Genomic DNA, 47,219 nt, shown 5'->3' with positions numbered 1-47,219 from the left:
AGCGGTGGGTTGGGTCCGGGCCGATCGACTTCGCAGATGAGCAGCGCAGCATCAAGCCTGGAGGGGTTGGTCGCGTGAAGATCCGGCCGATGGATCCAGCCAGTTGGCACGGTGTGGATGCCGGGTCAGTCCTTCATCTGCGGGAGCGTGTTGGTCAGACTTTGGGAGTGGCAACGGTGGCCAGTTCGATCGGCGTCCCCGCCGACGCTCCGCTGCGGCTCAGTCAGGTGCCCTTGCGGTCAGGGGCGGTAGGACTGGATTCAGTGCGGCCAACGTTTTGGGAACGGCTACGACACGCTGCCCGGCACCGGTAAGTGCTATCGCGCGCTCCTGCCGCTGGTCGTGCGTTGAGCTGGTGACGGCTGCACGTCTGTCACGCCAACGCGAATCAAGGACGCCGCTCGTTGGAGTCAACGGTTCGGGCAGCGGATTCAATGCGGGATCGGTAGTCCTCCCACCACTGCTCATCGTGCAACTCCCGGTTCAGGCTGTTCGCTCGCATTCCGGTACGTGCGTCGAGTTGTTCGCGCAGGATGTCAGCGTGGCCGGCGTGGCGAGCGGTCTCTGTGACGACGTGGACCAGCACCGCGTGCAACGTGACGTTCGGTCGCGGCCACCACGGCACGTGCCCGGGAGCATCGAGGTGAAGGGAGCGGATCGTCTCGTCGGCATGCGCGGTTGCAGCCTCGTAGGTGCCGAGAATCTCTTGGCGGCCTTCCGAAGCGGTCACCCACATATCGGCACCTTCTGGCGCATCGTCGTCCCACCACGGCAGGTGCGGTGCGAACGGGCGGTTGAAGGTCTGCCCGAAGTACCGAGCCTCGACGATCGACAGATGTTTGACCAGTCCAAGCAGGTTGGTCCCGGTACGTGTGAGCGGCCTGCGCACGTCGTACTCAGGTAGCCCTTCGGCCTTCCAGATCACCGCCTCACGGGTCTCCGTGAGGTAGTCATGCAACTGCTGCTTCTGGTCCTCGCTCACACCGACACCCTGCCCGAAGCACACCACCGCTGGCGACGCCGAATCGTCCGGATCCAGCCGCGAGTCGCTCGGTCCAGTCGAGGTCTGGCGCGCCGGCATGCGGTGAAGGACGCGCATCCCATCACCCAGCGACGTGCCGATCTCCGCACCGTCAGCGACCTACAGCGCCTCAGTGTCCAAATCGCCGTCGTGGGCACCCCTCGACAGTTTCCAGATGACACGAAAACTGGAACCGTGACACGCCGGTGACACGAATGTGGAACCGTGTCAGGTCCGCACCGCCGCGAGTAGTAGCCCCCACGAGTGGTGGAGGGGGTCGGTAGGGTTGCCGCATGCTTGCTGCCTACGCCGCCCGAATCGATGCCACCGACCCCCTGAGCGGACTCGAAGTCGCCGAGCGACCGGAGCCACAGGCCCGTCCGGGCTGGACCACCGTGTCCCTGCGGGCCGCGGGCCTCAACCACCACGACGTGTGGTCGTTGCGCGGCGTGGGCCTGCCGGCCGACCGCCTGCCGATGATCCTTGGCTGCGACGGGGCCGGTGTCGACCCGGACGGCAACGAGGTGATCGTCCACGCGGTCGTGGCCAGTCCCGGGTGGGGCGGTGACGAGACCCTCGACCCGAAGCGCTCGCTGCTGTCGGAGGTGCACGACGGCACCCTCGCCGAGCGGGTGGCCGTGCCGACGTCGAACCTCGTGCCCAAGCCGTCGGACCTGTCCTGGGAGACCGCGGCCTGCCTCTCGACGGCGTGGCTCACGGCATACCGGATGCTCTTCACCAACGCCGGCGTCACCCCGGGTGACACGGTGCTCGTCCAGGGCGCCGGCGGGGGCGTCGCGACTGCCCTGGTGCAGCTGGGTTCCGCTGCCGGCCTGCGGATGTGGGTCACGAGTCGCGACGAGGCCAAGGGCGCCAAGGCCGTCGAGATCGGCGCCGACCGGGCGTTCGCGTCGGGGGAGCGTCTGCCGGAGCGCGTCGACGCCGTGATGGAGACGGTGGGCGCCGCGACGTGGTCCCACTCGGTCAACTCCCTCAACCCCGGCGGCGCCGTCGTCATCGCCGGCGCGACGTCCGGTGATGCCCCGGCCAAGGCTGAGCTGACCAAGATCTTCTTCAAGCAGCTGCGGGTCATCGGCTCGACGATGGGGAGCCGCTCCGAGCTCGAGCGGCTCGCGAAGTTCGTTGCGCAGCAGCAGATCCAGCCGGTCATCGACTCCGTCCACCCGTTGGCGCAGGCCCGGGACGGTTTCGCCAGGATGGTCGACGGGGACGTCTTCGGCAAGATCGTCTTCACCGTCTGAGGCCCCCGCTCCCGGGCTGTGGGACCCGGGAGCGAGGGAGTGTGGTGGGCTCAGCCGGCGCCGGTCACCGTGAGGCTGAGCATCGAGGTGAAGGCCCTCAGGGTCGAGGTGCCGGTCCTCGGCAGGCTGTAGGAGTACAGGGTGGTTTCGGTGCTTCCCGCGGCGATCGTCAGCTGGCCGTCGACGGTGGTGCCTCCGCTGAAGGTGACCGTCGTGGCCGTAGTGGCCGTAGTGACGTTGCCCCACAGATCGGTCAGCCCGACGGTCGCGCTCCAGGTCCTCTTATTGCCCGTGGACCCGGCCGTCGACTGCGTGCAGGTCCGGGTGGCTGAGGGGGCGGTACAGGTGAGGACGACGGGGGCCCCATTAGTCGCTCCGTTGAAGGACAGGGAGTTCGGGGCGCCCGCGACGACGGTCAGGGGGTCGGTGCCGGTGACGACGCCCGAGGTGGCGGTGAGGGTGGGAGCCTCGGCGTCGAAGGCCGTGACGCTCACCGTGGCCACGCCGGACGTAAAGGTCGCCGTCGTGGGATAGGTGGGGGCCTGGCCGCTGGGGCTGGTCGCAAGCCCCGAGAGGGCCAGGGTCTTGGCCCCGGTGAACATGGTGTCGGTGCTGCTGTTGCAGGTCTTGGCCGTGAGGGTCACGGTGAAGGCGGCGCCGGCCGTGACCTGGGTGGGCGCGCCGACGACGAAGGTGTCGGGTCCGCCGCAGAGGGTCGTCCCGGTCCCGGCCGGCGAGGTGGACCGCCAGGCGCCGAGCTTGGCGACGACGGCGTAGCTGTAGGTGGTCGAGGCGGTGAGGCCGGTGTCGGAGCAGGCGTAGGGCGAGGCGGTCGGGGAGCACACGACGGCCGAGCCGTTGCGGACGATGTCGTAGGTCGTGCCGGGGAGCTGGGTGGCGGGCAGGGGTCCGTTGACGGCGACCGACGTCGCGGACTGTGCGCTGGCCGAGGGGGCCGCGGGCTGCGTCAGGGCGGTGGCCGTGCCCGTGGCGGTGCCGGAGCCGACGGTGGACCACAGGCTCCAGGCCGGACCGGCACTGAGCAGGATCCCGGTGGCTGCGGTCAGGCCGACGAGGGCGTGACGCGTCATCCGACCCTCCCGGTGACCTGGAGGCTGATGGTGAAGGTGGCTCCCTGGCAGCCGGTCGCCGACGACGTCGACATCGTGACGGCCGCCGGGAGGCTGACCGTGGCCTGACCGCCCGCCGGGATGGACACGTTCACTGTCTGGCTCGCGACGCTGAGGCCGGAGGGGGCGCCCGCCACGGCGCAGGCGCCCTGGCCCCCGGCTGCGGACACGACGGCCCCGCTCAACCCGGTGCCAGTGACGGCGATGGTGCCGGGGTTGGTCAGGGTGACGTCGAGGTTGCGGGCCGGTCCGCCGGGGTAGAGCACGCCGTTGACCGTGCCGGACGCGGTGAGGGGGGTCGTCGTGGTGGTCTGTGCGGTCGTGCTGCCGCTGCCCACGATGCTCCAGTAGGCGAAGGCGCTCCCGCCCACGAGGACGAGGGCGGTGGTCAGGACCGTGACGCCGGTGGCGCGACGGGCCGCGGTGCCTCGTCGACCGGACCTGGAAAAGGGACTGGCAGCGCTGCGCAGGACGGGGCGCCTCATGGGGTGCCTCCCTGTCCTGGGGTCGCGGTGCCGCTGAACCGCAACGGGAACGTCACGTCGCGGCAGCTGCCCTGGTCGGCGCCCGAGCTGACGAACGGCACGGTGAGGGGCACGGAGATGGTGCTGCCCCGGGGGACGACGTGGACCGCGGAACCCGGGATGGATGAATCGTAGCCAGTGACGGCGGTGTTACCGGCTGCTTTGCACTGGTTTGGACCGTCAACGGGGGTCGTCCGGTGGGGTGCCAGGCCGGTGACCGAGCCAGCCGCCCCGATGGGGACGAGTCGGGCGGGTTGGCGGGCGGAGAACCACGCCATCAGGAGCCCGAGCGTCAGCATCACGACGAGGAAGGTTGCGGTCCTCGTCCAGCGCATGGCCGGTGTCGACACTGGGGCTCCTGACAGGCGGAGGTGGTGGATCAGCCCGATCGATCAGCTGTCGGAGATCTATCGGGGATGGATGCGCTGCTGGTGGACGATCAGTTGCTGGTGAAGGTGAGGTTGACCGTCGCGCCCTTGCAGTTGTCCTGGTTGGTGGCGGTGTCCGCCATGGCGACGGTGGCCGGGCCCCAGGCGCCCACGGCGGTGCCGGCGGCGATCTCGGCGTTGGTCAGGGCCGGCTGCGTGAGCGTGTAGTCCGCGCCGGTGCAGACCGGCTTGGTGGTGTCCGTGCCGCTGCCGCTGATCCCGCTGATCGCGACGGTGACCCGGCTGATGTAGACCTTGCCGGCGTTGGGGTTGTCGAAGCTGCCGGAGATGTTCTGGGTCGGGCCGCCCGGGTAGAGGCCCGTGACGGCCGGGCTCGTCGCCTTGATCGTGACGGCCACGACGTTGCCCGTGGCTGCCGTGCCCGTGCCGGAGCCGGGGGTGGTCCAGTAGGAGTAGGCGGCGCCGGCGCCGGCGATGCTCAGGCCCAGACCGGCCAGGACGAGTGCCGCGCGCTTCGTGTTCTTCATCAGGTAATCCCTTGTTTGTGTGCGGTCTGACGAGCGTTTTCGCTTGTCGCAACCCCCGCGGGCCGCTGGATCAATCGTGACGCTTGCGTCAGGACAACGGATCCCTCTTCCGGCCAGGTTGGTCTAGTCCCTTTGGTCAAGAAACGGTAAACAACATCCCTGTGAAAGGTTATTTTCGTGCTCAAACACACGGATTTACCGTTCAACTAGGCAACGTTGTCAGAGAGGTTTCCGCGGAGGTGTGCCACCTGCGCCGACCTGGCTCTCCGCCCAGGCTGGACGAGCAGCCCCCGGCCGGCCTGGAGCGGTGACTGACGGGTGATCCGGATCCCCAGCAGGTCCCCCTCGACGAGGCCGGGGCAGAGCAGCAGGCCGGTCCTGCTCCGGGCGAGGTCGGCCAGCAGGGTCCCCGGAGGCGTCGGCATCGCGCTCGCGGAGGTGGCGGCCACCACGACTCCGTCGTCCTCGTCGACCAGCCGGCAGATCTCGCGCAGGACCGGCTCCGTGGGGCTTCCCACCAGTGCCTCGGCATCGTCGAGGACCACCGCCAGGTCGCGGTGTTGGCGGCGAAGCGCGACAAGCTCGTCGACGGCGTCGCCCCCCACCGACGCCCACGCCCGACCGTCACCGTCGGCCGCGGGGAGACCCGCACTGACGAGACCCGCCGTGGGGCCGACCACGACCACCGGGCGACCGACGGCCGTGAGCGAGCGGACGAGGACGGCCAGCGCAGTGGACCGGCCGCTGTTCCGGGGGCCGACGACCAGGATCCGTCGCTCGCCCGCAGTCAGGTCGAAGCCGACGGGTGCGAGGTCACCGGCTCCGACCCCGAGGATCAGGTGGTTACGGCCCTCCGGACGCCGCGGATCGTTGCGGACGTCAGCCCACGAGAGCCGTCGCGGCAGCGGGTGGACCGCCTCGGGGAGCCGTCTCGCATCGAGGTCGCACGACCGGGCAGCTGCCTCCCGACCGAGCTGCTGGAGCGCGGTCGCCTGGGCCGCGTCCGTGCCGCCCTCACTCAGCACGGCGAACTGGATCTCGTGGTGGTCCCTGACGTCGACGGCGCGACCGGGTGGCTGGTGGCTCGGCACCGCCCGGGCAGGGACACCGGCCAGGGCCAGCTCCATCGGGTCACTGACCCGCAGCAGAAGACGGGTGGACAGCAACCCCGAGAGCTGGCCCGCGAGCAGCGCCCGCCCGCCGGTCACTCCAACGCGGACACCGGCGGCCGCGCCGTCCCGCAGGAGGCGCAGCAGGTCCTGCACCGGCCGGCCGTGGTCCACCGCCCCCAGGGCCTCGACGACCGACTCCCACCCGTCGACAAGCAGCACCAGCCAGGCCAGGGGCGCCTCGCCGGTCCGGGCCGCGGCATCGCGTTGCTCCGCGACGCTCGTCCACCCGGCCCGGGCCAGGTCGTCGTGCCGTTGCCGGACGTGGGCAAGCACGCTCCGCAGGACCTCGTCGACGTGCTCGACGTCGGCGTGGCTCGCCACGGCGGCCGTGTGCGGCAGCGACGCGAGCGCGGACAGGCCACCGGCGTGCACGGCATACAGGTGCACCTCGTCGGGGCCGAAACCCCTCGCCACGGCGGCGGCGATGGTGCGCAGCGCGGTGGTGCGGCCGCTGCGGGGGCCACCGGCGAGGCCGAGGTGACCACCGTGGCGCAGGTCCCAGCCCCAGGCCTCCTGGCGCTGGCCGAGCGGGTCGTCGCGCAGGCCGAGGGGGAGCCCGACGCCGGGCCGGAGCGATTCCAGGCGCACTAGATCGGGCAGTGGTGGCAGCCACGGAGGCGGCGCAGGGGGTATGCCGTGCAGCTTTGCTGCCGCCGTGGTCGTGAGGACGACCTGCTGCAGGTCGCTCGCCTGCCCCACTGCCGCGGTGGGGGCAGGCGGCGCCGCCCGGCACAGCTGCGAGCACGGGAGGGGGCTGACGACGACCCGCGGCTGCACGACCTCGGTGCCGGCGACCCGGGCCGTCTGGAAGAGGGTGAGCGCGGTGGCGCCGCTGCGCAGGTAGGCCCGGCCCGGGGTGCTCTCCGGGATCGTGGCCGCATCAGGCGCCTCCACGACGTCGGTCGAGTCGAGACGATCGCGCACCCGCAGGGCGATGCGCAGCCCCACGTTGGCCCGGATGTCGGCCGAGACGATGCCCCCGGGCCGCTGCGTCGCCAGCACGAGGTGCACGCCCAGGGACCGCCCGACCGCAGCGATCCGGACCAGGCCGTGGACGAAGTCGGGCAACTCCTCGGCGAGGAGGCGGAACTCGTCGATGACCAGGACGAGGCGGGGGATCGGTGGGGCTGACCCTCGCGCCTGGTAGTCCTCGAGGTCGGCCGCCCCCGCCGCGGCGAGGAGCCGTTCGCGACGTCGCAGCTCGGCGCCCAGGGAGGTCAGGGCACGCTCGGTGAGGTGGGCGTCGAGGTCCGTGACGACCCCCACGGTGTGGGGCAGCTGCGCGCAGTCGCGGAAGGCTGACCCACCCTTGTAGTCGATCAGCACGAGCACCAGCTCGTCCGGACGGTTCCCGAGGGCGAGCGAGGCGATAAGGCTCTGGAGCAGCTCGGACTTCCCGGCGCCCGTCGTGCCGGCGACGAGGGCGTGCGGTCCGTCGTGCCGCAGGTCGAGACGGACCGGCCCGTCGGCGCCGACACCGATCACCACCTCGGTGCTGCGGGGGTGGACCGCCCATGCGCCCGCGAGCGTCCGTGCGTCGAGACCCGCTGCGGCGACCAGATCGAGCAGGCGCACCGACGCGGGGACGGAGCGCCCCGCGCTGTCGGGGGTCGCGTCCCGCAGCGGGGCCATCGCCCGAGCGAGGTGGGTCGCCCATGTGGATCGAGGCTCGTCGGTGACGACCTCCAGCGGTGCGTGTCGGCCGGGGAGTTGCAGCATGGCGGTCGACCGGCCCTCCACGGTGACGAGGCAGCCCGCTTCCACGGGCAGGCGCTGCTGGACGTCGTCGAGCGCGAGGACCTGCACGCCGACGGCGGGTCCCCGCTCGAGGATGGTGCTCAACCCGGGGACGGTGCGCAGTCGTGCGGAGCCGTCGAGGACGACGACGACATCGGGTCGCGGACCGTCTCGGGCAGCGGTGGCCCGGGCCTCCTCGCGCCGGCCCACCAGGGCCGCCACCGAGGCCACGACTGCGGCGACACGGTCCCCCTCGGGCGGCTGGGCGACGTCCTGGCTGGCGACGTCCTGGCTGGCGATGTCTTGGCCGGCAACCCCACGCCGAGTGCTCCCGTCGCCGACCTCGGTGTGGGGCAGGTAGGTGACCCACGACCAGTCCGGGTCGAGGTCACGTCCTGCCACCAGCAGGACGATGCGCACGTCGTGGGGGGAGTGCCACGTGGCGAGCTGGGCGAGCAGCGCGCGGGCGATGGCCATGACCCGCTTCCGTGGGCCGGCAACGCCGACGACGCCCAGGGTCCGCAGGTCCAGGGTGACCGGGAGGCCCTCCACCTCGGGCCGGCCCTCTGGGGCGCTCTCACCGACGACACGGATCGAGACGGGCAGGCGGCCGGTCCCGAGCCTGAGCACCAGGCTGTCCTCGTCGTCCGGCCGTCGCTCCCACAGCCGGGACTGGATGCCGTCAACGACCCCGAGGACGGTGGCGAGGTCCGGCTGGCGGCGCTCGCGCTCTTGTCGTTCCGCCCGGATCGCCAGGGCTAGCGCCTCGTCGGCCGTCTTCAGGGCCTGGAGGTGTGCCGCCTCGATCCTGCGACGGCGCCCGGTCCCACCCCGCCGGTCCCCGACCCAGGTCGTGAGCATGAGCACCGGGCTCATGAGCCCGAGCAACAGCATGGTGGGTGACCTCAGGACGGCGGCGAGGGTGGCGGACAGAACCAGGGGCACGACCAGGGCCAGCAGCGGCAGCCGCGACCTGGACGGCGTGTCCGGCGCGTCCGGAAAGGTCACGGTGACGGGTGGACCCGAGACCAGGACCCGCGGTCGACGGTTGACGAGCAGGTGGCCGACGCCGTCGGGTCGGGTCGAGGCGGGAGAGCCTCCGGGCACGCGCAGCTGGAGGCGCGATCGTCCTGCCTCGAGCGTGGCCGTGAGGCCCATTGCGACGGGACCGACCACGCGCGCCCCGTCGAGCAGGGTCCCGTTGCTCGAGTGCAGGTCCGCCACGGTGACGTGCGTCGACTCCACGCGCACCATCGCGTGGACTCTTGAGACGTCCGGGTCCTCGAGACGCAGCCCGGCCTCGGCCGCCCTGCCGAGATGGTGCTCGCCCGGGGGCAACCGGAACACGTGGCCTGCGTCCGGACCGGAGACGACGTGCAGCTCGAGCACTCCGGGCGCCAGTCGTATGGGGTGCGAGCCGGGAGCCCCGAGGATGACCAAGGCTCCATCGAGCAGCGGGGGAGCACCGATCAGCCGGTCGGATGGCACCCGTCGACCGTCGACGAAGAGCGTCGGCGCCGCAGGGACGGGGGCCGGTGTCGTCGGGACGACGGCCGGTGTCGTCGGGACGGGGGTGGGAGAGCGGACCGTGCCCAGGACCGGATGGAGGGCGGTCGCAAGCTCGGAGGCGGTGCTGCCCGCTGCGGCGTCGACGAGCACGTCGTGCGCCCGATGTCCACGGACTGCGCCGATGACGGTGATCCGCAGGTGCATGCTCTCCTCCCCACTGGGTCATTCCAGCGCGTTCGTCGGTCAGGGAGCTGGACTTTTCCACAGGCGCCCCGGCCACAGGGAGCGGGAGCCGCACGATGTCGGCTGCGACCACCTCGGCTGCGCACCGCCTCGGGGGCCCCGCAAGGTGCCTCGGGAATCCCTGCACGCTGCCCGAGGACCAGAACTTGTCCACAGGGTTCTCGTGCTTCTCGGGATGGCGGCTGGTGTGCGCACTAGCATGGGCCCGGGTCGTCGATGACGCCGTCCAACGTGGGGTTGGAAGAGGGAGGGGGGCCGCGTGTCCGAGGCAGTGCGTCATGTCGAGGGCGAGGTCAGAGAGCTGATCCGCAGGTCCGGGCTGGACCCGGCCCGCCACCCGATCGAGGTCGACCGGCTCGTGCGAGATGCGGTGTCCGACTACGACGAGCGCTCGGTGCATGGCGGCATGCCGACCCTCGCCAGCATCAACGACACCGTGAAGTCGATCCTCGATGTCGTTGCGGGCTACGGACCCCTGCAGCGCTACTTCGACGATCCCGCGATCGAGGAGATCTGGATCAACGCACCGAGCAAGGTGTTCGTGGCCAGGGGCGGCATTGCCGAGCTGACGACGACGATCCTCACGGCTGACGAGGTCCGCGACCTGGTCGAGCGGATGCTGCGCACCTCGGGCCGTCGGGTGGACCTGTCCTCGCCCTTCGTCGACGCCACGCTCTCCGACGGGTCCCGGCTCCACGTCGTCATCCCCGACATCACCAAGGACCACTGGCACGTCAACATCCGCAAGTTCGTCGTCAAGGCCGACCACCTCGACGACCTTGTGCGGCTCGGCACCCTGACCCGCCAGTCCGCGAAGTTTCTCGAGGCCTGCGTCGTCTCGGGCCTGAACATCCTTGTCGCCGGCGGCACCCAGTCGGGAAAGACGACCATGCTCAACTGCCTGTCCTCGGCCATCCCCGCTCGTGAGCGGGTCGTCACGTGCGAGGAGGTCTTCGAGCTCAAGATCCCGCTCCGAGACGTGGCCAGCCTCCAGTGCCGTCAACCCAGCCTCGAGGGCACGGGTGAGGTGCCGCTGCGTCGCCTCGTGAAGGAGGCCCTGCGGATGAGGCCGTCCAGGATCATCGTGGGGGAGGTGCGCCAGGCGGAGTCCCTCGACCTGCTGATCGCGCTGAACTCTGGACTGCCAGGCATGTGCACGCTCCACGCGAACTCCGCCCGGGAGGCGATCATCAAGATGTGCACCTTGCCACTGCTCGCCGGCGAGAACATCGGGTCGCGGTTCGTCGTGCCGACCGTGGCGTCGTCCATCGACATCGTCGTCCATCAGGCCCTCGAGCGCGACGGGGTGCGCCGCGTGCGCGAGATCCTGGCCGTGCCCGGCCGCATAGAGGGCGACGTCATCGAGGCGGCCGACATCTTCGTGACGCGGGGCGGAGTGCTGCGCCGCGCTGACGGCTACCCTCCGCACGTCGACCGGTTCGAGCGAGCCGGCTACGACGTGCCTGCACTGCTCGCGCAGGAGGGGTGATGCGCGCCCTCCTCATCGGACTGATGCTCGGCGTCGGCCTCTTCTGCGTGTGGTGGTCCCTCTGGCCGACCGAGCAGGTCGAGGCCCGACCCCGGCGCACCGGGCTCCGGATGCGACTTGCCGACGACCTGGCGCAGGCCGGCTACGTCAGCGTCACTCCCGGCAACGTCATCACGGCCGGCGCCCTTGGGCTCGTCCTGGTCTTCGTCCTCGTCCTCGCGAGCACCCGCGTCGCCCCGGTCGCGGTGTGCTTCGCGGTGATGGCCGGATACGCCCCGTTCGCCCTCGTGCGGATGCGGGCCCGGAAGCGTCGGGCCCAGATGCGCGACCTGTGGCCCGACGCCGTGGACAACATCGGCTCGGCCGTGCGGGCCGGACTCGCGCTACCGGAGGCCCTGAGCCAGCTGGCCATCCGTGGTCCGGAGGAGCTGCGGCCTGCCTTCGCCGCCTTCGCGGAGGACTACCGCACCTCCGGGAGGTTCCAGGACTGTCTCGACCGGCTCAAGGACCGCCTTGGCGACCCCGTCGGGGACCGCCTGATCGAGTCCCTCCGGATCGCCCGCGAGGTCGGCGGCTCCGACCTCGGGCGGTTGTTGCGCACCCTCTCCACCTTTCTGCGGGAGGACGCCCGCACCCGGGCAGAGCTCGAGACCCGCCAGGGATGGACCGTCAACGCCGCCCGCCTCGCCACCGCGGCGCCCTGGGTGGTACTGGCGATGCTGTCGCTGCAACGGGATTCGCTCCGGGCCTACAGCACACCGGCGGGGATGCTGGTCCTGGCCATCGGTGCCGGTGTCACGGTCGTGGCCTACCGCCTGATGATCCGGATCGGGCGCCTGCCCGACGACGAGAGGGTACTGAGGTGAACGCCATCGAACAGGCCGTCGCGTCCGGGTGGAGCTGGTCCGGGGCGCTCCTCGGGTTGATGCTCGCCTCGGGGCTCGCCCTCGTCGTGGCGGGTCTGCCGGTCTCGAGGCGCACCGGGCTCGAGGCCCGACTCGAGCCCTACCTCCGGGATGCCCCCCGGCCCTCACGGCTGCTGGCGGTCGGTCGCACCGCAGGCGTCTCCGGGCTCGGCATCTCGCGGATCTTCCGGCCCCTGGTCACGGACCTGGCTGCCGGGGTCGAGCGCCTCCTCGGCGGTGCGTCCTCCGTGCGTCGTCGGCTCCAGCGTGCCGGGCAGCCACCCGACCTCGAACGCTTCCGCGCCGAGCAGGTGATCTGGGGCGCCATCGGGGGCGCCGTCGGGGGTGTCCTCGGAGCCCTCGCGATGGTTGCCCGCAACGCGCAGGCCGTGCCCGTGGCCCTCCTGACCCTGTGCTTCGCGGGCGCCGGGATCGTCGCGCGAGACCAGTGGCTGAGCCATGTCGCCGACCGGCGCGAGCAGCGGATGCTCGCCGAGTTCCCCACGGTGGCAGAGCTGCTCGCCCTTGCCGTCAGCGCCGGAGAGGGCGCCACAGGTGCCCTCGAACGCGTCTGCCGGCTCTCTCACGGCGAGCTCGCCACCGAGCTCGCCGCCTGCCTGGCCGACGCTCGAGCCGGCGCGAACCTCCCGAACGCCCTGCAGGGTCTGGCCGACCGCACCGGCCTGGTCAGCCTCGCCCGGTTCGTTGACGGGATCGTCGTCGCGGTCGAGCGCGGCACCCCGCTGGCAGAGGTCCTGCGTGCCCAGGCCCAGGACGTGCGCGAGGCCGGACGCCGGGCCGTCATGGAGTCCGGCGGCAAGAAGGAGATCGCGATGATGGTGCCCGTCGTCTTCATGGTGCTGCCCGTGACGGTCCTGTTCGCCATCTACCCCGGCTTCGCGTTCCTTCGCTTCACCGTCTGATCACGCCAACCGCACACGCACACGCACACGTCCACCGCCGACCACAACCGAGGGGAAGAAACATGACACGCATCATCAGCAGAGGACTGTGCGTGCTCGGCCGCAGAGACCGCGGGGACGTCCCGGGCTGGGTGCTGATCACCGTGATGACGGCTGGTCTCGTCTCTGCCCTGTGGCTCGTCGCCGGCCCAGCCCTGGTCGACCTCTTCAGGACGGCCATGAGCGGCGTCAGCAGACCGTGAACGCCGATGTGGCGCAGGCGTGACCTGCCCCTGAGATCGCTCACTCGGCGCCGACGCGACCGCGGCTCGGCGATCGCCGAGTTCGTCATGGTCTCAGGGCTCGTCCTCGTCCTCGGCATGGGCGTTTTCCAGCTCGGGGTCGCGCTCTACGTGCGCAACACGCTCATCTCGTGCGCGTCCGAGGGCGCGCGGCTCGGCGCCCGGGCGGACGCCACCCTGGGCGACGGGACCCGCCGCACCACCGACCTCATCACCCGTGGCCTCTCGCCGTCATACGCCCAGGGGGTGACGGCGCGCACGAGCACGACCACCGCCGGCGTCGCGGTGGTGGAGGTCTTCGTGACGGCGCCGTTTCCGGTCATCGGGCTGCTCGGGCCGACCGGCACGATGACCGTCAGCGGCCGCGCCTTCCTGGAGTCGCAGTGATCCTGATGCTGCGCGGCGGCGCCCGGCGGATCCTGCTGCGGCTGCAGCGACGCGACGACGGCCGGGCCGTCGTCGAGTTCGTCTTCCTCGGCGTCCTGCTCCTCGTCCCGTTGGTCTATCTCGTCATGGTCGTCGGTCGCATCCAGGCTGCAGCCTTCGCCGTCTCGACGGCGTCGCGCGAGGCCGGGCGAGCATTCACCACCGCCCAGAGCGACGCCCAGGCCTACCCGCGCGGCGAGGCCGCAGCAGCGATCTCGTTCGAGGACTACGGCTTCGGCGATGCCGGGGTGGTCGCCATCTCCTGCGACGGCTCGCCCTGCCTGCGCCCCGAGGGCCGGGTCAGCACCCAGGCGACGATCACCGTCCGACTGCCGCTGCTGCCCGATTTCCTCACGGGCTCCGTCCCAATGTCCGTCCCCGTCAGCGCGACCCACGTCGCGGCGGTTGACCGGTTCGCCGGGCGATGACCCTGATGACGACGCGACCCGGTATGCCGTCCGCCGGTAGCTTCGCCCGGCTGCGCACCCGGCTGCGCACCCGGCCGTTCGCGGGACTGCGCCGGCGCCCCCGCGAACGGGGCCAGGTCTCCGTGCTGATCCTCGGGATCTTCGGCATCGTCCTGCTGCTCATCGTCGGCGACATCGACGTCACCGCCACCCAGATCGCCCGCACGAGACTGCTCGATGCCGCCGACGCGGCCGCCCTCGACGCCGCGGATGCCCTCGATGAGCCCGGCGCCTACGCCACGGGCTTCGGATCGTCGGTGACCGTGAGCAGCGCGACCGTCCAGGACACGGCGGCCCGCAACCTCGCATCGCGCCCGAGGCCCTCCGGGATCAGCTCGTGGACCACGGCTGCGGGCACGGGGACGAGCGACGGCCAGACGGCCGTCGTCGTGCTCCAGGGCGTCGCCGACCTGCCCCTGACCGACGGCATCCTCGCGGCCCTCGGCGGCTCGGTCACGATCACCGTCGAGGCCCGCGCCCGCGCCCCGCTCAACTGAGCGCTCAACTGAGCCGGCACGGCATACGGGCCGGGGCTCGGGCAGTGGACGCGTGGTGACGGATGACGAGCGTGCGGGCCGGCGGACCGCGCTGCCGTAGGCTGACTCCTCGTGGCTGTCGACTTCCCCGAAGAGATCAAAACCCTCCGCGCGACGATGGACTCCGTGCGCGAGGTGACCAACCTCGCCGCCCTGCGGACGCAGATCACCGAGCTCGAGGCGCAGGCCTCGGCGCCCGACCTGTGGGACGACCAGGGGAAGGCGCAGCAGGTGACGTCGGCGCTGTCGCGGGCCAACTCCGAGCTCGAGCGGGTTACGAGCATGGACAGCCGGGTCGAGGACCTCGAGACCCTCGTCGAGATGGGCACCGAGGACGGTGGCGACCCGGAGACGATGGCGGAGGCCGAGCGCGAGCTGGTCGGCGTGAAGAAGACCCTCGGCGAGCTTGAGGTCCGGACCCTGCTCAACGGCGAGTACGACGAGCGCGAGGCGGTCGTGACCATCCGCTCCGGCGCCGGTGGCGTCGACGCCGCGGACTTCGCCGAGATGCTGATGCGGATGTATCTGCGCTGGGCCGAGCGGCACGGCTACCCGACGAGCGTGCTCGACACGTCCTACGCGGAGGAGGCCGGCCTGAAGTCGGCGACCTTCGAGGTCAAGGTCCCCTACGCCTTCGGACACCTCACCGTCGAGGCCGGCACCCACCGCCTGGTGCGGATCAGCCCCTTCGACAACCAGGGCCGCCGGCAGACCTCGTTCGCGGCGGTCGAGGTCATCCCGCTGATCGAGTCCGACGACTCCGTCGAGATCCCCGAGAACGAGATCAAGGTCGACGTCTTCCGCTCGTCCGGGCCCGGCGGGCAGTCGGTCAACACCACCGACTCCGCGGTCCGGATGACGCACATGCCCACCGGCATCGTCGTCTCGATGCAGAACGAGAAGTCCCAGATCCAGAACCGCGCCGCCGCCCTGCGGGTGCTCCAGTCGCGGCTGTTGCTCGTGCGCAAGGCCGAGGAGGACGCGACTAAGAAGGAGATGGCCGGCGACATCAAGGCGAGCTGGGGCGACCAGATGCGCTCCTATGTCCTGCACCCCTACCAGATGGTCAAGGACCTGCGCACAGAGTACGAGGTCGGCAACACCTCCGGCGTCTTCGACGGCGACATCGACGGCTTCATCGAGGCGGGCATCCGCTGGCGGCGCAACGCCGAGAAGGGCAACTGACCGTCCTCCCCGGGCCGCCCGGACGGCATACCGCTGGTATGCCGGGTCGCCGGCTCCGCGTCACATGCGCCACGCCACACCACACCGGTAACACTGGTTCCACAGCCCGGCCCCGTACTCTCGAAGGCGCGTGGCCCCCGGTCGGTGGGGTGCCCGCCGTGTCTCCCCGAGTGCCAGAAGGCCGCCCACATGATCCTGTTCGAGAACGTCACCAAGACGTACCCACGAACGACACGTCCCGCACTCGATGACGTCTCGCTCGAGGTCGAGCGCGGCGAGTTCGTCTTCGTTGTCGGGCAGTCCGGCTCGGGCAAGTCGACGTTGCTGCGGCTGGCGCTGAAGGAGGAGAACGCGACCTTCGGCTCGGTGCTCGTCGCGGGCCGTGAGCTGTCGCAGATGCCCGACCGCAAGGTCCCCGAGCTGCGCCGCGAGATCGGCACCGTCTTCCAGGACTTCCGGCTGCTGCCCAACAAGACCGTCTACCAGAACGTCGCGTTCGCGCTGCAGGTCATCGGCCGCTCCCGCTCGATCATCCGCCAGACCGTGCCAGAGACGCTCAAGATGGTCGGGCTCGAGGGCAAGGAGAAGCGGCTGCCGCACGAGCTGTCCGGTGGTGAGCAGCAGCGCGTCGCGATTGCCCGCGCCGTCGTCAACAAGCCGGCGATCCTCCTGGCCGACGAGCCCACCGGCAACCTCGACCCGGCCACGAGCCTCGATATCGTCCACCTCCTCGACCGGATCAACCGCTCCGGCACGACGATCGTCATGGCCACGCACGACGACGAGATCGTCAACGCCTTCCGCAAGCGCGTCATCGAGCTGCAGAACGGTCATGTCATGCGCGACCAGGTCCGCGGCGGCTACGGCAGGAGCGAGTCGGTCGTGCCCCGCTACGAGGCGCCGACGTCCGAGCGGGCGGCGCCCGAGGACCCCGACGCAGGCCAGCCCGGCGTGGGCCAGCCCGGCGACGACCTCGTGGCTGTCGCCGCGGTCAACGGACCCGCCGAGGCCGACCCGCCCAACGTGTCCACGACCCGGGCGGGCGAGCCGCGGACCGGCAAGCTGCGCTTCCGCCGGAAGTAGACGAGGGAGAACCGGACCAGATGCGCATCACCTTCCTCCTTGGCGAGATCGGCAACGGCCTGCGCCGCAACGTCTCGATGGTCGTGTCCGTCGTCCTCGTGACGATGATCTCGATGTATCTGCTCGGCCTGGGCCTGCTCGCGCAGCGCCAGGTCGACACGATGAAGGACTACTGGTACGACCGTGTCCAGGTCTCGGTCTTCCTCTGCGTCGACAAGTCGCTCTATCCCAACTGCGCCGAGAAGGCGACCACGGAGGCGCAGCGCGCCGAGGTCAAGGGCCAGCTCGAGCAGATGAAGCCGACGGTCAAGGACGTGTACTACGAGTCCCAGGCCGAGGCCTACCAGCGCTTCAAGGACCAGTTCCGCAACTCCCCGCTCGGTGAGCAGGCGACCGAGCGCGCGTTCGCCGACTCCTTCCGGGTCTCGCTGGCCGACCCGAGCAAGTACGACGTCATCGCGAGCTCGTTCCAGGGGGCCCCCGGTGTGGGCAAGGTCCAGGACCAGAAGCAGCTCCTCGACAAGTTCTTCTCCTTCATGAACGTCGTCTCCTGGTCGGCGATCGCGCTGGCCGTCCTGATGGTCATCTGCGCGACCCTGCTGATGGCGACGACGATCCGCCAGACGGCCTTCAGTCGACGGCGCGAGACCGGCATCATGCGCCTCGTGGGGGCGTCGAACTTCACCATCCAGTTCCCGTTCGTCATGGAGACGGTGGTCTCGGCGCTCATCGGGGCGGGGCTGGCCATGGGGCTGCTGTGGGCCACGGTCCGCTACGGCATCTCGGGCTACCTGAGCAACGCGATGCTCGACACGGCCTTTATCGGCGTTCCGGACGTCCTGCTGATCACGCCATGGGTCGTCGGCGGGGTCGTCCTTTTGGCTGTATTCACGTCCGGTTTCACGCTACGTCGCTATCTGCGGGTCTAGCGCATGGCATCGTGGGCAGGCACCCGGACCCGAGAGGAGGACCAAAGATGAGGACGATCCGTCGCCAGGGGCGAGCGTCGCTCCTGCGCGCCCGCCTCACGGCCGCCGGCCTGGTCCTCGTGAGCACCGCCGCCCTGGGTATCTCCACCTCCGCCACCTCCTCGGCCGACACCGGCGACGAGAAGAAGCAGAAGGACCAGGAGGTCGTCCAGATGCAGGACGCCCTCGAGGGCACCTCGACCGAGCTCGTCCAGGCCTACCAGGCCTGGCAGGCCACCGCCGCGAAGGTCCCGGCGGCCCAGGCCGACCTGGCGCAGGCCCAGACCGCCGAGACGGGCGCCACCCAGCACAACAACGACGTCGCCGCAAAGCTCGCCGTGGCCCAGGCCAACCAGGCGCGCGCCGTCGAGGCGATGGCCACGACCAGGAAGCAGCTCGAGGACACCCAAGCCACCCTGGACAACTTCGCGGCCGACATGTTCCAGGGCGGTGGTGGCTCCCAGCTGTCCGTGGCCCTGGGCGCGACGAGCGCCGATGACTTCGCGACCCGGGTCGTCCTCGCGGACACCGTCTCGTCCCTGACCACCGCCGCCCTGCACGACCTGCAGACCTCGCGCGCCGAGGGGTCGGCCCAGCAGGCCTACCTCACTGCGGTGAGCGCCGAGATCCTCGACCTCAAGCAGCAGGCGGAGGCAGCGCTCTCCCGGGCCGCAGCCGCGCGGGCCGCCGCCGTGCGTGCCAAGGCCGAACTGGACGCTCTCGTCGCGCAGCAGGCGGCCCACGCCCAGCAGGTCGAGGCCAAGAAGGTCGAGGAGCAGGCCCGGCTCGTGGCCGCCCAGGCCGAGCAGGCCCAGCTGCAGGCCCTCCTGGTCGAGCAGGCCCGCAAGGCGGCGGCCGCCGAGGCGGCCCGCGCGGCAGCAGCCGCAGCGGCCCGCCAGGTCTACAGCCCCCCCACGGGCGGCAGCGGCTTCCTCAGCCAGCCGGCCAACGCGCCGATCACCTCCGAGTTCGGTCAGCGCTTCCATCCGATCCTGCTGATCATGAAGCTGCACACCGGCACCGACTTCGGCGTGCCCTGCGGCACCCCGGTCTTCGCCACCGCCGACGGCACCGTGATCAGCGCGGGTCCGGGCGGTGGGGACGGCAACCGGGTCGTCATCGACCACGGCATCGTCAGCGGCGTCGACCTCGTCACGACCTACAACCACCTCAGCTCGTTCGCCGTCACCGGCGGCGCCGTCAAGCGCGGTCAGCTCATCGCCTACTCCGGCAACACCGGCTACTCCACCGGATGCCACCTGCACTTCGAGACCCTCGAGAACGGCACCTTCGTCAACCCCCGCAAGTGGATCTGACCCCGCTCTGACCCGTGCTCGTACGCCCCTTGGGGACTCGGTGCGGTGCGGGGCGAGCACGACGAGCGGGTAGCGTTGCGACGGACAGCGGCCCACCCGGCATACCGTGGGGTGGGTCGGCGTGTGTGCCGCGAGGGTGCGCCGTGACACAGGGAGGGTGACGTGGCCAGGGAACGCGGGCGCAAGGTGGTCGCGAGCAACCGCAAGGCGCGCCACGACTACCACATCGAGGACACCTTCGAGGCGGGGCTGGCGCTGGTGGGCACCGAGGTCAAGGCGCTGCGTGCCGGCCGGGCCTCCCTCGTCGACGGCTACGCGCAGTTCACCGACAACGAGCTGTGGCTCGAGGGCGTCCACATCCCCGAATACACCCAGGGCACCTGGACCAACCACACCCCCCGTCGCCGGCGCAAGCTGCTGCTGCACCGCGACGAGCTGACCAAGATCCAGTCCAAGACCCGCGAGAGCGGGCGCACCATCGTGCCGCTCGCCCTCTACTTCAAGGACGGCCGCGCCAAGGTCGAGATCGCCCTGGCCACCGGCAAGAAGGAGTACGACAAGCGCAACGCGCTGCGCGAGCGCCAGGACAAGCGCGAGGCCGAGCGTGCCATGAGCACCAGGGAGTCCCGATGAGCCGTCCCGGCAGGGCGGTCCGGGGGGTCGCAGCTGAACGGCGCGGGCACCGGCTCGCTTCGCTGTATGCCGTGCTCGCCATGCTCGTGGTCATGGTCGCCCTCCCGGCGACGTCCGCCGCAGCGGGGCCGGTGTCCTCCGCGGGCCCTGCCTCGGTGAGCAGCTGGGGCGTGGCGGCCAGGGCGACCGCCGACGAGCGGGTCGACCGGATGGCCTCCTTCGCGCAGCAGGTCGTCCTGGACCGGGACGGCGGCGCCACCTTCACCGAGACCATCGACTACCGGTTCGGCACCTCCGGCTCGGCGCGACACGGGATCTATCGCAACATCGTCGTGCGACAGGCCATCGACAACAGCAACGGCAACAACGCCGACGGCGACACCTACCGTTACTTCTCGATCTCGGCCGTCACGGTGCAGAGCCCGACCGGGGCCCCGACCGGGGTCAAGCTGGGCGACCTGGGGTCCGCGACCCAGATCCGGATCGGGGACGCGAACACGACCATCTCCGGGCCGCAGACCTACGTCATCACCTACCACCTCGCCAAGATCATGAACCCCTTCCCGGACCACGCGGAGTTCTTCTTCACCGTGTTCAAGGCCGACCCGGTCCCCAAGGACACGGTCACGGTCAGCGTCACGGGACCGGGCGGGGTGACCGAGGCCCGCTGCTCCCGCGGCAACACCGACCCCGGGCAGGCCTGCGACACCTCCCAGCCGGGGTCGCCCGCGACCTTCTCGGTGAGCAACCTGCGCGCCAACGAGGACCTCACCATCGCCACCAAGCTCCCCCTCGGGGGCTTCGGGGACCTCAAGCCCGACCTGCGCAGCGGCGGCTCCTCGATGGACGCCGGCCAGGCCAAGCTCGTCAGCGCGCTGGCACTGGCCGGCGGGGTGGCCGTCCCGGTCGTCGCGGCCGGCCTCATGGGCACGCTCGTCGCGACGCGGGGGCGTGACGAGTGGTATGCCGGGATGACCCCCGGTCTCACCCCCGGCCCGACGCAGGACCAGGGCGGCGCCCGGACCGTCAGGGGCGGCGCCCCCACCGTGGCGGTCCAGTTCACCCCGCCGGCCGGTGTCCAGCCGGGGATGGTCGGGACGATCATCGACGAGGAGGTCAACACCGTCGACGTGTCGGCGACCGTCGTCGACCTGGCCGTCCGGGGATTCCTCCAGATCGAGGAGATGCAGTCGGAGGGCGTGTTCTCGCGGACCGACTGGCGCCTGACGCGGCTCGTGCCGCGGCCGGAGGAGACGCTTCGCCGTTACGAGTCCACGCTGCTCGAGGGGATCTTCGCGACCTCGAACCCGGTCGACCTCTCCTCCCTGAAGACCCACTTCGCCGCCACCTTGTCGAGCGCCAAGGGCGAGATGTACCAGGAGGTCGTCGACCGCGGCTGGTTCCGCAAGTCGCCGCAGTCGCAGCGGGCCGGGTGGCAGGCCCTCGGGTTCCTGCTGATGGGCGCCGGCGCGGCCTCCTTCGTCTACCTCGGGAGGGTGACGAGCGACATCGACCGGACCGCCGGCCTGAGGATCGGCGTCCCGTCCGGTGCCGTCCTCGGCCTGGGGCTCATCGTGGCCGGGTTGATCTTCCGGTTCCTCGGCAAGCGGATGGCAGCCAAGACGGCGGCGGGCTCGGCGATGCTCGCCCAGTCGCTGGGCTTCAAGCAGTACCTCGTCACCGCGGAGGCCAACCAGATCCGGTTCGAGGAGGCCCAGGCGATCTTCAGCAGGTTCCTGCCCTACGCCATCGTCTTCGGGGTCGCGGACCGGTGGGCCTCGACCTTCCAGCAGGTCGCCGAGGCAGCGGCAGCGGCCGGGACCCAGATCTCGATGCCGCTCTGGTACCTCTACAGCGGCGCCGCCTTCCCGAACTTCGCCAGCATCGCCGACGGAGCGGGCAGCTTCGCCACGAGCGCCGGCGGCACCTTCGCGGCGAGCGCCACCACGGGGTCGTCAGGCGGCTCGGGCTTCGGCGGCGGCGGCTTCTCCGGCGGCGGGATGGGCGGCTCGAGCTCCGGCTCCTGGTAGCCGCACGCCGGCGCCGCGCCGGCCCCGCGCCGTCGGACGTCAGCTCGGGTCGGTCTCCGCTGCCGGGGCCCCGGCAGCACCGCCTGTTCCGATGACGAGCAGGAGGTCGCCGCCCTCGACCTGCTGCTGGGTGGCGATGGCCAGCCGTTCGACGACCCCGCCGACTGGGGCGGTGATGGCCGCCTCCATCTTCATCGCCTCGATCGTCGCGACGCTCACCCCCGCCTCGACGGTGTCACCCTCGGCGACGGTGACCGACACGACGCCGGCGAAGGGCGCCGGCACCTGCCGCTTGTCGGACGGGTTGGCCTTCTCGGCCTGGCGCACGTTGACCTCTACCGTGAGGTCGCGCACCTGCACCGGACGCAGCTGGCCATTGACGGTGCACATCACGGTGCGCAGCCCGCGCTCGTCGGCCTCGGAGACGGACTGGACCCCGAGAATGAGCTTCTTGCCCGGCTCGAGGTCGACCTCGTGCTCGATCCCGATCTCGAGGCCGTGGAGGAACTCGACCGTCCCGAGCACGGACAGGTCGGAGTAGCGCTCGCGGCTCTGCGCGAACTCCTTCGTCGGGCCGGGAAAGAGCAGGCGGTTGAGCGTATGCCGTGGGCTCGCGGCCAGGGCGGCCTCGTCCTCGGGGCTGAGCTCGGTCACCGCCGGTTTGGTGTGCCGCCCCTCGAGCGCCTTGGTGCGGAACGGTTCCGGCCACCCGCCCGGGGGTTCACCGAGGTCGCCGTTGAGGAAGCCGATGACCGAGTCGGGGATGTCGTACTTCGTCGGGTTGGCCTCGAAGTCAGCCGGGTCGGCATTCGCTCCCACCAGGGCCAGGGCCAGGTCACCGACGACCTTGGAGCTGGGCGTCACCTTGACGATGTTTCCGAGCAGGTGGTTCGCCGCGGCATACATGTCTTCGATGGCCTCGAACTGCTCGCCGAGCCCGAGGGCGATCGCCTGCTGGCGCAGGTTGGAGAGCTGCCCGCCCGGGATCTCGTGCGTGTAGACCCGGCCGGTCGGTGAGGGCAGCCCGGACTCGAAGGGGGCGTAGATGACGCGCATGGCCTCCCAGTAGGGCTCGAGGCTGCAGACTGCGTCGAGGTCGAGCCCGGTCTCGCGATCGGTGCCGTCGGTCGCGGCGATCAGTGACGACATTGGCGGCTGGCTCGTCGTGCCGGCCATCGAGGCGCTGGCCACGTCGACGGCGTCCACGCCGGCGTCGATCGCGGCGAGCAGGGTCGCGAGCTGGCCGCCGGCGGTGTCGTGGGTGTGCAGGTGCACCGGCAGGTCGAAGCGCTCGCGCAGGGCGGTGACGAGGGTGCGGGCGGCGGGCGCGCGCAGCAGGCCGGCCATGTCCTTGACGGCGATGATGTGCGCCCCGGCGTCGACGATCTGCTCGGCCAGACGCAGGTAGTAGTCGAGGGTGTAGAGGCGCTCGCCGGGGCTCGTGAGGTCGCCGGTGTAGCAGAAGGCGACCTCGGCGACGGCCGTCCCGGTGGCCCGGACCGCGTCGATGGCCGGCCGCATCCGGGAGACGTCGTTGAGGGAGTCGAAGATGCGGAAGATGTCGACGCCGGTCCGGGCCGCCTCCGTGACGAAGACGTCGGTGACCTTGGTGGGATAGGGCGTGTAGCCCACCGTGTTGCGTCCGCGGAGCAGCATCTGGATGGGGAGGTTGGGCATCGCCCCCCTGAGGGCCGCGAGCCGCTCCCAGGGATCCTCGGAGAGGAACCGGAGGGCGACGTCGTAGGTGGCGCCGCCCCAGGCCTCGACGCTGAACAGCTGCGGGGTGAGGCGGGCGACATGGGGTGCCACGTGCATCAGGTCGCGGGTGCGCACCCGGGTCGCCAGCAGCGACTGGTGGGCGTCGCGGAACGTCGTGTCGGTCACCGCGACCGCTGTCTGTGCCCGCAGCGCGGCGGCGAAGGCCTCGGGGCCGTGGCTGACGAGCCGGTCGCGACCTCCGGGCGGCGGCGCGGCGGCGAGGTCGATGTGCGGGAGCTTGCCACGGGGTGAGACGTTGCTGAGCGCCGGACCGTGGGGCTGGTTGACGGTCCGTTCCGCGAGGTAGGTGAGCAGCTTGGTGCCGCGGTCGGCAGGGGTGCGCGACGTGCGCAGCCAGGGACGTTCGTCGATGAATGCCGTGGTCGCGCGACCGGCGACGAAGTCGGGCTCCTCGAGGACCGCCTGCAGGAAGGGGATGTTGGTCGAGACCCCGCGGATGCGGAACTCGGCCAGCGCCCGCCGGGCCCGGGCCACGGCCGCCGGGAAGTCCCGGCCCCGGCAGGTCAGCTTGACGAGCATCGAGTCGAAGTGGGCGCCGACCTCGGCGCCGACGAAGACCGTGCCGCCGTCGAGCCGAACCCCCGACCCGCCCGCGCTGCGGTAGACGGTGATCTCGCCGGTGTCGGGACGGAACTCGTTGGTGGGGTCCTCGGTGGTGATCCGGCACTGCAGCGCGGCGCCGCGCAGCTGGATCATGTCCTGGTGGATGCCGAGGTCGGCCAGGCTCTCCCCGGCGGCGATCCGCAGCTGGGACTGGACGAGGTCGACGTCGGTGACCTCCTCGGTCACGGTGTGCTCCACCTGGATGCGCGGGTTCATCTCGATGAAGACGTAGCGGCCTTGCGGGTCGAGGAGGAACTCGACGGTCCCGGCGTTGACGTAGCCGATCTCCTGGGCGAAGGACACCGCGTCGGTGCACATCCGGTCCCGCAGCCCCGGGTCGAGGTTGGGGGCGGGCGCGATCTCCACGACCTTCTGGTGGCGCCGCTGCACCGAGCAGTCCCGCTCGTAGAGGTGGACGACGTTGCCCAGGCCGTCGGCGAGGATCTGGACCTCGATGTGGCGCGGGCTGACCACGGCCTCCTCGAGGAAGACGGTCGCGTCACCGAAGGCGGACTCGGCCTCGCGCATCGCCGCGTCCAGTGCCTCGCCGAGGTCCTGCGCCCGCTCGACGCGGCGCATCCCGCGCCCGCCACCGCCGGCGACGGCCTTGACGAAGAGGGGGTAGCCGACCTGGTCCGCAGAGGCGATCAGCACCTCCCGGTCCCCGCTCGGGGGGACGCTGTTGAGCGTCGGCAGGCCGGCCGCCTTCGCGGCCGCGATGGCCCGGGACTTGTTGCCGGTCAGGTGCAGCACCGCGGGGGGCGGGCCAACGAACACCACACCGGCGGCCTCGCAGGCCTCGGCCAGGTCGGGGTTCTCCGACAGGAAACCGTAGCCTGGGTAGACCGCGTCGGCCCCGGCCCGGACCGCGGTCGCGACGATCGCCTCCGGGTCGAGGTAGGCACGCACCGGGTGACCGGGCTCGCCGATCTGGTAGGCCTCGTCCGCCTTGAGGCGGTGCTCGCTCTTGCGGTCCTCGTGGGGGAAGATCGCGACCGTCGTGGCCCCGAGCTCGGTCGCGGCGCGGAAGGCGCGCACGGCGATCTCGCCTCGGTTGGCAACCAGGACCTTGGTGAACATCGACCCTCCGGGAACGTCGGTGCCTGTCGGCGTCCCGAAGCCTAGTGGGGAGGTCCCTTGGTGAGATCACGGTCCCGAGATACGGGACATCGCCGGCCGGACGGGTCACGCCCCGGCCGACGACCGCATGGACAGGCAGCCGGTTCCTGCCACCGCTTCCACCGCTACAGACTCGGGTCCTGGAGCACAAGCCCGAACGGCCAGTTGCGACGACAGGACGTATGGCCCTGCTCGAACTGCCCGCGGTGGTGCTGTGCTGGAGGGCAGGTGACCGGTCGCTGCACGACACCACCCACAACCAGGAGTCTGACGATGAAAGCACACCAGGGAGATCGCATCATCCTCGCGGCCAGCCACATCGAGGAACCCACGAGGGACGGTGAGGTGCTGGAGGTCAGGGGTGAGGACGGCGAGCCGCCGTACCTCGTCCGATGGGCCGACGGGCACACGGGGCTCCTCTACCCCGGACCGGGCTCGATCCTGAAGGTCGGTCCCGAGCCCGAGCCCGAGCACGCCGCCGGTGCGTCGGTCGGCGTGCCTCCCGAGACGTCCGAGGCCAGCGCCGACACGTCGCTGGGCGGGGTTGCGCAGCCCCCCGGCCGTCATCTCCGCGAGTGGCAGGTCCGGGTGTCGATCTTCGAGTCCGGGGACGACACCAGCGCCAAGGTCGTCCTGGTGTCTGACGCGCCCACCCACCTGACCGCCCGTGGCCAGAGCCACCGCAGCACCAGGGACGCGTCGGTTCCCGAGATCGGGGACGAGGTCGCGGTCGCCCGGGCCCTGCGCCACCTGGCCGACCAGCTACTCGAGACCGCTGCGCAGGACATCGCTGCCGCGACCGGGAAGAGCACCTTCATTGCGCCCGGCTGAGAGATCCGACCCCAGCCGGGCGAGGGACTGCGGATCTTCACGCCACGCAGTTTGGCGAGCAGGTCGCGCTGCGATTCCGGAACCGGTGGTCCCCGAGGGGTGCCTGTGAGGAGGGCGGGGGCAGGACCGGAGCATGATCGAGGTTGTCTCACAGTGACCTTGGACCCCCCAATGGAGGAGGTGATTCCGCGTGAGTGTTGCTGCACCGACGTTTGATCTGGTGGTTGCCGCAAACCGGCTCCCCGTCGAACGCCTGGTCGATGCCGGTGGCGGGGGCACCTGGCAGCGCAGTCCGGGCGGTCTGGTGACCGCCCTGGAGTCGGTCATGCGCGGCCGCGACGCCGCGTGGGTGGGATGGGCGGGCGAGCCCGGCGCGGCGCCCGAGCCGTTCAGCGAGGAGGGGACTCACCTGCATCCGGTGGGTCTGTCGCCCACCGATGTCGAGGAGTACTACGAGGGTTTCAGCAACGAGACACTGTGGCCGATCTACCACGACGTGATTGTCCCGGCCAGCTTTCACCGCGCCTGGTGGGACACCTACCGGACGGTCAACCATCGCTTTGCGAAGGCCGTCGCTGAGGTGGCCGCGCCGGGTGCCACCGTGTGGGTGCACGACTACCAGCTGCAGCTGGTCCCGGCGATGGTCCGGGCGATCCGGCCCGATGTGCGCATCGGCTGGTTCGACCACATACCGTTCCCGCCCGTGGAACTCTTCGCCCAGCTGCCGTGGCGCCGGGCCCTGGTAGAGGGTCTGCTGGGCGCGGACCTCCTGGGCTTCCAGCGCACCCCCGACGCCGAGAACTTCCTGCGTGCCTGCCGCCGGCTGCTGGGCATGGCGACCAGGGGCGAGACGATCACCTTCACACCGCCCGGCGACGACCCTTCGGTGCAGCGGACGGTGCGGGCCACGGCGATGCCGATCTCGGTGGATTTCCGCGAGCTTGACGAGCTCGCCCGCACACCCGAGGTGGTTGCCCGAGCGGCGGAGATCCGTGTCTCGCTCGGCGACCCGGAGGTTCTCATGCTCGGAGTTGACCGGCTCGACTACACCAAGGGCATCCGGCACCGGCTGAAGGCCTACGAGGAGCTGTTGCAAGACCGGGCGATCGGCCCACCCGGGGTGACGCTCATGCAGGTGGCCCTTCCCAGCCGCGAGCGTGTGGACGCCTACCGCCATCTACGCGAGGAGGTCGAGGGCACTGTCGGGCGGATCAATGGAGAGTTCTCTGCGATCGGCCAGCCAGCCGTGCACTACCTCCACCACTTCTACCCCCGCACCGAGATGGTGGCGATGTTCCTGGCCGCCGACGTCCTGCTCGTGACGCCGCTGCGTGACGGCATGAACCTCATCGCCAAGGAGTACGTCAGCTGCCGGCACGACCTCGGCGGCGCGCTCGTCCTCAGCGAGTTCACCGGGGCATGGCACGAGCTGCACCAGGCCTTCATCTGCAACCCCCATGACATCGAGGGCCTCAAACAGACGATCATGCGGGCGATCACCGCCCCCGAGGACGAGCGTCGACGGCGGATGAAAGCGCTGCGCAAGCGCGTCGCCGACCACGACGTGCAGCGGTGGGCCTTCCGCTATCTCGAGGCCCTCGCGACGGCTCCGGCGAGACCGCACCGGCCGACCCGCGCCAGCGACCAGGAACGGCGCGGTGGCGAGCGGGCCAACAGGGCCAACCAGCGGGCCTCGGACACCGCGTCGGAGCGAGTGAGCCAGTGAATGGAGCAGGCTAACCACGGCGACGGCACAAACCCGTCGCGGATTCTGAAGCCCATCGGGGTTGGTGAAGCGTCTCACTGGGCGAGAGGTCGCGTCATCGCCTGCGCGGTCGCCCACCGCGCCAACCGGATCGTCGACGTCCTCGTCCGTGGCCGAGTCAACGACACTCGGGCGCTGGTGGCCAGCCGGCATACGGTGCGTTCGGCCCGAAAACTGTTCTCCTAGAGGCGGATCAGCATCTTGCCGGTGTTGCCCCCGGACAGCAGTGACCGGAAGCCGGCGACGGCCTGGTCGATCCCCTCGACGACCGTCTCGCGCCAGACGATCTTGCCCTCGCGCAGCCAGCCGCCGACCTCCTCCTCGAACTGGGGACGCAGGTCGTCGTGGTCCGAGACGATGAATCCCCTGAGGGTGAGGCGCTTGCCGATGATCATCGCCATGTTGCGCGGACCGGGGGCCGCCTCGGTGTCGTTGTAGCGCGCGATCATCCCGCAGATCGCCGCTCGGCCGTTCGGGCGCAGGCTCGAGATCGCGGCTTCGAGGTGGTCGGCGCCGACGTTGTCGAAGTAGACGTCGATGCCCTCGGGCGCGGCCTCCTTGAGGCCGGTGCCGATCGGCGTGGCCTTGTAGTCCACGGCGCGGTCGAACCCGGCGTCGTCGGTGAGCCACCGGGTCTTCTCCGGGCCGCCGGCGCTGCCGACGACGAGGGAGGCACCCTTGAGTCGGGCGATCTGGCCCACGAGCGATCCGACGGCGCCCGCCGCGGCCGAGACGAACACCCGCTCTCCCTCACGCAACTGCGCGATGCGGGTCAACCCGACGTATGCCGTGAGGCCGGGCATGCCGAGCACCCCCAGCCACGCCTGGGCCGGGGCCAGGGCGGCGTCGACGACCCGCGCCCGGCGTGCCGGGAGCACCGCATGGGAGCGCCACCCCAGTCCGTGCAGGACCGTGTCGCCCTTGACGACCTCGCGGCCCGTGGCGTCGGTCGCTGACCCTCCGACCTGCACGACGACGCCGATCGCGCCGCCGTCCATCGGCTGGTCGAGCTGGAAGGCGGGGACATACGACTTCACGTCGTTCATCCGGCCGCGCATGTAGGGGTCGACCGACAGGAAGGTGTTGCGGACGAGGATCTCGCCGTCGTCGAGGGGGGCCAGCGGGGTCTCGACCAGCGCGAAGTCCTTGTCGAGGGGCTCGCCGCGGGGACGTCGGACCAGGTGCCACTCGCGTGTCGTCGTCATGGGAGTCTCCTTTATGGGGTGCAGGAAGCCCGTCGATGTAACCACGTCCGCACCCAGGCACCGGGGGCGGGTCCGTCCGGCTGCTGCGGGGGGGCGGCCGGTCCGTGCGTCAGGAGGGCGTCGACCCGGGCGCTGACCTGAGTCGGCGCGCGACGAGCCGGGCCGTGCGGTGGCCGGACACGAGGGCGCCCTGGATCGAGGCGGTGTCCCGGTGGTCGCCACAGACGAAGAGGCCGTCGCCGAGGTCGACCGGCTGGCGCACCGCCAGCGGCGCGGGCTGGGCGGTGACGGCGTGCGGGATCTCCTGCCACGCGAGCAGGTCCCAGGACATGGCGTCGGCGGCGTAGAGCTCACCGACATGGCGCCTCACCTGCGACTCCGTCGGCGCCGGGGCGGCGTTGTCGAGGAGGCTGGTCGCCTGCACGAGGTGGCGCCCGGGCGGTGCGTAGGACGGCGCAGCGTTGCTCATCACGGCTGTGTTGACGACGGGGCCCGGCGGGGTGCCGACCGGGCGGTCGGAGTCCTGCCGTCCGTCGACGAGGATGAGCGGCTCGGTCCACGGCGCCTGGTCGACGCCGAACCACGCCGTCACGAAGCCTCGCATCCGGGCGGGAGCGAGCGGGGTCAGCCGAGCGGCCGTGCGGGGGTCGGTGGCGACGACGACGGCGCGGGCCATCACGGGGCCGTCGTCCGTCTGCACCATCGCGTCGTCGCCGGACGCGGTGACCGACCGGACCGGGGTGTCGAGGCGGACGTCGAGGCCGGAGGCCAGCTGATGGGGGAGGGCGCCCATGCCCAGCGCCGGGACGCCGGGGGTGCCGAGGAGGAAGCTGCGCAGGAGCAGTCGCACGAAGGCGGTCGAGGTGGAGCCGTCGCGCTCCGCGATGACGCCGGCGAGGAAGGGTTCGAGGACCTCGCGCCACAGGTGCCCGTCCACGCCGGCAGCCAGGCGCGACTCCAGCAGCGGCACGTCGTCGGCGTCGAGCAGCCGGGAGACCGGGCCGAGGCAGGGGGCGACCCACGCCGCGACCCGCGCCAGCTCCAGCGGCCGGACGTAGCCGCTGCGCAGGGTGGCGAGAAGTCGAGTGGGGGAGCGTCGGGGGTCGGCGAGCACGTGGATCCCGTCAGGTCGGCGGACTCCGAGACCGGCCGCGAAGGGCTTGAGGTCGAGGGCGCCGACGTCGACCAGCGAGCGCAGCGCAGGGTAGGACGGGTTGATGACCTGGAAGCCCCGGTCGACGAGGAATCCGTCGACCCGGTCGGTCCGGACGCGGCCCCCCACCGCATCGGACGCCTCGAGAACCTCCACCGCGAGACCGCGCCGGAGCAGGCTCCGGGCACACTCGAGGCCGGCCAGGCCGGCGCCCACGACGACGACGTCACAGTCCACGGTTGTCCTTTCGTCCAACGTTTCCGACCCGTCGTCGCCGAACCCGGTCGCCGGCGCACCCGGCAGCACCCGGTCGCCGGCTCACCAGCCGTGGGTGCCCGGCCCGCCCTTGAAGGGGCCGACGACCCGCGAGGTGATCCAGCCGCCGTAGAAGCCGCCCTGCTGGGGCTGGACCGTCTGCCCTTCGACGGTGCACCGGTCCATTGCGGCGGGCATCACGGCGACGTGGTCCCGGAGCACCTCGAAGCCCAGCGAGGGGGTGGGGTAGGTCCAGCCCGCCGCGGCCGCGACGCGATCACCACCGACGACGTCGAGGTAGGCCGCCACGCCCTTCCACTCGCAGTAGCTGGACCCCTCGACCGGCACGAGGGCGCCCGCAACGAAGTCGGCATGCGGCAGATAGTAGGTCGGGGGGTGGCTGGTCTCGAGGACGCGCAGCGCATCGCTCGAACGAGCGACGACGACGCCCCCGAGCGTGATCTCGACGAGCTCGGCAGACGTCTCGACCCGAGGCGGTCGGGGGTAGTCCCAGACCGACTCCTGGCCGGGGCCGGGCTTGGCACGCTTCAGGGGAGGCATGACGCTCTCGGGTCGGGGCTGTCGGGCTGTCGTCAGAGCTTCGCCAGGGCGGTGCGCATGCCCGACTCGGCCTCGTCGCCGAGCTTGTTCAGGCCCGGCTTGATGAGCGGTCCGAGGTACTTGGCGATGCCGGAGAACTCGAAGGCGGCCACGTAGGTGACCTCGGTGCCACCGCCGACGCTGCGGAAGGTCATCGTGTCCTGGGCGCTCACGGTCTTGTTGACCCCGCGCAGCGCGAAGCGCTGGTTGGGGACGTGGTCGATGACGGTGTACTCGAGCTCGGTCTCGCGGCCCATGAACTTCGACACGTTGTGGTAGGTCGTCCCCACGCCGCCGTCGCCGGACGTCTTCTCCGTGTGCACGGTGCCCGGGTCCCACTCGGTGGTGTGGGTGAAGTCGCTGAGGTAGTCGAAGACCTGGCCGATCGGCCGGTCGGTCCTGACGGTGCGCTCGATCTGCATGGGGGTCTCCTTGGGTTGAGGACCATCCTTACACGGCCCCGCTGACAGCACGGGTCGAGGGAACGGACTTGGACGCTGCCCCGTTGCAGGACATACTGGTGCTCTTGACAACTCAACAGCGTGACGTGTGCACCCTCCGGCCTACGGGGCCTTCATGGGGGTGATCGGTTTCGACGGTGGTCGTCACTCCAGGAGAAGCGGGCCGAGGACGCACGGTTAACTCGTTAACGATCCGTGCAAACCAATAGGTGCCGATTCCAATCGCACCGACTTTGCCCTCGCCGCCTGAGCGAGCTCCAAAGTCCGTCAGCCTGAGCTAGTTCTCGACTCAGTGCCTGGCGTCATCTAGAGGACTTGCTGCGCAGTCATGTTGGGGGGCTGCGCGGGACTCTTACTCAGCTGGGCCTGTCAGGGGACGTGTGCGTGCGAGTCCTGGGGCCGAGAAAAGCCATAGCGCACTGCGCCCGGAGAAGTCCTGGTCTCACGTCATCGGACGCGGGTTCAATTCCCGCCACCTCCACCACGCCCCGTGGTGGCTCACGTCACGCGCTGTCAGCAACGACGAAGGCCCGGCCGGCTCTCCCGGTCGGGCCCTCGTCGCGTCCCCGTAGTCCGGGTGGCTGCGGCTGGCCGGACGACGCGCGGGTCAGTGGGTGTGGGTGTGGCGGGGAGTGGCGTCGGTCGGCGCATTCTCCGGCGGGGCGGCCTTCTGGGCGGCGACCTGGGCGCGGACCTCGTCCATGTCGAGGCTGCCCACCCGGTCGATGAGCTGCTGGAAGGCTTCGGGCGGCATCGCCCCCGACTGTCGGAAGACGAGAATGCTGTCGCGGAACGCCATCAGCGTCGGGATCGAGGTGATGTCGACCGCTGCCGCGAGGGCCTGCTCGGCCTCGGTGTCGACCTTGGCGAAGACCACGCCCTCGTTCTTCTCGGACGCCGCGTCGTAGACCGGGGCGAACCGCAGGCACGGCCCGCACCACGACGCCCAGAAGTCCACAAGGACGATGTCGTTGTCGAGCACGGTCTGCTCGAAGGTCTGGGCGGTCAGGTCTGTCGTTGCCATGTGCGGGTCAACGGGTCTCGTCGTCGGCCGTATTCCCGCCCGGGGGGCCGGAGGCTGGCGCGGACGGTACCTCCGGGGTCGCGACCCCGGATCGAGGAGAACGGGATCCATCCGTCACGCTGGGTTTACCGGATCAGCCTGCGCGAGTCGCCCGGGAGTCCTACATTGGTTGAGTCGCCCAGCCCGGGGGGGTCGGGCGGCACATGACCAGTCTCGGTGGGAAGCGACGAAGAGTGGGCATCATGGGCAAGGTGGGCGTGGTCCGCGGGGTGGACCCGGTTGCGCAGTGGCAGCGACAGGCTGAGCTGGGGGAGTCGTTCAGGCTGTCCCGGGAGGCCCGGCTGCAGGCGCCGTCGCGCGATGGATGGCTCAGGACGTTCGGTCGTCGAGCCGCCGTGCCGGGCGCGATCACGGCCGCCCTGCTGTGCTCGACGATCCCCGCCGTCGCGTTGACGGGCCCGCTCGCGCCGGTCGTCGCCGTCCTGTCTCCCGTCGCGGCCGGGATCAACCTGCGGGCCAGCGACCACGAGCCGCTCACCGGTGCCGATGGTCAGCGGACGCCGACCTCCGCGCAGGACGAGGTCCTCGTGATGCAGATCCAGCTGGCCGAACGGGAGGGGACGATGGTCGACGTCTCCCTGGCCGCAGCCCAGGCCGCGAACGCCATTGCCAGCCGCAGCGAAGCCGGTGTCGCCGGCCCCGCCGAGGTCGCCGGCACCACCGGCATCCCGGTCACCGTCCTTGCGGCCTACCGCCGCGCCGAGCTGTACATCGCCTCCAGCGACCCGTCCTGCCACCTGCCGTGGTGGGTCCTCGCCGGCATCGGACGGATCGAGTCCGGGCACGCCTCCGGCGGTCGCGTGGACGCCAACGGGACCACCCGCGGCAAGATCCTCGGCATCCGCCTCGACGGCTCGACTCCCGGCACCGCGGTGATCCGCGACAGTGACGGTGGGGCCCTCGACGGCGACCCCGTCTACGACCGGGCGGTCGGGCCGATGCAGTTCCTGCCGGGGACCTGGCGCACGTGGGGCCGGGACGGCAACGGCGACGGGGTCGTCGATCCCCACAACGTCTTCGACGCGGCCACGGCCGCGGGTGCCTACCTCTGCGCTGGAGGGCGTGACCTGAGCGTCGGCGCGAGCCTCGCGGCAGCGATCCTCAGCTACAACTACTCCTCCTCTTATCTCTCCTCGGTCCTGACCTGGGGGATGGCCTACCGGGACGGCGCCACACCGAGCATCGACCGCGCCGGCACGGTCCCGGTCGGGGTGAGCCCGCGGCAGGCGCAGACCCCGGCCGCCGTCGAGATCGTGCCTGTCGACACGACCATGCAGGTCCTGGGCCCGATCGTGCCGGCAGGGACGACGACGTCTCGGGCGTGGACCACGACGGCCAGCACGGTGCCGGCAGTCGCGAGCCCGATGCCCCCACCGTCGAGCCCGCAGATGCCACCGTCATCGCCCGCGACCATTCCGCCGCTGTCGACGACGGCGAATCCGGCGACGACGACGACGACATCGACGACCACGACGACGACGACATCGACGACCACGACGGCGACGATTCCGCCGACCACGACGACGGCGACGATTCCGCCGACCACCACGACGGCGACGATTCCGCCGACCACCACGACGGCAACGATTCCGCCGACCACCACGACGGCAACGACGGCGGCTGCGCCGACGACGACAGCCGCATCCCCAACGTGTGACCCGACCCCGACGGCCCCGACGGCCCCGACGAGTTCGACCACGGCTACCTCCATCATCTCGCCCACCACGGCGAGCTGCCCGACGCCGGGTCTCGCCGGGGCGGCCGCCGTGGAGCCGACGACCACGGGCCCCCTCGCCGCGAGGACCACCCCGCCGACCCCTTGAGGAGCGCCCTCACCTCCCCTTCGGGACCGTAGGCTGGGGCCCGTGGTCGCACCAGGGGGGCAGCTGCGGGCGTCGCAGGCCCGGCATACGGCGTTGACGGGCCTGCTCGCGGTGGTCGTCGCGGGTCACTTGGCCGCGCTCTACTGGCCGGTCGTGACGGTGTCGAGTCCGGTGAGCTGGACGGACAAGGCCGTCCATGTGCTCCTCTTCGCGGCGCCGGTGCTCGCGGCGGCCGCGGTCCTGCGCCGGTGGCGTGGACCGGCCCTGGTCCTCGCCGTGCATGCGCTCCTGAGCGAGTGGATCCAGCACGCGCTGCTGCCGCACCGCTCCGGTGACCCCCTCGACGTCGCCGCCGACCTCGCGGGGGTGGCGCTCGGCGCCGCCCTGGCGTGGTGGTGGGGGTCACGGCGGGGATGGTCCGGGGCATCTCCGCGGTCCTGATAAACTCTGCCAGACCCTACTCCGAGGCGCATGGCTGCGTCGAGCACATTCCCAAACGCGGAGCGGGTTCCCGCCGGACAGCACAAGCTGGATTCCGGTCCACCCGGGCGCAGCACCACATGGCGCCTGAGGCTCGTCTGCAGATGGTTGCCCTCGCCAGGTGGCTCGAGACGTGTCTACTCGAGTACCCGAAGTGAGTTGAACAGTCTTGCCCAAGAAAATGAGTTCTGGCGCGCCCAAGAAAGCCCGCTGGACCACGGCCCAGAAGGCCTCCGCCCCCAAGAAGCCGCACCGCGGCCAGTCCGGTCCCCCGCAGGGTGGCAGCAGCCGTCCGTATGCCGGGGGCTCCTCCGACCGCGGTCCGCGCAGCGGCACGTCCGCCCGTCCGGCCCGCGACGCAGGCGCCTACGCCCCCCGCCGCGACGACCGGCCGAGCTACGACCGGCCGGCCCGCGACGCCGGCGCCCCGCGCCGCGACGACCGGCCGAGCTATGACCGTCCGGCCCGCGCCGACCGGCCGACGCGCACCGATCGGCCGAGCTACGACCGGCCGGCCCGTGACGCCGGCGGCTACGCCCCGCGCCGCGACGACCGGCCCGCGCGCACCGACCGGCCCGCGCGCACCGACCGGCCAAGCTACGACCGTCCGGCCCGCGACGACCGTCCCGCACGCACTGACCGTCCGAGCTCCGACCGCCCGAGCTACAACCGTCCCGCGCGCACCGGACGGCCGAGCTACGACCGTCCGGCCCGCGACGCCGGCGGCTACGCCCCGCGCCGCGACGACCGGCCCGCGCGCACCGACCGGCCGAGCTACGACCGTCCGGCCCGAGACGCCGGCGGCTACGCCCCGCGCCGCGACGACCGCGCACCTCGCACCGAGCGACCCGTGTTCGACCGCACCGCCCGCACCGACCGCCCGGCCCATGACCGGACGGACCGTGCCCCCCGCACCGAGCGTCCGAGCTACGAGCGTCCGGCTCGCGACGACCGCTGGAACCACAAGGGCAACAACGCATCCTGGGAGCGGGAGGACCGCATCGGCCGGGACGCCGAGGCCGAGCGCATGGACGCGGACACCTGGACCAAGGCGACCCACAAGAGCGTGAGCGAGAACCCCGTCGAAGTGGCCGAGGACAACGGCTTCGCCGCCCTAGGTCTGCCCGAGCGGCTCGTCGAGCGGCTCGCCCGGGACGGCATCACCACACCGTTCCCGATCCAGATCGCGACGATCCCCGATGCCCTCGCCGGCCGCGACGTCCTCGGCCGCGGCCAGACCGGCTCCGGCAAGACGCTGGCCTTCGGCCTGCCGACGCTGACCCGCCTCGTCAACGACGGCCCGAAGTCGGCTCCCCGCCGACCGCGCGCCCTCGTCCTCGTCCCGACCCGCGAGCTGGCCATGCAGGTCTCCGATGCCCTCGAGCCGCTCGTGCACGTGGTCGGTCTCAAGCACAAGCTCGTCGCCGGCGGGCTCAGCTACACCACCCAGATCAACGCCCTCAACCGCGGCGTCGACCTGCTCATCGCCACCCCGGGGCGCCTGAACGACCTCATCGAACGCGGTGCGGTCGAGCTCGACGACATCAAGATCGCCATCCTCGACGAAGCCGACCACATGGCCGACATGGGCTTCCTCCCGGAGATCACGACGATCCTCGACCGGATGCCGGTCGGCGGTCAGCGACTGCTCTTCTCGGCGACCCTCGACAAGGGCGTCGACGGCCTCGTCAAGAGCTACCTCACCGACGCGGTGACCCACTCGACCGACGACGCGAAGGCCTCCGTGACGACGATGGAGCACCACGTGCTCCTCATCGACCCGCAGCACAAAAAGGTCATCACCGCCGAGGTCGCCAACCGCGTGGGTCGCACGCTCGTCTTCGTGCGGACCAAGCTCGGCGCTGACCGCGTTGCCGAGCAGCTGCGGGAGCAGGGCGTCCTGGCGGCGGCCCTCCATGGCGGCCTCAACCAGGGCGCGCGCAACCGGGTGCTGGGAGCCTTCCGCGACGGCAGCCTGCAGGTCCTCGTCGCCACGGACGTCGCCGCTCGCGGCATCCACGTCGACGACGTGTCGGTCGTCCTGCAGGTCGACCCGCCGGCCGACCACAAGGACTACCTCCACCGGTCCGGCCGCACCGCCCGCGCCGGGGACAGGGGCACCGTCGTGACCCTCGCCCTGCCGCATCAGCGCAAAGGCATGGAGCGCCAGCTGCGCGAGGCCGGCGTCGATGTCGTGCCGACCAGGGCCGTCCCCGGGGACCCCGTGCTCGCCGCCGCTGGCGCGAGCACGCCCAGCGGGGTCCCCGTGCCCGATGAGGCGTTCCGTCGCCTCCTCGAGGGCGAGCAGAAGCACCGTCGCGGACCGGGCGGCTCGCGCGGCCCGCGCCACGGCAGCAAGGGTGGCTTCCGTCCCCAGCACGGCGGGGCCCGTCGCTTCGGTGAGGATCGCCCCCAGCGTCGCGACGCCCGCAGCTGACGCCGACGGTGACGAGTGACCGTCACGCCCCCGACACCCCGGATGGGATGATGGGGGCGTGACGGCGTCCGGGGATCAGTTCTGCGTGGGCCGCCTCCTCGTGGCGACACCCCAGATCGAGGACGGCACCTTCCGCCGTGCCGTGGTCCTCGTGCTGCACCACGACGACGACGGCGCCCAGGGGGTCGTCCTCAACCGTCCGCTCGAGGCCGACATCGAGTCGGTGCTGCCCGGGTGGAAGGTCGTCACCACCCTCCCGCAGACGCTCTTCCAGGGCGGACCCGTCGAGTTGAACTCCGCGATCGGCCTCGTCACCGTGCCCGGCGACGACCCCGAGCCGATGGGGGTCAGGCACCTCTTCGGGGGCGTCGGGCTCGTCGACCTCGATGCGCCACCAACGCTCGTCGCGGCGGAGGTCGCCGGAATGCGCATCTTCGCCGGGTATGCCGGGTGGTCACCCTCGCAGCTCGAGGAGGAGGTGGCGCGCGGAGACTGGTACGTCGTCGACTACGAGGCGCGTGACGCCTTCACGGAGTACCCGGGGCGGTTGTGGACCGAGGTGCTGAGCCGCCAGCGCGACAACCTCAAGCTCGTGGCCACCTATCCCGACGACCCGTCGCTGAACTGAGGAGGCAGCCCATGTCACAGCAGTACTACGAGGGCTGGGTCGACAAGCAGATCCGCGAGGCCCAGGAGCGCGGGGAGTTCGACGACCTGCCAGGGGCCGGCAAGCCGCTGCCGCCCCTCGGGGACCCGAACGACGCCGACTGGTGGGTGAAGGGTTACATCAAGCGCGAGAACCTCGACATCTCCGGCGCCCTGCCGACGCCACTGGCCCTGCGTAGGGAGGCGTCCGGCTTTCCCGGGTCGCTGGCCGACGTGCGCACCGAGGCCCAGGTGCGTGAGCTCCTCGAGGACTTCAACCGGCGCGTCAAGCTCGACCGGCTGCGCCCCGCCGTCGGGGACCTGCCGCCGCTGCTGGCCAGGACCGTCGACGTCGACGAGGTCGCGGCGCAGTGGTCGGAGCTCAAGCGCCGGCTGGCGGCCGAGCGCACCGCCATGGCCGCGCCGGCGCCGGAGCAGGCCTCGAGACGGCGCCGCTGGTGGCGACGGTGGCGCACGGCCGACTGACCCCGTGGCGCGCCCTCGACTCCTGAGTCCCTCCGCGCCTGACGTCGGGGACGACCGGGGACGGCCTGACACCCGGCATACACTCTGGGCATGAGCCAAGAGATGCCCGAGGACCCCTTCGCCGCCCCTCGGCTCGAGCCCAGCGGACCTCGCACGTCCACCAGCGTCCTGGAGCGGGAGCAGGTCGACGAGCAGCTCGCCGAGCCGGGGGACCATGAGCGCTTCAGCCACTACGTGCGCAAGGAGAAGATCCTCGAGAGCGCCCTGTCGGGGGACCCGGTCGTGGCGCTCTGCGGGAAGATCTGGGTGCCGGGACGCGACCCGAACAAGTTCCCCGTGTGCCCCGTCTGCAAGGAGATCTACCAGGGCCTGCGGGCACCGCAGGACGGCGGCGGCGACGGGTCCGAGTGACAGGTCTGGAGGGTCCGTGTCGGCGTCTGACATGTCCACCTCGAGCGGTTAGAGTCATCCTCCTATGAGCACGTCGGCCGCCTCCCATCTCCCACCAGCATTCCCGGAACGAGCGGCCTGGGGTACGGCTGCCAAGCTGCGCGCATGGCAGGCCGCCGCGGTCACGGCATACCTCGAGGCCGACCCGACCGACTTCCTCGCGGTGGCCACTCCGGGCGCAGGCAAGACGACGTACGCCCTCCGGCTCGCGACCGAGCTGATCGGGCGCGGGGTCATCCAGCGGGTCACCGTCGTCGCACCGACCGAGCACCTCAAGACCCAGTGGGCCGATGCCGCGGGGCGGGTGGGCATCTCCTTGGACCCGACGTTCTCCAACGTGGCGGGGCGGCACTCGGACGACTACGACGGGGTCGCCCTGACCTACGCCCAGGTCGCCGCCCGACCGGCACTGCACCGCCAGCTCACGGCCGCCCGGCGCACCCTCGTGATCCTCGACGAGATCCACCACGGGGGCGACGCGAAGTCGTGGGGCGACGCGATCCGGGAGGCGTTCGACCCGGCGACCCGGCGGGTGTCGCTGACCGGCACCCCCTTCCGGTCCGACACCTCGCCGATCCCGTTCGTCCGCTACGAGATGGACCATGCCGGGATCCTCACCTCGGCGCCCGATTACACCTACGGCTATGCCGAGGCGCTGCGCGACGGCGTGGTCCGGCCGGTCCTGTTCCTCGCCTACGGCGGTGCGATGCGCTGGCGCACCAAGGCTGGCGACGAGCTCGCGGCCAACCTCGGCGAGCCAATGACCAAGGACATGGTCGCGCACGCCTGGCGCACCGCCCTCGACCCCCAGGGGGAGTGGATCCCCGCCGTGCTCGCGGCCGCCGACAAGCGGCTGACCGAGGTGCGGCGCCACGTCGAGGACGCCGGCGGGCTCGTCATCGCCTCCAACCAGACCCAGGCCCGGGCGTATGCCGCGATCCTCACCACCATCTGCGGCGAGAAGCCGACCGTGGTCCTGTCCGACGACGCCGGGTCGTCGACGCGGATCGAGGACTTCGGTGGGGGCTCGTCGCGGTGGATGGTCGCGGTCCGGATGGTCTCCGAGGGCGTCGACGTGCCGCGGCTGTGCGTCGGGGTCTATGCGACCTCGACGTCGACGCCGCTCTACTTCGCCCAGGCGGTGGGCCGTTTCGTGCGGGCCCGTCGCCGCGGTGAGACGGCGTCGGTATTCCTCCCGTCCGTGCCGGTCATCCTCGACCACGCCTCCCGGATGGAGGAGCAGCGCGACCACGCCCTCGAGCGCAGGGGGGCCCAGGACGTCGCGTCGATCTGGGCCGAGGAGGAGGGCATGCTCACCGAGGCGAACCGGGCCGAGGCCGAGGCCCGGGTCGACGAGGGCGGCTTCGAGGCGCTGGAGTCGGAGGCGCACTTCGACCACGTGCTGTTCGACTCCGAGCAGTTCGGGATGCACGCGAGCGTGGGGTCGCAGGAGGAACAGGACTACCTGGGGCTGCCCGGCCTGCTGGAGCCCGACCAGGTCGCCGTGCTGCTGCGCGCGCACCAGACGAAGCAGAGCGCCCGCAACCCGGGAGCGGCCGCGCCCGTGGCGGCGCACCGCGCCCTGGCGGCCCAGCGCAAGGAGCTGAACACGCTCGTCGCTGCCTACGCCCGCAAGATGACGTCACCCCACGCGATGGTGCACCACGACCTGCGGCGGGTCTGCGGCGGGCCGACCCTCGAGGCGGCCAGCACCGAGCAGGTGGGGACGCGGATCGACACGATCCGCAGGTGGCTCGTCGGCCGGCGCTGACCGCCCCGCACCGGGCGGGGTTGACGCTGCGTCAACCGGGCGGTGTCGGCCAGCCCGAGCGCGACCTCGGGGCGGACCCTGTCCAGGCGGACGGCGTGGATCGGGCGCACTCAGTCGAGGTCCGGATGCTCGCGTGACGCCCATCGAGAGAGGCCGTTAGGTCGTCGGGGTCGTCCTGCGACTCGGTTGCGGCGTAGATCCGGGCGTCCCGCTCGGCCCGCCGGCGGCGGAACTCATGCTCGGAGGCGCTGGTGACGACGGCGGCTGGGCTGGTGAGCACGCCCTCCTGGACGCGTGCGTCGATCTGGTCGACGAGAGCCTCCGGCAGTCGGCCGCGTTGTGCTTGCTCATGCCAGAGCGGTACCACTCTGGGATGCAGCATCAGTGGGGCTCGGCGGGAGGGCGACGGCCACGACGAGGGGCAGTGTGCGGTGCTCGATCCGGGTCGCCAGCGCGATCGCCGTCGAGGCGCGGATGACGTGGGAGTCGTCGACGACCAGGTCGATGACCCGCTGGAGGTCGGCGTTGTCTCGGGCGACGACCCGGATCAGGAGGTCGCCCGAGCCGGTGATGGTGTGCGCTTCCAGCACCTCGGGGATCGCGGAGAGGTGCTCGATGACCGGACCGTGGCCGCGTCCCTGGCGGATCTCGAGGGTGCAGAAGGCCGTCACCGGATAGCCGAGCGCACCCGGATCCACGTGTGGCGCGAAGGACGTGATGACGCCACGCTCGGCGAGCCGGTCGAGGCGTGCCTGGAGCGTCCCGCGGGCCACGCCCAGCCGCCGGGAGGCCCCGAGGACGCCGATTGCCGGGTCCTGGATGAGGAGGCCGATGATGCGGGCGTCCAGGTCGTCGATGGTTCCGCGCGCCCGTGGCATGGTCAAAGTGTCCAGTATTTCCCGGCATACAGGCAACAGTGTGCGCACTCTGACCAGACAATGGGCGTCCGGTTGACCACCGCGCCTCGGACAGCCACGCTCAGGCCCATGACCGACACTGCAGCGGATCTGACCGCCCAGGAGCGCGAGGCCGACCTCGACGTCGACCAGCTCAAGCAGCTCGTCGGCCTCGTCGACTACGACGAGGAGCGCGACGTCTTCCCGGTGACCGGGTGGGACGCGATCGTCTTCGTTGTCGGCAACGCCGCCCAGACGGCGCACTACTTCGGGTCCGCGTGGGGCATGCAGCTCATCGCCTACAGCGGCCCAGAGACCGGCAACCGCGACCACGCGTCCTATGTCCTGCGATCTGGCTCGATCCGCTTCGTCATCAACGGCGCCGTCGATCCGGACAGCCCGCTGGTCGAACACCACCGCAAGCACGGCGACGGCGTCGTCGACATCGCCCTCGAGGTGCCCGACGTCGACCGCTGCATCGCCCAGGCGGTGCGCGCCGGCGCGACGGTCGTCCGCCAGCCCGAGGACCTGACCGACCAGCACGGCACCGTGCGCATTGCCGCCATCGCGACCTACGGCGAGACGCGGCACACCCTCGTACAGCGCGTCAGCGGTGGGGTCGGAGCCACCAAGGCGTATGCCGGGCCGTACCTTCCGGGGTATGTCGCTCGGTCGAGCACCTGGGCCAAGCGCGACGGCGAGCCCAGGCGGCTCTTTCAGGCGCTCGACCACATCGTCGGCAACGTCGAGCTCGGCAAGATGGACGAGTGGGTGACGTTCTACACCAAGGTCATGGGCTTCGTGAACATGGCCGAGTTCATCGGCGACGACATCGCCACCGACTACTCCGCGCTGATGTCGAAGGTCGTCGCGAACGGCAACCATCGGGTCAAGTTCCCCCTCAACGAGCCGGCCATCGCCAAGCGCAAGAGCCAGATCGACGAATACCTCGACTTCTACCGCGGGCCCGGGGCCCAGCACCTCGCGGTGGCCACGAACGACATCCTCGCGAGCGTGGATGCGTTGCGTGCCAACGGTGTCGAGTTCCTGGACACCCCCGACTCCTACTATGAGGACGAGGCACTGAGGGAGCGCATCGGCAACGTGCGAGCCCCGATCAAGGAGCTCCAGAAGCGCAAGATCCTCGTTGACCGTGACGAGGACGGCTACCTCCTGCAGATCTTCACCAAGCCGCTCGGTGACCGTCCGACGTTGTTCTTCGAGCTCATCGAGCGACATGGGTCCCTCGGCTTCGGTAAGGGCAACTTCAAGGCCCTCTTCGAGGCCATCGAGCGCGAGCAGGACCTGCGCGGCAACCTCTGACGCCGACACCCCGACGGCTGTGACATTCTCAGGGCATGACTCAGCCCTCGGGGTGGTACGACGACCCCCATGACCCCACGTACCTGCGCTACTTCGACGGGGTCATCTGGACCGAGAACCGCGCCCCCAAGGCCTCACCGACAGCCGCGCAGTCGACGATCGGCCAAGCCCAGGCCCAGGCCCAGGCCCCGACGCGGGCCGGGTCCTCAGGCGGACCGCCGGCCGACCAGCCGTACGGCCAGCAGCCGCCCCACGGCCAGCAGCCGCCCTACGGCCAGCAGTCGCCGGGCCAGAACCCCTACGCCCAGATGCCACCGCAGGGCGGCTACGGCGTCACGCTCGGGGGGATGACGACACCTGACGGGGTGCCGCTGGCCTCCTGGGGCCAACGCGCCGGGGCCTACGTGCTGGACTACCTCATCCTGGGGGTGGTGACGGCCGTCCTCGGCGGCTACTTCCTGTACCGGTTCTTCCAGTGGTACCTCGCGGTGATCGGCGACATCGTGCGACAGTCGGCGAATGGCGCCGCGCCGGTCATCGACCAGGCGGCCCTGACCAGCCAGCTATTGGGTTACCTCTGGCCCTATCTGGTCATCGCCGTCGTCACCCAGGTCGTCTACAACACCCTCTTCCTCACGAAGAAGGGGGCCACCCCGGGGAAGATGGCGCTCGGCCTGGCCGTCCGGCGCCGTGACCGGCCCGGACACCTCAGTGTGGTCGACGCGCTCAAGCGCCAAGCCCTCCCTGTCGGCTGCACATTGCTCAGCATCATCCCGGTCCTTGGGACCATCGTCTCGATCCTGCCGGCGCTCGATGTGCTGTGGCCGCTGTGGGACGGGAAACGCCAGGCTCTGCACGACAAGATCGCGGACACGAACGTCGTGCTCAGCCGGCAGCGCTGAGAACGCCTCCCACCCCTCGCGGTGGGGTGCACGGCGCGCATCAGGAGGCTGCGGGCCGGATCGTGCCGGTGACCTCGCTGATGCCGATGCGGGCCCCGTCGGGACCGGGTGCCCACGCGGTCATCGTCACGGTGTCACCGTCCTCAAGGAAGCCACGGGTCGCCCCGTCGTCGAGATTGAGCGGCTCCGTGCCGTTCCACGTCAGCTCCAGCAGGCTGCCCCGGCTCTGCGGGGTTGGTCCGCTGATCGTTCCCGACGCGAAGAGGTCCCCGTCTCGCAACGAGGCCCCGTTGACGGTCAGGTGGGCGAGCATCTGCACGGGCGACCAGTACATGTCGGCGTGCCGCGGCGTCGCCACGACGGTGTCGTTGACCCGCACCTCGTAGCGCACGTCGAGACCGAACACCTCGTCCGGGCTCCCGCGCAGGTAGGGCAGCGGTTCGGGGTCCTGACCCGGCAGCGGGACCCGGGCCGACGCGAGCGCTGCCATCGGCGTCACCCATGCGGACACACTGGTGGCAAACGACTTCCCGAGGAACGGGCCGAGCGGGACGTACTCCCACGCCTGGATGTCTCGGGCGGACCAGTCGTTGAGCAGGACGACTCCGAAGAGGTGCTGAGCGGCCTGGCCCACACCCACACGGGTCCCGAGCGCGGTCGCGCCCGCGACGACGTATCCCAGCTCGGCCTCGATGTCGAGACGCACGCTGGGACCGAAGACCGGCGCGGGGTCGGTCGGAGCCTTGCGCTGTCCCACGGGCCGCACGACATCGGTGCTGCTGACGACGACCGTCCCCGCGCGTCCGTGGTATCCGATCGGCAGGTGCTTCCAGTTCGGCGGCAGGGCGGGGTTGTCGGGGCGAAAGAGCGTGCCGACGTTGGTGGCGTGGTGCTCGCTGGCATAGAAGTCGACGTAGTCAGCGACCTCGATCGCCAGGTGCATCGTCACGTCGGTCAGGGGCACCAGGTGTGGCTCGACGGCGTCCCGGTAGGCCTCGTCGGTCAGCACCTTTGTGAGCCACGCCCGCGCCGCCTCCCACGCCTGGGGACCGAGGGAGAGGAAGGGGTTGAGCGTCGGCGCCTCCCAGAGGAGTCCGGACTCCATCCCGGCGGCCTCGGCAGCCCGGGCGGCGTCCAGGACCTGGTCACCGATCCGCACCCCCACCCGTCGCAGGTCGGGGTCGTCGGTGGAGAACACGCCGTAGGGCAGCGTGGCGATCCCGAACGGGTCGTCAGCCGGCACGTCGAGCCAGGTCGTCATGTCTCACTCCTCGTCGAGGTCGTGCGCGAGCAGGCCGAGAGCCGCCAGCTCATCGATGGGGTCGCTCACCGAGCAGCACCCGTATGCCGTGAAGACAGCCCGCACGGCGCTCACCTCCGCGCCGGTCAGCTCCGCCACGGCTGAGGCGAGCCTGCCCGGATCGCGTTCGGCGAGAACGGATCCGAGCTCTGCCGTCGTGTCGCCCTCGACGGCACGATGCACCGCCACGAGCACGTTGAGCAGACCGTGCTGGGGGTCGGGCAGAGCGCCGGCTCCGTGCTCGCCGCGCATTGCGTGGTGCAGCCCGCCCGTGAGCTTGAACGCGACCCCGTGCCCGACGCACCCGTGGACGAAGCGCGCGAGCTCGTCCTCGTCGGGCCATGTCCACGTGTCGGTGGAGCCGGTGCGGAACTTCGCCTGGACCGCCGGGACCGCCTGGACCGCGGGTGTGCGGCTCGCCCCCCTCGCGACGTCGGCGAGCGCCACGTCGTGTCCCTCGCGGGGGATCTCGACGGTGACCGGCGCCCCGAGGTCGAGCAGCTCGCGCCACGACGGGCTCCACCCGATCTCGATGCCGCTCACCTCGATGGCGGCGTCGTCTCGCAGCAGGTCAACCCCCGCCCGGACGGGTTCGCTCGCGGCGCCCGGCCGCGTCACCAGGGCGACCCGCAACGGGATCGCCGAACCGCTCGACGCGGCAAGACTTCCGACGTCTCCGGCCGCGGCGGCGGGGACGAGCAGCGGACCCACGAGTCCGGCATACCGGCGGCGCGAGAGGTGCTCGGAGACCGCCCGGTCCAGCGGTGCGAGACCCGGTGGAAAGACCGCGGCGTCGTCGATGAGCCGGGTGAAGAGCGCCTGCACGGCCGGCCACGGGACGTGCGTCGCCGACGGAAGGGCAGGCGTCATCGGCATGCTCCGCAGGCTACTTCACCGGCGTCTAGGCTGGCACCGACAAGGCCCGTCGACGGCAAAGGGAGTGGAGACGATGGCGCACTACCAGCGGCTGGGCAGCGTCCCGCCGAAGCGGCACACGCAACATCGCCGTCCCGCGCGGGGCCGGAGCCCGGGCGAGCTCTACTACGAGGAGCTGATGGGGGAGGAGGGCTTCAGCAGCGACTCGTCCCTGCTCTACCACCGCAACATCCCGTCGACGGTCAGTGCCGTCCGGGCGTGGCCCCTGCCCGACCTGTCGACGACGCCGAACCACCCGCTGCAACCGCGCCACCTCACGCTGCACGACCTCTTCGACGCGAAGGCGATCCGCGCGACCGACCCCGTCACCGGTCGGCGGCTGGTCCTCGGCAACGGCGACGTGCGGATCTCGTATGCCGTGTCGGCGCAGCCGAGTCCGTGGTACCGCAACGGGATCGGGGACGAGTGCGTCTACGTCGAGCGCGGGCGGGGCCGGGTGGAGACGGTGTTCGGGGCGTTCGACGTGGCGGAGGGCGACTACGTCGTCATCCCGCGAGCGACGACCCACCGGTGGCTGCCGAAGCGGTCGACGAAGGACCCGTTGCGGACCTATGTCATCGAGGCGAACTCGCACATCGGGCCGCCGAAGCGCTACCTCTCGAAATACGGGCAGCTGCTCGAGCACGCCCCCTACTGCGAGCGGGACTTCCGCCTCCCGGACGGTCCGCTGCTGGCCGAGGACATCGGGGCCAGTGCGGACGACGAGACCGAGGTGCTGATCACGCACCGCGGCAACGGCCCGGGTGGGGTCGTCGGCACGGTGCACACCCTGCCGTTCCACCCGCTCGACGTCGTCGGCTGGGACGGGTGCCTCTATCCCTACGTGTTCAACGTCCGCGACTTCGAGCCGATCACCGGACGCGTCCACCAGCCCCCGCCGGTCCACCAGGTGTTCGAGGGGGCGGGCTTCGTTGTCTGCAACTTCGTGCCGCGCAAGGTCGACTACCACCCGCTGTCGGTCCCGGTGCCCTACTACCACTCCAACGTCGACAGCGACGAGATCATGTTCTACGTCGACGGCGACTACGCGGCGCGCAAGGGCTCCGGCATCGGGAAGGGCTCGATCTCGGTGCACCCCGGTGGACACCCCCATGGTCCGCAGCCGGGGGCGATGGAGGCCTCGATCGGTGTCGAGTTCTTTGACGAGCTGGCGGTCATG

General features: G+C 71.1%; 42 protein-coding genes and 1 other RNA gene. 28 read left to right on the top strand and 15 right to left on the bottom strand.

Going from position 1 to position 47,219, the window contains the following annotated elements; all coding sequences use genetic code 11:
* Positions 1-388 precede the first annotated feature (388 nt).
* Complete coding sequence (locus ACLL9L_RS17725) at positions 389-982, bottom strand: DinB family protein (protein ID WP_411285972.1); 594 nt, start codon at positions 980-982, stop codon at positions 389-391.
* A 332-nt stretch (positions 983-1,314) separates the two neighbouring features.
* Here ACLL9L_RS17725 and ACLL9L_RS17720 point away from each other — a divergent pair, with 332 nt between their 5' ends.
* Complete coding sequence (locus tag ACLL9L_RS17720; protein WP_411285971.1) at positions 1,315-2,283, top strand: zinc-binding dehydrogenase; 969 nt, start codon at positions 1,315-1,317, stop codon at positions 2,281-2,283.
* Positions 2,284-2,333: 50 nt separating this feature from the next.
* Here ACLL9L_RS17720 and ACLL9L_RS17715 read toward each other — a convergent pair whose 3' ends face one another.
* From ACLL9L_RS17715 to ACLL9L_RS17695, 5 genes are all read right to left on the bottom strand, one after another.
* Entirely contained in the window at positions 2,334-3,374 is a 1,041-nt protein-coding gene (locus ACLL9L_RS17715) for a hypothetical protein (protein WP_411285970.1), read from the bottom strand.
* The gene (locus ACLL9L_RS17710) at positions 3,371-3,898 is read right to left on the bottom strand and encodes a hypothetical protein (RefSeq protein ID WP_411285969.1); all 528 of its coding nucleotides are present in this window, start codon (positions 3,896-3,898) and stop codon (positions 3,371-3,373) included. Before ACLL9L_RS17710 ends, ACLL9L_RS17715 begins: the two co-directional genes overlap by 4 nt.
* Positions 3,895-4,287, bottom strand: a complete 393-nt coding sequence (locus ACLL9L_RS17705) for a hypothetical protein (protein ID WP_411285968.1) — start codon at positions 4,285-4,287, stop codon at positions 3,895-3,897. The genes ACLL9L_RS17710 and ACLL9L_RS17705 overlap by 4 nt, the downstream gene beginning before the upstream one ends.
* A gap of 89 nt (positions 4,288-4,376) precedes the next feature.
* The gene (locus ACLL9L_RS17700) at positions 4,377-4,853 is read right to left on the bottom strand and encodes a hypothetical protein (protein WP_411285967.1); all 477 of its coding nucleotides are present in this window, start codon (positions 4,851-4,853) and stop codon (positions 4,377-4,379) included.
* 206 nt (positions 4,854-5,059) lie between these two features.
* On the bottom strand, positions 5,060-9,475 hold the full coding sequence (locus tag ACLL9L_RS17695; protein ID WP_411285966.1) for an FtsK/SpoIIIE domain-containing protein: 4,416 nt from the start codon (positions 9,473-9,475) through the stop codon (positions 5,060-5,062).
* Positions 9,476-9,773: 298 nt separating this feature from the next.
* Between ACLL9L_RS17695 and ACLL9L_RS17690 the strand changes: the two genes are divergently transcribed.
* From ACLL9L_RS17690 to ACLL9L_RS17630, 13 genes are all read left to right on the top strand, one after another.
* Positions 9,774-11,003, top strand: coding sequence for a CpaF family protein (locus ACLL9L_RS17690; RefSeq protein WP_411285965.1), 1,230 nt, complete (start codon positions 9,774-9,776; stop codon positions 11,001-11,003).
* Positions 11,003-11,869 carry a type II secretion system F family protein gene (locus ACLL9L_RS17685; protein ID WP_411285964.1) on the top strand — a complete coding sequence of 289 codons (867 nt, stop codon included), beginning with the start codon at positions 11,003-11,005 and terminating at the stop codon, positions 11,867-11,869. The genes ACLL9L_RS17690 and ACLL9L_RS17685 overlap by 1 nt, the downstream gene beginning before the upstream one ends.
* 59 nt (positions 11,870-11,928) lie before the next feature.
* Positions 11,929-12,831 carry a type II secretion system F family protein gene (locus ACLL9L_RS17680; protein ID WP_411285975.1) on the top strand — a complete coding sequence of 301 codons (903 nt, stop codon included), beginning with the start codon at positions 11,929-11,931 and terminating at the stop codon, positions 12,829-12,831.
* Between the two features lie 62 nt (positions 12,832-12,893).
* Positions 12,894-13,073: a hypothetical protein gene (locus ACLL9L_RS17675; protein ID WP_411285963.1), complete on the top strand. Its 180-nt coding sequence runs from the start codon at positions 12,894-12,896 to the stop codon at positions 13,071-13,073.
* 6 nt (positions 13,074-13,079) lie between these two features.
* Entirely contained in the window at positions 13,080-13,499 is a 420-nt protein-coding gene (locus ACLL9L_RS17670; protein WP_411285962.1) for a TadE family protein, read from the top strand.
* Between the two features lie 5 nt (positions 13,500-13,504).
* Entirely contained in the window at positions 13,505-13,966 is a 462-nt protein-coding gene (locus ACLL9L_RS17665) for a pilus assembly protein (RefSeq protein ID WP_411285974.1), read from the top strand.
* 5 nt (positions 13,967-13,971) lie between these two features.
* Positions 13,972-14,502, top strand: a complete 531-nt coding sequence (locus tag ACLL9L_RS17660) for a pilus assembly protein TadG-related protein (RefSeq protein ID WP_411285961.1) — start codon at positions 13,972-13,974, stop codon at positions 14,500-14,502.
* 111 nt (positions 14,503-14,613) lie between these two features.
* The gene (gene prfB, locus ACLL9L_RS17655; RefSeq protein WP_411285960.1) at positions 14,614-15,726 is read left to right on the top strand and encodes a peptide chain release factor 2; all 1,113 of its coding nucleotides are present in this window, start codon (positions 14,614-14,616) and stop codon (positions 15,724-15,726) included.
* Between the two features lie 189 nt (positions 15,727-15,915).
* Entirely contained in the window at positions 15,916-16,809 is an 894-nt protein-coding gene (gene ftsE, locus ACLL9L_RS17650; RefSeq protein WP_411285959.1) for a cell division ATP-binding protein FtsE, read from the top strand.
* Positions 16,810-16,829: 20 nt separating this feature from the next.
* Positions 16,830-17,738, top strand: a complete 909-nt coding sequence (gene ftsX / locus ACLL9L_RS17645) for a permease-like cell division protein FtsX (protein WP_411285958.1) — start codon at positions 16,830-16,832, stop codon at positions 17,736-17,738.
* A 47-nt stretch (positions 17,739-17,785) separates the two neighbouring features.
* Positions 17,786-19,093 carry a M23 family metallopeptidase gene (locus ACLL9L_RS17640; RefSeq protein WP_411285957.1) on the top strand — a complete coding sequence of 436 codons (1,308 nt, stop codon included), beginning with the start codon at positions 17,786-17,788 and terminating at the stop codon, positions 19,091-19,093.
* Between the two features lie 162 nt (positions 19,094-19,255).
* On the top strand, positions 19,256-19,726 hold the full coding sequence (smpB, locus tag ACLL9L_RS17635) for an SsrA-binding protein SmpB (RefSeq protein ID WP_411285956.1): 471 nt from the start codon (positions 19,256-19,258) through the stop codon (positions 19,724-19,726).
* Positions 19,723-21,756: a DUF2207 domain-containing protein gene (locus tag ACLL9L_RS17630; protein ID WP_411285955.1), complete on the top strand. Its 2,034-nt coding sequence runs from the start codon at positions 19,723-19,725 to the stop codon at positions 21,754-21,756. The genes smpB and ACLL9L_RS17630 overlap by 4 nt, the downstream gene beginning before the upstream one ends.
* A gap of 39 nt (positions 21,757-21,795) precedes the next feature.
* Here ACLL9L_RS17630 and ACLL9L_RS17625 read toward each other — a convergent pair whose 3' ends face one another.
* The gene (locus ACLL9L_RS17625; RefSeq protein ID WP_411285954.1) at positions 21,796-25,218 is read right to left on the bottom strand and encodes a pyruvate carboxylase; all 3,423 of its coding nucleotides are present in this window, start codon (positions 25,216-25,218) and stop codon (positions 21,796-21,798) included.
* 312 nt (positions 25,219-25,530) lie between these two features.
* On the opposite strand from ACLL9L_RS17625, the gene ACLL9L_RS17620 reads away from it, so the two are divergent.
* Together ACLL9L_RS17620 and ACLL9L_RS17615 are read left to right on the top strand one after the other, a co-directional pair.
* A complete protein-coding gene (locus ACLL9L_RS17620) occupies positions 25,531-26,088 on the top strand; it encodes a dsRBD fold-containing protein (RefSeq protein WP_411285953.1) in 558 nt (185 codons plus the stop codon).
* 190 nt (positions 26,089-26,278) lie between these two features.
* Entirely contained in the window at positions 26,279-27,814 is a 1,536-nt protein-coding gene (locus ACLL9L_RS17615; protein ID WP_411285952.1) for a trehalose-6-phosphate synthase, read from the top strand.
* A 221-nt stretch (positions 27,815-28,035) separates the two neighbouring features.
* Here the strand turns inward: ACLL9L_RS17615 and ACLL9L_RS17610 are convergent, their stop codons facing one another.
* From ACLL9L_RS17610 to ACLL9L_RS17595, 4 genes are all read right to left on the bottom strand, one after another.
* Positions 28,036-29,073: an NADP-dependent oxidoreductase gene (locus ACLL9L_RS17610; RefSeq protein ID WP_411285973.1), complete on the bottom strand. Its 1,038-nt coding sequence runs from the start codon at positions 29,071-29,073 to the stop codon at positions 28,036-28,038.
* 94 nt (positions 29,074-29,167) lie between these two features.
* Complete coding sequence (locus tag ACLL9L_RS17605) at positions 29,168-30,448, bottom strand: NAD(P)/FAD-dependent oxidoreductase (protein WP_411285951.1); 1,281 nt, start codon at positions 30,446-30,448, stop codon at positions 29,168-29,170.
* Positions 30,449-30,529: 81 nt separating this feature from the next.
* Positions 30,530-31,027, bottom strand: coding sequence for a DUF427 domain-containing protein (locus ACLL9L_RS17600; RefSeq protein ID WP_411285950.1), 498 nt, complete (start codon positions 31,025-31,027; stop codon positions 30,530-30,532).
* 32 nt (positions 31,028-31,059) lie between these two features.
* Positions 31,060-31,488 (bottom strand): SRPBCC family protein, encoded by a 429-nt coding sequence (locus tag ACLL9L_RS17595; protein ID WP_411285949.1) that lies wholly within the window; start codon positions 31,486-31,488, stop codon positions 31,060-31,062.
* A gap of 156 nt (positions 31,489-31,644) precedes the next feature.
* Here ACLL9L_RS17595 and ssrA point away from each other — a divergent pair.
* Positions 31,645-32,011: a transfer-messenger RNA gene (ssrA, locus tag ACLL9L_RS17590) on the top strand.
* A gap of 123 nt (positions 32,012-32,134) precedes the next feature.
* Here the strand turns inward: ssrA and trxA are convergent.
* Positions 32,135-32,551 (bottom strand): thioredoxin, encoded by a 417-nt coding sequence (gene trxA, locus ACLL9L_RS17585; RefSeq protein ID WP_411285948.1) that lies wholly within the window; start codon positions 32,549-32,551, stop codon positions 32,135-32,137.
* Positions 32,552-32,793: 242 nt separating this feature from the next.
* Between trxA and ACLL9L_RS17580 the strand changes: the two genes are divergently transcribed.
* From ACLL9L_RS17580 to ACLL9L_RS17545, 8 genes are all read left to right on the top strand, one after another.
* Positions 32,794-34,434: a lytic transglycosylase domain-containing protein gene (locus tag ACLL9L_RS17580; RefSeq protein WP_411285947.1), complete on the top strand. Its 1,641-nt coding sequence runs from the start codon at positions 32,794-32,796 to the stop codon at positions 34,432-34,434.
* A gap of 42 nt (positions 34,435-34,476) precedes the next feature.
* Positions 34,477-34,875, top strand: a complete 399-nt coding sequence (locus tag ACLL9L_RS17575; RefSeq protein WP_411285946.1) for a VanZ family protein — start codon at positions 34,477-34,479, stop codon at positions 34,873-34,875.
* A 220-nt stretch (positions 34,876-35,095) separates the two neighbouring features.
* A complete protein-coding gene (locus ACLL9L_RS17570; protein ID WP_411285945.1) occupies positions 35,096-37,351 on the top strand; it encodes a DEAD/DEAH box helicase in 2,256 nt (751 codons plus the stop codon).
* A gap of 58 nt (positions 37,352-37,409) precedes the next feature.
* Positions 37,410-37,979, top strand: a complete 570-nt coding sequence (locus ACLL9L_RS17565) for a YqgE/AlgH family protein (protein WP_411285944.1) — start codon at positions 37,410-37,412, stop codon at positions 37,977-37,979.
* An 11-nt stretch (positions 37,980-37,990) separates the two neighbouring features.
* On the top strand, positions 37,991-38,482 hold the full coding sequence (locus ACLL9L_RS17560) for a DUF1992 domain-containing protein (RefSeq protein WP_411285943.1): 492 nt from the start codon (positions 37,991-37,993) through the stop codon (positions 38,480-38,482).
* Between the two features lie 90 nt (positions 38,483-38,572).
* Entirely contained in the window at positions 38,573-38,893 is a 321-nt protein-coding gene (locus tag ACLL9L_RS17555; RefSeq protein ID WP_411285942.1) for a DUF3039 domain-containing protein, read from the top strand.
* Between the two features lie 64 nt (positions 38,894-38,957).
* Positions 38,958-40,703, top strand: a complete 1,746-nt coding sequence (locus tag ACLL9L_RS17550) for a DEAD/DEAH box helicase (RefSeq protein WP_411285941.1) — start codon at positions 38,958-38,960, stop codon at positions 40,701-40,703.
* A complete protein-coding gene (locus tag ACLL9L_RS17545) occupies positions 40,682-40,840 on the top strand; it encodes a hypothetical protein (RefSeq protein ID WP_411285940.1) in 159 nt (52 codons plus the stop codon). The genes ACLL9L_RS17550 and ACLL9L_RS17545 overlap by 22 nt, the downstream gene beginning before the upstream one ends.
* A 210-nt stretch (positions 40,841-41,050) precedes the next feature.
* Here the strand turns inward: ACLL9L_RS17545 and ACLL9L_RS17540 are convergent, their stop codons facing one another.
* Positions 41,051-41,581 (bottom strand): Lrp/AsnC family transcriptional regulator, encoded by a 531-nt coding sequence (locus ACLL9L_RS17540; protein WP_411285939.1) that lies wholly within the window; start codon positions 41,579-41,581, stop codon positions 41,051-41,053.
* A gap of 108 nt (positions 41,582-41,689) precedes the next feature.
* Between ACLL9L_RS17540 and hppD the strand changes: the two genes are divergently transcribed.
* Positions 41,690-42,922: a 4-hydroxyphenylpyruvate dioxygenase gene (gene hppD, locus ACLL9L_RS17535; protein ID WP_411285938.1), complete on the top strand. Its 1,233-nt coding sequence runs from the start codon at positions 41,690-41,692 to the stop codon at positions 42,920-42,922.
* 35 nt (positions 42,923-42,957) lie between these two features.
* Positions 42,958-43,824: an RDD family protein gene (locus tag ACLL9L_RS17530; protein WP_411285937.1), complete on the top strand. Its 867-nt coding sequence runs from the start codon at positions 42,958-42,960 to the stop codon at positions 43,822-43,824.
* Positions 43,825-43,864: 40 nt separating this feature from the next.
* On the opposite strand, the gene fahA is transcribed toward ACLL9L_RS17530, so the two are convergent.
* Positions 43,865-45,085, bottom strand: coding sequence for a fumarylacetoacetase (gene fahA / locus ACLL9L_RS17525; RefSeq protein WP_411285936.1), 1,221 nt, complete (start codon positions 45,083-45,085; stop codon positions 43,865-43,867).
* A 3-nt stretch (positions 45,086-45,088) separates the two neighbouring features.
* A complete protein-coding gene (locus ACLL9L_RS17520; protein WP_411285935.1) occupies positions 45,089-46,000 on the bottom strand; it encodes a hypothetical protein in 912 nt (303 codons plus the stop codon).
* A 73-nt stretch (positions 46,001-46,073) separates the two neighbouring features.
* On the opposite strand from ACLL9L_RS17520, the gene ACLL9L_RS17515 reads away from it, so the two are divergent.
* A partial coding sequence (locus tag ACLL9L_RS17515; RefSeq protein ID WP_411285934.1) for a homogentisate 1,2-dioxygenase occupies positions 46,074-47,219 on the top strand: 1,146 nt, incomplete at its 3' end.

The organism is Lapillicoccus sp., assembly GCF_046595215.1.
In the GTDB taxonomy this organism is placed as follows: domain Bacteria; phylum Actinomycetota; class Actinomycetes; order Actinomycetales; family Dermatophilaceae; genus Lapillicoccus.
This window is presented reverse-complemented; position numbering and strand designations above follow the sequence as displayed.

Bases quoted from the DNA above. Each gene is read 5' to 3' on its own strand.
- ACLL9L_RS17720 (WP_411285971.1), top strand. From the start codon at position 1,315: ATGCTTGCTGCCTACGCCGCCCGAATCGATGCCACCGACCCCCTGAGC.
- ACLL9L_RS17715 (WP_411285970.1), bottom strand. From the start codon at position 3,374: ATGACGCGTCACGCCCTCGTCGGCCTGACCGCAGCCACCGGGATCCTG.
- ACLL9L_RS17710 (WP_411285969.1), bottom strand. From the start codon at position 3,898: ATGAGGCGCCCCGTCCTGCGCAGCGCTGCCAGTCCCTTTTCCAGGTCC.
- ACLL9L_RS17700 (WP_411285967.1), bottom strand. From the start codon at position 4,853: ATGAAGAACACGAAGCGCGCGGCACTCGTCCTGGCCGGTCTGGGCCTG.
- ACLL9L_RS17695 (WP_411285966.1), bottom strand. From the start codon at position 9,475: ATGCACCTGCGGATCACCGTCATCGGCGCAGTCCGTGGACATCGGGCG.
- ACLL9L_RS17685 (WP_411285964.1), top strand. From the start codon at position 11,003: ATGCGCGCCCTCCTCATCGGACTGATGCTCGGCGTCGGCCTCTTCTGC.
- ACLL9L_RS17680 (WP_411285975.1), top strand. From the start codon at position 11,929: ATGCTCGCCTCGGGGCTCGCCCTCGTCGTGGCGGGTCTGCCGGTCTCG.
- ACLL9L_RS17675 (WP_411285963.1), top strand. From the start codon at position 12,894: ATGACACGCATCATCAGCAGAGGACTGTGCGTGCTCGGCCGCAGAGAC.
- ACLL9L_RS17670 (WP_411285962.1), top strand. From the start codon at position 13,080: ATGTGGCGCAGGCGTGACCTGCCCCTGAGATCGCTCACTCGGCGCCGA.
- ACLL9L_RS17665 (WP_411285974.1), top strand. From the start codon at position 13,505: ATGCTGCGCGGCGGCGCCCGGCGGATCCTGCTGCGGCTGCAGCGACGC.
- ACLL9L_RS17660 (WP_411285961.1), top strand. From the start codon at position 13,972: ATGACGACGCGACCCGGTATGCCGTCCGCCGGTAGCTTCGCCCGGCTG.
- ftsE (WP_411285959.1), top strand. From the start codon at position 15,916: ATGATCCTGTTCGAGAACGTCACCAAGACGTACCCACGAACGACACGT.
- ftsX (WP_411285958.1), top strand. From the start codon at position 16,830: ATGCGCATCACCTTCCTCCTTGGCGAGATCGGCAACGGCCTGCGCCGC.
- ACLL9L_RS17640 (WP_411285957.1), top strand. From the start codon at position 17,786: ATGAGGACGATCCGTCGCCAGGGGCGAGCGTCGCTCCTGCGCGCCCGC.
- ACLL9L_RS17630 (WP_411285955.1), top strand. From the start codon at position 19,723: ATGAGCCGTCCCGGCAGGGCGGTCCGGGGGGTCGCAGCTGAACGGCGC.
- ACLL9L_RS17625 (WP_411285954.1), bottom strand. From the start codon at position 25,218: ATGTTCACCAAGGTCCTGGTTGCCAACCGAGGCGAGATCGCCGTGCGC.
- ACLL9L_RS17620 (WP_411285953.1), top strand. From the start codon at position 25,531: ATGAAAGCACACCAGGGAGATCGCATCATCCTCGCGGCCAGCCACATC.
- ACLL9L_RS17600 (WP_411285950.1), bottom strand. From the start codon at position 31,027: ATGCCTCCCCTGAAGCGTGCCAAGCCCGGCCCCGGCCAGGAGTCGGTC.
- ACLL9L_RS17595 (WP_411285949.1), bottom strand. From the start codon at position 31,488: ATGCAGATCGAGCGCACCGTCAGGACCGACCGGCCGATCGGCCAGGTC.
- trxA (WP_411285948.1), bottom strand. From the start codon at position 32,551: ATGGCAACGACAGACCTGACCGCCCAGACCTTCGAGCAGACCGTGCTC.
- ACLL9L_RS17580 (WP_411285947.1), top strand. From the start codon at position 32,794: ATGGGCAAGGTGGGCGTGGTCCGCGGGGTGGACCCGGTTGCGCAGTGG.
- ACLL9L_RS17570 (WP_411285945.1), top strand. From the start codon at position 35,096: ATGAGTTCTGGCGCGCCCAAGAAAGCCCGCTGGACCACGGCCCAGAAG.
- ACLL9L_RS17560 (WP_411285943.1), top strand. From the start codon at position 37,991: ATGTCACAGCAGTACTACGAGGGCTGGGTCGACAAGCAGATCCGCGAG.
- ACLL9L_RS17555 (WP_411285942.1), top strand. From the start codon at position 38,573: ATGAGCCAAGAGATGCCCGAGGACCCCTTCGCCGCCCCTCGGCTCGAG.
- ACLL9L_RS17550 (WP_411285941.1), top strand. From the start codon at position 38,958: ATGAGCACGTCGGCCGCCTCCCATCTCCCACCAGCATTCCCGGAACGA.
- ACLL9L_RS17540 (WP_411285939.1), bottom strand. From the start codon at position 41,581: ATGCCACGGGCGCGCGGAACCATCGACGACCTGGACGCCCGCATCATC.
- hppD (WP_411285938.1), top strand. From the start codon at position 41,690: ATGACCGACACTGCAGCGGATCTGACCGCCCAGGAGCGCGAGGCCGAC.
- ACLL9L_RS17530 (WP_411285937.1), top strand. From the start codon at position 42,958: ATGACTCAGCCCTCGGGGTGGTACGACGACCCCCATGACCCCACGTAC.
- fahA (WP_411285936.1), bottom strand. From the start codon at position 45,085: ATGACGACCTGGCTCGACGTGCCGGCTGACGACCCGTTCGGGATCGCC.
- ACLL9L_RS17520 (WP_411285935.1), bottom strand. From the start codon at position 46,000: ATGCCGATGACGCCTGCCCTTCCGTCGGCGACGCACGTCCCGTGGCCG.